A 57,671-nucleotide genomic window follows, 5' to 3' on the forward strand; every position below is an offset into this window, starting at 1 on the left:
CTACACTTTTTTGCTTATACTTCGTCCCGAAAATCCTCATTTAGCTAAGGCTAAACTCCGGTTTTCGTGCCTCGTCTAACCAAAAAATTGTTAGTTTTCGACTAGAAGACAAAAGTCCCAACACGCTCTAAGAGCGTGTTGCAGAGCTGGCAGAAAAGGTGATTCAGGGGCATACAAAACTTACGTTTATAAACTCTATTATGGAACCAAAAGAATTCTTTGATTACGGCATCAAAAAAGTAAAATCGCAGTTTATGAGCGAATCAACAAGTGAGCGTGGCAAGCACGTCGATACCATTATCCGCAACCATGTCGTCTGGTCGATGGGTTCGGGCCTCATCCCGATACTGATTGCAGACATTTTCGCGATCAGCGCAGTACAGCTGGATATGATCCGGCAGATGAGCAAGGTCTATAATGTAGACTTTTCAGAGACACAGGGCAAAGCCATCGTCACCTCTTTGACGAGCTCTACCCTGGCCCGCATCGGTGCCGGGAGTTTAGCCAAAATGATACCAGTTGTAGGGTCTGTCATCGGGGGAATTACCGTCTCCATATTCGCCGGTGCTTCCACCTATGCCCTGGGGCAGGTCTTCAAGCGGCACTACGAGTCCGGGGGGACGATTCTGGATTTCGACCCTGCCCGCCTAAAGAAGATGTACAAAGAGCAGTTTGAGAAAGGCAAAAAAGTAGCCGAACAGCTGCGCAAAGATAAAGCGGCGCAGAAAGCGGGAGATGAAGCGGTCAAGGATCACCCAATGGACTTTGCCCAGCCTGATGCTGCAAGTGCGGGCACTACAGAAGCACCCAAAAATCAGGAGGATGTCATCGAGCGCCTCAAATCACTGGGCAAGCTGCGGGACGAAGGCATTATTTCGGAAGAAGAATTCCAGTCTATGAAGGCGAAGCTCATTCAGTCCTTTTAGCAGCCTGTCAGGGGTAGGTTGCTGGCGGGTCAGGGATCATATTACAAGCGGGCTGCAGGTTGCACAGACTGATCTGCAAACTGCCCGGCCTGGTACTTAAAGTAGCCGGCTACGGCAATCATTGCCGCGTTGTCGGTGCAATACTCAAATGCGGGGATGTAAGTCTGCCAGCCTTCTTGCTGCCCCATCTGTTGCAGTCCTGCGCGCAGGGCAGAGTTGGCAGAGACCCCTCCGGCGATGGCTATTTCTTTGATGCCGGTGCGCCGGGCGGCTTTTCGCAGCCGCTTCAGTAAGATGCTGACAATACGCTCCTGTACGGACGCGCAGATGTCGTTCAGGTTATTTTGGACAAATGCGGGGTCTTTTTTCACCTCTTCTTTCAGAAAATAAAGGATAGACGTTTTCAGCCCGCTAAAACTGAAATCCAGATCAGCAATTCTCGGCTCCGGGAATTCGTAAATGGGCTGCCCCTGCTGCGCCAGCTGGTCAATAATGGGCCCTGCGGGATATTCCAGCCCCAACAGCTTACCGGTTTTATCGAAAGCCTCGCCTGCGGCATCATCGAGGGTTTTGCCCAGGATCTCCATCCGGTCCGGAGCATCGACTTTTACAATTTGGGTATGCCCGCCGGAAACCGTCAGGCAAAGGAAAGGGAAGCGGGGTTTGGGTGCTTCTGCAAAGTGAGCCAGGACGTGCGCATCCATATGATTGACCTCAATGAGCGGGATATCCAGGCTGAGCGCCAGGGCTTTCGCGAAAGCGACACCAACGATGAGCGAGCCCATGAGCCCCGGCCCACGCGTGAAAGCAACAGCGTCGAGGTCAGTTTTCTGAATGCCGGCCTGCTGAATGGCCAAATCCACAACCGGAATAATATTAATTTGGTGAGCCCGGGATGCAACCTCCGGGACGACTCCTCCGTATAAACGGTGCGCATCCTGATTGGCAACACAATTGCTCAGGATCTTCCCATCTTTAAGCACAGAAGCAGACGTATCATCGCAAGAGGATTCAATAGCCAGTATCGTGGTACTCATATTTATTGTATTCATTGCAAACATAGTTAACATTCCCAAAATCCGTTTAGATTATGGCTGCACCAGCGTTAATTAAGAAAAAACAACGTCCCGAACCCTCTGCCGCAGGAACGGCCCTGCGCAGTACTGATGCCAATTGTGTCGTTGCTCAGGGCACCCACGTTGAAGGAGACTTCAGGTCGGAAGAAAATATCCGGTTGGATGGATCGGTCCGGGGGACCGTCCACTGTAGCAAGCGCCTTGTGGTTGGCGAGAAGGGGATTATTGAAGGTGAAATCAAGGCCGCAACAGCTGTTATTGCGGGCCGCATCACCGGCAACCTCGTCGTAGAAGGTGCACTGCAGTTGACAAGCACGGCGAAAATCGAAGGGGATATCAGTGCCAAGCGAATGTCTGCAGAAGAAGGTGCGGTCTACAATGGTGCCTGCCGTGTAGGCGCATAATCCCTGCAATAATTGGACCACTTAGCAGGCTGAAGGCCAGTCAGATTTAGTGCGGGTAAGTGCGCACCGGTTAGATTCTCCTATCGGGCGTTAAAATTGCTCGCAGGCTAATGCCTGTTTTTCGGGGGAAATTATTTATACTTGCGTCAAAACAAACCGAAAAATGAGAATAGTCATTAACCTGATTCTAGCCGCCATCGTAGTAGGTTTGGTCTGGGTACTAATCAGCAGTATTCAGGAGCCTATCGCTTTTAAAGCCGAAAAAGAAAGGCGGGAAAATGCTGTAGTTGACAAACTGATGAAGATCCGTACGGCTCAGGAAGCCTTCCGGAACATCAAGGGCGGGTTTGCACCTACCTTTGATTCTTTGTCTTATGTCCTGACGAACGACAGCTTTGCCATTATCAAAGTGATTGGTGACCCCGATGATCCGAACTTTACCGGCAAAATCATTTATGACACGACTTATCTCCCTGCTTTTGACTCGATCCGGGCAGTGATGGGAATGTCATTAGATTCTCTGCGCTATGTACCCTTTGGTCGTGGTCAAACCTTTGATATCAAAGCGGATACCATTACCTACCAAAGTACAATGGTACCAGTGGTGGAAGTAGGCGTGCGCCGCAAGGAGTTTATGGGCGCCTTCAAAGATCCACGTTTCGCACGCTATGACAGTGGCTACGACCCCAACAGCGTACTGAAGTTTGGTAATATGAATGCACCAAACCTCTCTGGCAATTGGGAAAGATAATCCAACAGCTCATATCGCCAACTTTTGAACCAAGTCATACGGAAACCTATGAACTGTCCATCCTCGTGGGGATGGACAGTTTTGGTTTTGCGGTACTTAGTGATCAGCAGCGGCTGCTGGCCGTCCGGCAGTATAGCCTGGAAGGGAAAGCGCTAAACGCAGCCACACTGGAGCAGCTCGCGCGTGAGGATGAATACCTGTCTGCCACTTACCGCAATAGCCGGCTGGCCTTCGCGGCCCCTCAGCAGGTCATCATCCCCGAGCGGCTTTACAATGCTGAAGACCAAGGCACTTACCTTCAAAGCAGTGCGCGTATTGATGAAGGGCAGGTGGTACTGACAGACCATATCAAAGCCTTGCAGACGTACCTGGTTTATGCCGTAGAGGAATCATTGCTAGGCAGTGCCCGGCGTTTGTTCTCAGGTTGCCGGGTCTTTCACCTGGGCAGTGCTCTTCTGGAAGGGCAAAGGCGGCTTACCGATAATGCTGACGCTGCTTATTTCCATCTGCTGGATGGCTACCTGTTGGTTAGTGTGCTGCAGAACGGGGGCCTGGCTTTCTTTAATGCCTATCGCTATCGCAGCGCGAAGGATTTTGTTTACTTCGCTATGCTTGTTTTTGAGCAGGCAGGGCTGGCTGCCGAATCTACACCGGTCTACCTGAGCGGGCAACTGGTAGAAGCCTCTGAAATTTATCGCCTGCTTTCCCGTTACCTTCCTGTACTGAAGTTTATGGACACCCGGGCGATCTTCAAGTTTGACGTCGAAGACGACCGGGAAGTCGCTTATCAATACTTTGATTTACTCAGCCTGAGTATGTTATAACCTGCCATCATGCGTATTATAGGAGGAGCCTTTAAGGGACGGCGCTTCAACCCGCCTGCTAAGAACTGGCCTACCCGGCCCACAACTGACTTTGCCAAGGAGGGCTTGTTCAATATCCTTTACAATACGCTGGATTTTGAATCGCTGAAAGTCCTCGACCTCTTTGGGGGGACTGGCAACCACAGCTACGAGTTTATTTCCAGAGGGTGCCGGGACGTCACCTACGTGGATAAATTTCCGGGCTGCGTCAAGTTCGTCAAGCGGACCGCAGCGGAACTGGGCATAACCGATCATCTTCGCATTGTGCATTCCGATGTGTTTAAGTTTATGCCTATGGACGGGCAGCAGTACGACTATATTTTCGCCGGGCCGCCCTATGGCTTACCAGTCATTGACAGTATCCCTGACCTGGTTTTCGAGCATCAGCTGCTGGCGGAAGGCGGGCTTTTTGTCATGGAGCACAACCCGAATCATAGCTACCAAGACCACCCCAACTACGAACAGGAACGCAACTACGGGAAAACGATTTTCAGCTTTTTCGGGCATGAGGGGGACGAAGAGGAATAAGAGCGTGTTGGGTGGAGGACGGAACTAGTGAGACGGGTCAGGTGTTTCATTGCAAGAATGCGAACTACGTTTAGTTATGAAAATATTCTATTTACTACTGCTGCTGTCGCTGCCTGCCCTGACACAGGCACAATACGACTTTACGGGCACCTGGGAAGGAGTGCTTACCCAAAACACAGGTGGTTATGCCCCGGAGTACGAATTCACCCTTTACCTGCAGCAGGAGGGCAATCAGATTACCGGGCGCTCTTACGTCAAATACGGCAATATCTTTGCTGAGATGAAACTCACCGGGCAGTTGGTTGGGGACAAAGCCATCCACTGGGAAGAAAGTGCGATCATCGATAACTGGAAACACGAAAACATGGAATGGTGCTACAAACAAGCCACTCTGTTCATCGTTGCTCAGGGCAAAGAGGACAAGCTGGAAGGCCCCTGGAGTGGCAATACCGGGCAGTCAGATTGCATACCCGGAAAAATCATGCTAAAGCGTACTTCTCCCCGCGCCTGAGCTTCGGGCGGAATTGCCCCGCAGAAAGCTTACGGAACTCCTTAAAAATTGATACTTTTGGCGCTTCGCTGCAATACCCTATCGGATGAATATTATAGAAATGATTCAATCTGGCGTCGCCAAGGCTGTTAAGAGCCTTTACGATGCCGACGTTACTGCTGACTCCGTCACGATTTCACCTACCCGCAAAGAGTTTGAGGGAGATTATACGGTTGTGGTCTTCCCTTATACCAAAATGGCCCGCAAAAAGCCGGAACAGATTGGAGCGGAGCTTGGACAATACCTGAAAGAGCAGGTAGCGCATATTGCTGACTTTAACGTCATCAAAGGCTTCCTGAACCTGGAAGTGAGCGACAGCTTCTGGTCGGCATTCCTGGAAGACATCTACGCCAACGGGGACTTTGGCCGTCAGCCTGCCAATGGCCAAAAGGTGATGGTGGAGTTTTCCTCCCCCAATACCAACAAGCCGTTGCACCTGGGCCACATCCGCAATATTCTGCTGGGCTGGTCGACTTCGCAAATCCTCGACGCTGCTGGCTATGAAGTGGTAAAAGTACAGGTGGTGAACGACCGGGGCATTGCTATCTGCAAAAGCATGCTGGCCTGGCAGCGGTTTGGCGAAGGGGCCACACCTGCCTCCACTGCTCAGAAGAGTGATCACTTCGTTGGGCATTACTACGTGAAGTTTGAACAGGCCTTCAAGGAAGAATATAAAGCCTGGCAAGCCGGGTTGGAGGGGCAGCAGGCTTTCGCCGAATGGAAAGCCGATGAGAAAGCGGTAAAGAAAGCAGAAAAAGCCTTACAGGAAAAGATTCGCAAGGCGAGCGCCAAAGCCGAGCGGGAGGGCAGTGACTTTGATCCCGCAGGCTACACCCTTGAAAAATATTTTTTCGGTACCGTCTATAAAAATACCTACTTCAATCAGCATAGCCCACTTGGTACAGCGGCTAAAGAAATGCTGCTCAAGTGGGAGGCCGGTGACGAGGAAGTCCTTGCGCTCTGGAAAAAGATGAACGGCTGGGTGTACCAAGGTTTTGAAGAAACCTACGACCGCCTCGGTGTGGAATTTGACAAGCTCTACTATGAGTCTGATACTTACCTGTTGGGTAAAGATACGATTCAGCAGGGGCTGAAAAAGGAGGTTTTCTACGAAAAGGAAGACGGGTCGGTCTGGATTGACCTGACGAGTGCGAAGCTCGACCATAAACTGGTATTGCGTAGCGATGGCACTTCCGTGTATATTACGCAGGATATCGGCACGGCACAGGAGCGGCATAAAGATTTTGGCGTAGACAAAATGGTCTATGTGGTCGCTGATGAGCAGGACTATCACTTTCAGGTGCTGTTCGAAACCCTGAAGCGGCTGGGAGAGCCTTATGCCGACGGTTTGCACCACCTTAGTTATGGTATGGTAGACCTGCCTTCCGGCAAAATGAAGAGCCGGGAGGGCACTGTGGTCGATGCCGATGACCTTATGGCAGAGGTGATTGCTGAGGCTCGCCAAAATACGGAAGACCGGGACACCCTGAATGACCTTGATCAGGCTGGCCGGGAAACGATTATCCGGCAGATCGGGTTGGCGGCTTTGAAGTTTTTTATCATCAAAGTGCAGCCCCAAAAACGGATGGTCTTTGACCCTAAAGAGTCAGTGGACATGCAGGGGCAGACGGGCCCGTACGTACAAAATGCCTATGTGCGTATCCAATCGGTACTGCGCAAGGGCGGCGATCAGGACCTGAAAGCGTCAGCGGGTTATACCACCCTGGAGGGCATTGAAAAGGCCATTGCCAATCAATTGTACGCCTTCCCCTCCGTTATTCAGGAAGCTGCGGAGCAGTATGACCCCTCCGGCGTGGCCAACTTTTGCTATGACCTGGCCAAGCAGTACCACCGGTTTTACCATGACTTCAGTATTTTAAATGCAGAATCGGATGCGGCAAAGGCCTTCCGGTTGAAGTTGTCCCAGGCGGTAGCGCACACCCTTAAAACCGGTATGGCACTATTAGGTATTGAGATGCCGGAACGGATGTAGAAGATTCCATCGGCAGAAACCCGGTAGCGACTTCCAATTTCCATTAAGCTTAGAATTCAAAAAAAATATGAGCAACGAAACTAAAGAATCCCTCAACTTCATTGAGCAAATCATTGAAGAAGACATCAATAATGGCAAGCATGGCGGGCGCGTACACACGCGGTTCCCACCGGAGCCCAACGGCTATCTGCACATCGGGCACGCCAAGGCGATCACGGTCAGTTTTGAAATTGCTCAACGCTACGGTGGCAAAACCAACCTGCGCTTTGATGATACCAACCCCACTACCGAGGAAACCGAATACGTGGAAAGTATCAAGCGGGATGTGCACTGGCTCGGCTTTGACTGGGAAGGGGAGGCGTTGTTCACTTCCGACTACTTTCCGCAGCTGTATACATTTGCCGTAGACCTGATCCAAAAGGGGCTGGCTTTTGTTGACGATTCCTCTGCCGAAGAAATTGCCGAGCAAAAAGGGGACATCGGTGTGCCGGGCAAGGAAAGCCCTTACCGCAACCGCAGTGTGGCGGAAAATCTGGAGCTCTTTGAGGGCATGAAAGAAGGGAAGTTCCCGGACGGCTCCAAAGTGCTGCGGGCCAAAATAGATATGGCGCACGATAATCTCCTGCTCCGCGATCCGGTCCTGTACCGCATTAAGCGCGAAGAGCACCACCGTACAGGCAAGGAGTGGAACATCTATCCGATGTATGATTTTGCCCACGGGCAGTCTGATTCCATCGAAGGGATCACGCATAGTCTTTGCTCGCTGGAGTTTTTCCACCACCGCCCCCTCTACAACTGGCTCATTGAAAAGCTGGAAATCTTCCCCAGCCGGCAAATCGAGTTTGCACGGATGAATGTGGCCTACATGATCACGAGTAAGCGCAAGCTCCTGCGCCTGGTCAAGGAAGGCCACGTTAATAGCTGGGATGACCCCCGTATGCCTACCCTGTCCGGGATGCGCCGCCGCGGATACCCGCCTATGGCCATCCGTACATTTTGCAATAAAGCCGGAACAACGAAGCGCGAAAACCTCATTGACCTCAATTTGCTGGAGTTTTGCGTGCGCGATGAGCTCAACAAAACCGCACCCCGCATCATGGCGGTCCTCGACCCGCTCAAAGTGGTCATTACCAACTATCCGGAAGGGCAGGTGGAGCAAATGGAAGTGGAAAACAATCCGGAGGACGAGTCCATGGGCACCCGGGAGATGCCTTTCTCACGCGAAATTTACATTGAGCGCAAAGACTTTATGGAAGACCCGCCCAAGAAGTTCTTCCGCATGGGCCCCGGGCGTAACGTCCGCCTCAAAGGCGCTTATATTTTGCGGTGCGAAGATTTTGTAAAGGATGAGGCAACCGGAGAAATCAAGGAAGTCCATTGTACCTACTATCCCGAAAGCCGCTCCGGGGAGGACACCTCAGGCATCAAAGCCAAGGGCACCTTGCACTGGGTCTCTATCGCTCACGCCCGCAAGGCAGAAGTACGCCTCTACGACCGCCTGTTCACTGACCCATCACCGGACCGGCACGAGGACAAAGATTTCCTGGAGTTCCTCAACCCTAACTCTCTGGAAGTCCTGAAGGAAGCTTATGTGGAGCCCAATGTCGGTGATATGGAAGCCGGGCAGCAATTTCAGTTCCTACGGATGGGGTACTACTGTGTTGATCCGGACAGCACCTCAGATCATTGGGTGTTCAACCGGACCGTGACGCTAAGGGACACCTGGGCAAAACTGCAGAAAAAGGGATAGTTAGTGCTCTGCCAAGCATTAAAAACGGGGTTTTCAGAGATGAACACGCTCTAGACACGCCGCATTATTTCGGACTTGAGCCACTAGTCGACGAGTTGAAGCCCCGGAGGACGACTAATAATCTTCTCCGGGGTTTTCTTTTGGCGGGTTAGGGGCTTCTTTTTGCTCCAGGAGCCGGAGGATTTCTTTAAACTCATCGGCATCCTGTTCTTTGCGGTCCTCAAAAACGCGGGCCATATTCCTGCCGCTCATAAACTCTCCACTGCGGTGGATACCCCGAAGGAAGGAATCATAGCCTTTACCGTGGTGGTAGTAGCCGAGGGGGGCGATGACGTAGCTGGCCACAAATTCCCCGCAGGATTGGCACTGCACAAAAACCTTATCTGACTCGCCAATTTTGCGCACCAGGATATTCCTCATATCCGTAGACTCACAAAACTGACAGTGCTGAGCGTGAAGTTCCATAGGTTAGGATTTAAAAGAATAGGGGAATATAGAAAATACTTGCTATCGAAGTAGCGATCAGGGACAATAAAGTTAGAATAAGGCCGGCAATTAGCATATCTCTGGCTTGCAACAGCCCGGAACCAAAGGCAATGGCGTTGGGCGGCGTACTAACAGGCAGTGCCATTGAAGTAGAGCACATGATGGCAATAGCAACGGAAAACAGCAACTCGTTGCCGGGCAGGGAGATGGCAACCGGAATGAGCAGGTTGGCCGTCGCGGTATTGCTCATTACGGTAGTCATCACTGCGGCCATCAGGAGCAGAATGCCAAATACAAAATAGAACCCCTGATCCATAGGGATCGCATGGGCAATCGTATCGGTCAGCCCACTTTTATCGAGCACCACACCAAGGCATAAGCCGCCGCCCAGCATGAAGAGGATGTCCCAGGAAATATTCCGGAAATCTGCGGTGTTCAGCAGGCCAATGCCGAAGCTGAAGATAATGCAAAGCAGGCCTACAAAGCCGGTGCTCAGCCCGGTCATGCCGCCGGTCAGCCAGCCCAGAATGGTCAGGACGAAGATGACCATCACTATTTTCTGGCGTACCGTAAAGTTGTCTGTTGAAATGGGGTCGTCCTCAATGGTGATCTGGATTTCGCCGGGCGGGTAGAGCCGCAGCAGCAATTGCCACAGGGCAGCTAGCAGGAGCAGTAACAAAGGGACGCTGATGACCATCCACATTGCGAAGGAAATCTCAATACCCGCACGGTTCAGGTACTCCATCGCAATCGCATTGGGCGGTGTGCCAATAGGCGTACCCAGTCCGCCGATATTACAGGCAAAGGGGATGGCCAGCGCAATAGCCTTTGAAAAGGTGGAGCCAGCCGGGATTTGCAGGATGAGCGGGCCGACAATAGCGAACATCATCGCTGCAGTGGCCGTGTTGCTCATCCACATAGAGAGCATGGCTGAGATGGCGATCAGGCCCAACAGTACACGTTCTGGCGCGCTACCGGTCTTTCTGATCATCCAGTTGGCAATGCGGCGGGCAAGTCCGAATTTGTTGAGCAGAGCCGAAAGCACAAAGCCCCCCATAAAGAGGAGGGTGATGTCCCCAAAGAAAGCTTTGAGGAAGTCGTCCTTTTGTGCCGTTTTGCCCAACCCTTCCAAGACCGGGAGCAGCCAGAGGACGCTCAGGGCCAGCACCCCCATACTTGTGATGTACAACGGCACCGTTTCTGTAATCCAGAAAAGGGCAGTGAGCAGTAGGATCGTAAGAGCCACGGATTCGCCCGCGCCCAGCCCCAGTCCGGACCGGTAAAAGCCGAAGATGTGGCCAAGCAGGAAGGCTAATGCGAGGCTTAATGAGAGCCAGTGCGGCCGGAGTTTTTGGAGAATCAGTTCCATCTCTATAGAATTAAGTGCCAATATTAGGTTTTACTTTCCGGATGCCAAAGTTTGAGCGGATTGATATTTATCACTTTGAAAATGAGACTTTTCGGTATTGTTTGCCTCTGACCGGCATCTGCCAATTTTTGACGGGGCGATTGCCGATTACACTGAAAAAAAGGGCAGGAAAATGCAAGAGTGATAAAATTTACTATATTTACCATCCGGTAAAACGCAGGGAATCACATAAAAAAACACCCCGGTTCTAACCCTGCAAAAGCATTAGACACAAGAATATTAGCGATCAACTAAGGCTGTACACTGCACAGTTTTTCAAACTGAGCAGGTTTTATAATCGTTCACAGCAGCGCTGTGAGCGGTCGGATTTATGCCAAAGCGGCATGAGCCGCTGTGGCTTTACATTCATTAGTTCATTAAACTTAAATTAGTATGAATTACACTACAAAGTTCAGCATGCTGCTGGCTTTGCTGTTCACTACCGTAACAGCGATGGCCCAGTTCAATGTGACTGGCAACGTAACTGATGGCAGTGGAGAGCCCCTGATTGGGGTATCCATCATTGTCAAAGGTTCAACAACCGGTACCGTTTCAGACTTCAACGGTGACTTTAACCTCAACGTAAAAGGGGAGCAGGCAACACTTCTGTTTTCGTACACTGGTTTTTCTTCTCAAAACGTAGAGGTGTCGCCAAGTAACAAACGACTTTCTGTGGTCCTGGAAGAGGACATTGCTGACCTTGAAGAAGTCGTTGTGACCGGTTTGGCCTCAGGCGTGAAGCGTTCTAACCTGGCCAACAACGTCGCCACTATTTCCAGTCAGGAATTGACGGAAGTCACCACACAGCAAACGATAGACGGTGCCCTTTACGGCAAAATGACCGGCGTAAACATTATTTCCAGCTCCGGTGCGCCGGGTGGTGGTATTGCGATGCGCCTTCGGGGTATTTCTTCCCTCACCGGCAACAACCAGCCACTGTTTATTATCGATGGGGTATACATCAGCAATGCAGAGATTCCCAGTGGATTGCGTTTTGCCTCGGGTGCCAACTCCGGCTCTGAGGAGAATGCTTCCAACCGTCTGGCTGACCTAAACCCTGAGGATATTGAAAGTATTGAGGTACTGAAAGGTGCCTCCGCAGCCGCTATTTATGGTACGCGTGCGAATGCCGGTGTAGTCATCATCACGACGAAGCAGGGGCAAGCGGGTAAGACTAAGGTCCGCTTTGAGCAGGATCTGGGCGTCAATACCATTCAGCGCTTTGTGGGCCGTCGTCAGTACACCGCAGCTGAGGTAGAAGAGGCTTTCGGAGCAAATGAGCGGGCTGCATTTGAGCGCGCACAGGCCAATGGTGAAGTCTTTGACTACGAGCAGGAGCTTTATGGCAATGATGGCTTTATCACTGATTCCCGCCTGTCTATTTCCGGTGGTAGTGATAAAACGACCTTCTACTTCAATACCAGCTACCGCAGTGAGGAAGGGATCATCGAGAACACTGGCTTCGACCGGTTATCCATGCGCCTGAATGTGGACCACCGCATTTCCGACAAGATCCGTATCGGCATCAACTCAAACTACATCAACTCTTTTGCCAGCCGGAGCTTTACCGGTAACGAAAACGAAGGAGGTCTGAGTTATGGCTATAACCTGGCTTTTACGCGGGATTGGGTGAACCTGTTCCCTAATGAAGAGGGCATTTATCCTGTGAATCCTAATGCTGCGGGCAACCCTATTTTTGTACGCGACAATACCTGGAACGAAGAGCGTAATAACCGCTTCATTTCGGGTGCCAATATGGAAGTGAACCTTTACCAAACGGACCGTACCGTCTTCAAGCTGACGGGTAATGTGGGTGTTGACTTTCTGCTGAACGAAACCTCCGTTTATGTGCCGGAGACCCATCAGGCACAAGATGGTGGGGACAATGGATTTATCGGAGAGGGTCGCAATGGTTTGCTGAACTACAACTACCAGGCTTTTGCTGTGCTGGACCATTACACCGAAAGCAATATCAACTTCAATACCCAGATCGGTATGACCTACCTGAATTTTGATCGTGATCTGGTATTTAATCGGGTGACCCAGTTGATTCCCGGGCAGACAAACGTAGCTAACTCAGGTTCTCAACAAGTTCTTCAACGTATAGAAACAGAGGAGGACTTTGGCATTGTTGCCCAGGAGCAAGTCAACTGGGATGATAAGATCATCGGTACCGTAGGTATCCGCTTTGACAAGTCGAGCCTGAATGGTGACCCCAATCAGTTTTTTGCCTTCCCAAGGGCATCGCTGGCGGTCAACGTAGCGAACTTTGACTTTTGGAGCGTCAACAGCATGAATCAGTTTAAGTTGCGCGTTGCTTACGGTGAAACAGGTAGTAGCGCGACCTTTGGCTCTCTGTTTACAACTTTGCCCGCAACCAATATAGGTGGACAGGTAGGCATTCGTTCCGGAGCCAGTAGAGGTAATCCTGACTTAGAGCCTGAGACTTCTCAGGAGTTAGAGTTCGGTGTTGATTTCGGAATCTTAAATAATGCATTGAATTTGGGGGTGACCTACTACATTCGTGACGTAGAGAATCTGCTGTATGACTTTGACATCCCGTCCTCTACAGGATTTGCCAGCGAAAGCCGCAGTGATTTTGACCTTCGGAATCAGGGGCTGGAAGTCCAATTAGCATTTACGCCAGTGAACACCGAAAAGGTCAAGTGGAATTCTACAGTCAACTACTGGTACAACCGTTCTGAGGTTACCCGCCTGGGTGTGCCTGCATTTGTGCCCGATGGTACAGCCTTTGGACTGGGACTGGGTACCTTCTTCGTTGAGGAAGGAGAACCTATCACGCAGCTGAAAGGGAGTGGAGCAGAAGGTCCTCAGACCATTGGAGATGTAGAGCCTGATTTCCAGCTGGGTTGGTTCAACCAGATTAAGATTGGCAAGAACGTCGACTTTACCTTCCTGACGCATTGGAAGGAAGGTGGTGATGTGCTCAACCTGTCGCGCCTGCTGACCAACCTTGGCGGCACCACACCAGAGGAATACAATGATCTGGTAGGTTTTGTTGAAGATGCCTCTTACTTCCGTTTACGTGAAGTCGGATTGTACTACACTTTGCCTAAGTTCAGCAATACCATCAGCCGTTTGCGCTTTGGTGTCTCCGGCCGTAACCTGATTACCCTAACCGACTACAGCAGCTACGATCCTGAAGTCTCCACCAAAGGAACCACTGGTCTGTCCACAGGTATAGAGGTAACGCCTTTCCCAAGCACGCGTCAGGCTTATTTCCACATTACTGCTGAATTTTAATATGCTGACGCCAACCTATTGTTAAATTTTAAAAGGAAAATTTCTATGAAAAATATAAATCTGATCATAAGCATATTATGCCTGTTGGTCCTTGGTGCCTGCACTATCGACGAGCAGTTTGATCCCAATGGTCCAGTGGTAAGTGCTATACTTACCGATGCAGAACCTAACGACTTAGATTTTATTGCATATGGTGCGGAAGCCCGGATGCGTACAGCCTGGGACACTTACATTACTTCCACCGGCACCATCGCCAGAGAGCTTTATATCTTTGATGCGGATCCTCGGAATACAGAGGATCTGCTGGGTAAGGATGGGCGTAGTCTTGATAATAATACATTCTATTTGACTGCTCCATGGGGTACCCGTTATCAGGTCATTAAGAATATGAACCTTCTACTGCAGGCACTGGAGGGAGCAATAAATGTAACTCCTGAACAAGCAGCAGGCTATCGCGGCTACGCCAAAACGGTTAAGGCACTAATGTTTTTGCAGGAATTGATGCGCCTGAACGATAACGGTATTCGTGTGGATGTAGCCGATCCTGATGACCTTGGGCCATTCGTTAGCAAGGCTGATGCCTTTAATGAAATCTTTACCCTATTGGATGAAGCATATGAAGACTTGCAGAACGGTGCATTTCACTTTCAACTCACAGACGGTTATTCCGGTGGGTTTGATACGCCGGAAGGTTATGCGACATTCAACCGGGCTATCGCAGCTCGTGCAGCAACTTACGCGGAGCAGTACGACGATGCTCTGACCTACCTGGAAGATTCCTTCCTGGACCTGGATGGTGACATCGCTGTTGGGCCAAAGATGATCTTTAGTACGGCTTCCGGTGATGTGCTGAATCCGGTATTCAAAATTCCCGGACAGAGCGGGGACCAGATTATTGTCCATGATTCTTACATTGAAGATATCAGGGAAGAAGATATGCGGATATCCAAGTTCCGTCCTCGTGTCGATGCCACTTCTCAGGATGGGCTGAACGGCACCCACGAAACGGCACTCTATGAGTCTACGCTTTCTTCCATTGATATCATCCGTAATGAGGAGCTGATCCTGATTTACGCGGAGGCCAGCATTCAGGAAGGTAGCCTGGATGACGCGGTGACGGCACTGAACGTGATCCGCAACGCACATGGCCTGGGTGATTACGAAGGGGCAATAGACCGCAATGAACTGATTGATGAGATGCTATACAACCGTCGTTATTCCTTCTGGGCAGAAGGCCACCGCATGTTCGACCTGCGCCGTTATGGCCTGTTGAATGCAGACTTCTTGTCGATTGACCGGGATGGCGATCAGGTATTCCAGCAGTTCCCTATTCCACTGAACGAGAATCAGTAATCCAAACATGCTCTTAGTTAAACGAACTTGATTTTCGCGCGCTGCGCGCGCGGTATACAACGCCCCGGAAGCAACTGATCGCTTTCGGGGCGTTTTTTATGGGCACTAGCCCCTGTGGGAATACCAATCCGGGCCCTGCCGTTCCGTAAAGCTTCCTTTCTACTTGTGGCAGATTGTTATATCTTTGCCTCTGCTACAGCAACAAATCAAATCTCCGAATTTTACCCCAGCCTTCTCAGTGGTAGGCCACAGCCTGCCTTCCTGCTTTTATTCTTCGATAAAATGCAACGCTATGAATATCCGCTTAGCAAGCTTTGGCTTCGTATTGATGCTGTTAGGAAAGATGAGTTTCGCACAAAACTGTGATGCCTTTTCGGTTGCTGTAACACAGGACACTGTTCTTTGCACCGCCGGAAGCCCGGTACTGCTTTCCGCTAGCTTTTCCAGTCCGCCCTTTGCTTTTCAATGGACTCCCGCTGCGGGCTTAGCGGACCCCTTTGCTGCCAGTACTACTGCAACGCCGGGCGCTACCCAGACCTATACGATGACGGCTCTGTCTATCGGTGAGAACCTGATCTTCAACGGTGACTTTGAGTTGGGCAATTTGGGGTTCACAACAGACTATGGCCCCGCGAGCGGTGGCCCAAACGGGCCGCTCCACAACGAAGGGGAATACCTGGTTAGTGATGACCCGAATGCAACGCACGAAGATTTCGCAGCCTGTGGCGACCAAACCACCGGCATGGGCAACATGATGGTGGTCAACAGCGCTGATCAGCAGGATGATGTCTGGTGTCAGGTGGTGAGTGTGAGCCCGGGGACGGACTATGCTTTCTCAGCCTGGGTAGCCTCTGTGACCGCGCAGAACCCTGCTATTCTTCAGTTCTCCTTTGATGGTGTACTGCTCGGCAGCACGGTAGAGGCTCCTGCAGCTACCTGCCAGTGGACGCCTTTCTATGCCACCTGGAATTCAGGCAGTTTGACAGCTGTTGAAATTTGCATCACCAACGTAAACGAGGAGTCTACCGGGAATGACTTTGCGCTGGATGACATCAGCTTTGGCCCGGTCTGCGAAGCCTCTGCTGCCGCAACCCTCACTATAGAATCGGCCCCTGATCCGGTAACCGAAGTAAACTGTAATGCCACGGTAAACAGCCTTGAGCTGTCGTGGTCGCCTGTTGCCGGAGCGGATACCTACCAAATTGATGTGCTTGATACACCCGCCGGGGCGTTCACTTCGGATACTTCCTATCTGATAACCGGGCTCATGCAGGGGCAGTCAGTCAACTATGAACTGTTCGCCGTCTCCGCTGAAGGCTGTTTGAGCCCGGCCTTCTCAGGTGGCTGTCTTACCCTCAATTGCCCGGACTATGCTCTGGAATTGGAAGGCAGTACGGAGGTTTGTGAAGGCAGCAGCCTCGACCTGCTGCTGAACATTGATACAGAGAGCGCCGGGCCGTTCACCGTAACGTATACCTACAACGGGCTCAATAATACCTTGCCCGGGCTGCAGGCAGGGATCAATGCCCTTTCCCTACCCGTGACTACACAGGGGACTTTTGCTGTTTCGTCATTCATTGACAATAGTACTCCGGCTTGCACCTACGATGGGGTGCTGCCAGAGTTGAACTTTACTGTAGTCCCGTTTCCGGCTGCCGGGGTAGGGAAGGACCTGACTTTTTGTGCGGCTTTAGACAGCCTGCTAGACCTGAATGCCATTTTGGCCGGGGCCGACCCGGGAGGTGTATGGCAGGTGCTGGAAGGGGAGGTGCCTGATAACACGCTGAACTCCGGTACGGGACTGCTCAACCTTGCAGGGCTGGAGGTGCCCGGCAACTACCAAATGGGCTACTTGCAAAATAACGGGATTTGCCAGCCTGACTCTGCCCTGTTCAACTTCGAGATTCTGCCATTACCAGAAGTGGTAACCGGCGGGCCGCTGAGCTTAGACTGTGAAACGGAAGAAGTGGTACTGGGCGGCCCCGCCATGCCCGGGCTTTCTTACTCCTGGTCAGCCCTGGACGGTGGTGTTTTATCTGATCCCGATCGCTCCAACCCGGCTACAGCCGTGGGCGGGAATTATGCGTTGGAGGTAACCGATAACAATACAGGATGTACAAATTCTGCCACGGTTGAAGTGACGGATAACCGTGTGGATCTTGTATTGGTACTGAGTGCAACGGCCCCGGGCTGTCTTGCCGATGGTAAGGGAGAAATCCGGGTCGATAGTGTCACCGGCGGACAGGCACCCTATCTGTTTAGCGTGAACAGCGGGCCTTTTCAGCAATTCCCGGCCTTTGAAGGGCTGGATGTTGGCAGCTATCTGGTACGCGCGCAGGACGGAGGAGGGTGCGAAGGAGTGGCAGCGCTCGAACTGGAAGAGAGCGCTCCCGCTGCTATTCAGCTGGTTTCCTCCATGCAGGGGCTGCAACCGGTTGTTGCGCTGGGCGACTCGGTGAACCTGATTGTCCAAACTGCCGATGGAGACCCGGAGCTGCCCGACAGCTTGGTCTGGGAGCCAGCAGTTTGTGAAGGGTGCGCCAACGTGAGAGTTAGCCCGGACCGGACCACCACCTATACCGTTACGGGCATTACCGCAGATGGCTGCGTAGTTACGGCCAGGATTGTGGTGGAGGTGAATGCGGTGCAGCGTATTTATGTTCCCAGTGCTTTTTCTCCCAATGATGATGGCATCAACGATTCTTTGTTGCCTTATGCCGGGCCGGAATTTATCCGGGGGGTCAGCTTCCGCATCTTTAACCGTTGGGGAGGGCTGGTTTTTGAACAATCAGACTTCCCACTTACCCCGGGGCAAACGGGTTGGGATGGGCAATACAGAGGAGAGGCCGCACCGGGTGGCGTTTATGCTTACCAATTGGTGCTGGAACGCAGCAACGGCACGGTGGTGGAGCAGACCGGTGAGGTCAATCTGATCCGTTAGAAGCCGTAATACCGGGTGTGCTGGCATCACTTTGGCTCCTAATGGTTATCGGGGTTCCGGAAAGGTAGAACGGCTGGGTCAGAAGTAAGGTTTAAGCTCCCTTTCTCAGGGTGAAACCGAAGGTAGAGCCCAGTCCGGGCGTACTCCGCACGTTGATGGTCTGTTTATGCGCTTCAATAATATGCTTGACGATAGACAGCCCCAGTCCGGAGCCCCCACGTTCGCGGGATCGGCTCTTGTCCACCCGGTAAAAGCGGTCAAAAACATGGTTGAGGTGTTTCTTTGGAATGCCGAGCCCGTTGTCTGCCACTTCGATCAGTATGTTACCGTCCATGTCGTAAAAGCCAATTCGCGTCCGCCCATTTTCTTCTCCATACTTGATGGAATTGCTCACTAGATTGGTGAGGACCTGACGGATGCTATCCCGGTCGGCCTGAACCTTAAAACTTTGAGAGGCTCCGTCCTTGAACTCAAGGGTGATGTTGCGTTGCTTGGCCTTGAATTCCATATCTTCAAAGACCTCTGCCGCCAGATCGCGGATGTCAAAGCTTTGGATTTCGAGCATGAGCTCACCGGACTCGAGTCGGGAGATGGCCTCCAGGTCTTCTACAATAATGTGCAGCCGCTCCAGGTTTTTGGCTGCTTTTTTCAGGAAAGAAGTATTGACAGTAGGGTCTTTTAGCGCACCGTCGAGTAAGGTGTGTAAATACCCCTGTATATTAAAGATTGGCGTTTTAAGCTCGTGGGAAATATCCCCCACGAAGTTGCGGCGGTACTCAGCCCAGGCTTTGTACTTGTCGAGCTCTTCCTGCTGCTGTTCGGCCCATTCTGTAACCTGTTTTTCCACCTCATCAATGATGTTGGCCCGGACGTCAATATGTTTGTTCTTTTCCTGTGGCGAAACCTTATGCTCGTGGATGGTCTTGTAGATAAGCTTGATCTTGCGGTAGATGTACTTACGCAGGTAAAAGATGGTAATGAGGTAAGCTGAAGTGAACAAGGCAGCCCCCAGCAGCGCGAGGGTAAACAAATAAGTTAATGAGAAATAAGCCCGTACAAACTCCAGCAGTCCCCAAACGATCAGGGAAGAGGCTGTGATGTAAAGAGCAACGATTTGTGCAATCTGCTGCGGAGTAGGATTTTTTAGCATCAGTTTATGATCTGTTCTTATCAGGGCCAGGAAAGGCTAATGGGATTATGGAAGCAGTCTCAGGTGGCAGCACCATTCAAAATTCGAACTTATAACCAATCCCTTTAATGGTTTTGATATAGTGATCCCCGATTTTTTCGCGCAGCTTCCGGATATGAACGTCGATGGTCCGGTTGCCAACGATCACATCCGTACCCCAAACTTTATTGAAGATTTCTTCTCTGGAAAAGACTTTTCCGGGCTTGGAGACCAGCAGGAACAGCAATTCAAACTCTTTTTTGGCCAATTCAATAACCTCCTCTCCCTTGCTTACCGTTACGCGGTCCCGGTCGATAATAAGGTCGCCAATACTCAGGGTGTTAGGCGCTTCCTGCTCTTCTTCCCGGCGTTCAGAGCGGCGCAGTAAGGCTTTGATGCGGCTCAGGAATACGCGGGGGCGGATGGGCTTCGTGATGTAGTCATCCCCGCCGACATCAAGGGCTGCGATCTGGGAGTAATCCTCTTCCCGGGCTGTGAGGAACGTAATGATGGTATGCTCAAACGCTGGCTTGCTCCTCAACTGACGGCAAACTTCCACGCCATCCATTTTGGGCATCATGATATCCAGAATGATCAATCGGGGCTTGATCTGCTCAGCCGTCTTGATGCCGTCTTCTCCATTAGATGCGGTAAAGACCTCGAATCCTTCCTTGACCAGGTTATACTTGATGAAGTCTAGTATATCTGGTTCGTCATCTACAATGAGAATTTTGACAGGGTCCATCTATGTAGTGAATTGGTTGAAAAAGCAGGCTAATGACATAGCCCAAGTCGCATGCCGTCAAAGTTAAAGGCTTAGGAGGCCGGATTAAGCTAAAGGGGCATTAAGTATATGTTAAGAAATAGCGATCAATCCTGGGGCTTAGCATCTTTAGTCTTTACATTGAGCTTTTCGACCCTTTCCATCACTTGGTCGTAAAGGTCTTTCATACCCTCTGGCTGTTCCCGCATTTCCTGTAGAGCGGCCTGCACGGTTGCGGAATCAACCTGGTGAATGGCATAAATTTGGTGATAATACAATTGGGATACGCTGTCTTTGGTTGTTCCCCTGAGGGCCTGAAGCGCAGCTTCTGCCAGGTGAATGTCTGCCAGTATGCTGACGAGCTGCGCTTCCGGTATCTTGGGTTTGCTTTTTGGGCTTTCACAATTAGACAGTAGTAAGGCCAGAGAGCAGGAGATCAACAATAAATAGGATTTCATCAGGAAAAATACTGTTTAGGGTAATGAAATTCGCTCAACCTGCCGGTTTGAGCCGTGAATGCGGCCCAGTCGTCGACCTCCGCATCTACCCTAAACGTGCCACAAGTAGGAATATTGGCAATAAAGGCTTCAGAAAAGGAGTTGGCCAGGGTTGTCCAGGTAGGGTTGTGCCCAAAGAGGTAGACTACATTCCAGCTGGCATCAAACCGCTGGATAAGCCGGGAAATGTCATCGGGGAAAGCTTCATAGATTACGGGCTCTTCCTGTACGTCACCTTTGGGGTAGTCCATCGCATTGGCGTAGTAATGAGCGGTCGCTCTGGCGCGAACAGCAGGGCTGGTGATGATGCGGTCGGGGTGCAAGCCTTTGGCGTGTAGCAGTTTGCCCATGAATGGCGCATCCCGGAGCCCCCGGTCGTTGAGTGGCCTTTGAAAATCTCTTAAGCCAGTATTCTCCCAGCTTGATTTAGCGTGTCTGACAAAGTAGATGGTCTTCATATTAATGATGCAGGTGGAATTAAAGGTTAGCCCGGTCGCATCCGGATTTTGGGCATAGCGTATGTTTTCTGTAAACCGAATGACATCGTTTCTGATCCACTTCAACCTTGTAAATCGCTTCCAGCCTTACGCTTAGGCCCCATACTGATTTTGTAAAAGGTAATATAGAGCTTTTTGGATTAGTGTAGTCTGTTTACAGTCGCAATGTCTTTTTGGCGGAGGCTATCGCCGTTAGTATTTCAGCGGCTATAACCTGAGGATTTCACTTTTTTCGGTTAATTTGCGCAAAAATGTAAGCATGCACTTCAAGGACAAAGTAATTTGGATCACCGGCGCTTCATCTGGAATAGGAGAACATTTGGCATACGCTTTTGCTGAGAAAGGAGCAGACCTGATCTTATCAGCGCGCAATGAGCAGGAGCTGCAGCGGGTTCAGCAAAATTGCCCGCGCAACAGCCGTGTCCTGCTTTTGTCAATGGATGTGACTGCCTATGATAAAATCTCGGGCATTACCGCTCGTGCCATCAACCACTACGGCAAAATTGATATCCTGATCAATAACGCCGGCATTTCACAGCGGTCGTTGGTTGCGGATACTGCGCTTTCCGTAGATCAGAAAATCATGGATGTCAACTTCATAGGAGCTGTAGCGGTCACCAAGGCGGTACTGCCTTACATGCGGCAGCGCAAGACCGGGCATATTGTTGCCATCAGTAGCGTGATGGGCAAAATCGGTACGCCACGCCGGTCGGCCTATGCGGCGTCCAAGCACGCTTTGCACGGTTTTTTCGATTGCCTGCGCGCTGAAGTCTACAGTAAGAATATCAGTGTGACTTTGATTTGCCCGGGTTATGTGCATACCAATGTTAGTATCAACGCGCTAACCGGAGATGGCTCTCCCAACAATAAAATGGCAGAAACCACAAAAGGCGGGCTGTCACCTGAAGCTTTTGCTCAGAAAGCCCTGCGTGCGATTTACAAAAAAAAGGAAGAGGCCTATATCGGGGGCAGGGAAATCATGGGCATCTACCTGAAGCGCTTTTTGCCTGGCGTGCTTTCGCGTTTCGTCAGAGGCATGGATGTCAAGTAATTTAAAACTTGTTGGGGTTTTACACTGCGGGCTATGTTCGCTCCAACCCCAAAACCCCAATAAGCGCTAAATAACAAAAAGCCCCGGCAGAAATTTTTCGCCGGGGCTTCTCTATGACTGGGCAGACGATAGGTAGCAGGATCGTGAGATTGAAAACAGCTCATTTTTACCACTACCCGCATATGAAGTTTATTGCTTAATGATACTCTTCGAAGCCGAACCCTGAGGCGTGGTGATCTGAACCTGATACCATCCACCCGGCAACCCTTTCAGGTTGAATTCAGTTTGATGGGTTCCAGTGGGTACTGCCGTAAATTGCTGTGTACGCAATACCCTGCCGGCAGCATCGAGGCAGGAAAGTTGGATGTCTCCGCCTTCCTCCAGCGTATACGCTACCTGAACCAGATCCTGAACCGGATTTGGGAAAATGGTCCAATCTTTCACAGCATGTACAGATGATGTGTTGCTGATATTCACGAGTGCCAGGAACTTCCGGGATACTTCCGTCTGCTGAAAGTTGCTGAGGTCCGCAATAGGGGTGCCGAACTCATCCAGCATCAAAATAAAGCCGCCTTCGTTGATCCCGTCTCCTTCCTCATCGTACACGTGTATTTCGTAGCAGCCCTCTACTTCGAGCGACAGGCTGCGCTCTTCGTAAGTGCTGTTGGCCAGTGCGCCTTCAGCAACGATATTGCCGTTTTCATCTACAATTTCCCAGCGTGTGTTGTGGTCTTCCGAATCGCTATCCGACTGAATGTAGAGGTCCAGGTTTACAGAGACTTCGGGGGCTTTGAGAAAAGGAATGGCTACTTCATTATTGGAGGGGTCGTCGTCAGCATCAGCCAGCGCTATTGAGAAGGCATTGAGGCCAGGCTGCAGGTCGACCTCTTCAAACAAGATGGGCGTTTCGGCCCCGGTGGGCAGGGATCCGGTCCACTCGTAGGTGTCGAGTACTTCCCCGTCGCGCCGCAGTTCCAGGGTGGCGGAGGTCAGTGGGGTGCTACCGGTATTGTAAAGGTTGGCCGCAACGGTTCCATCGTAGCAGGAGCTATTGCCAATATCATAGGTGTGAATAGCGGCATCTTGTTCAAGGAGCGATTCCGACTCACAAGAGAAGGCCTGGTTGACTACATAATTTACAGTCCAGTTACCCAGGCCTGACCACATCTGTGGAATCTTGACCTGCATGTCCGGGCAGATCATTACGACCGTTGGAAAAGCCTGCAGTCCGTAGGCTGCCGGCAGTTGGAAGGTTTCTACATCAATCATGGGGTAAACGGTACCATTGACCCAATTGCCTTGGGAAGGGCCCTCTTGTCCGGTCAGCTGTTCGTAAGAAGTGCCGGGGTCACCTTCTATAAAGATGACCATGATTTCGTCACTGCCTTCCGGGCCATAGGTGTTATAGACTTCCTCCAGGACACCACTTGTGTGCAAAGACCAGCAAGGCGCGCACCAGGCAGCCGAGATCACCATGACCACAGGCTTGCCTTCACTGAGGTAGTCATAAAGCCGATGTTCATTGCCGTTGATGTCGGTGAGAGTGAAAGGCGTAGCCCAGGCACCGGGCTGTAGTTGGGCCTGTGCGGCAAAGGTTGTAAAAATAGAGAGTAAGAGAATGAGGTAAGTGTTTTTCATCTGTATGCAGGTGATTTACTTGTTAATAATTTACTCACCTAATTTACCGAAATTATCATCATCAGGCAACTGGATTTGACAAATGCATCGGTTTGACCGATGAAGGAAGCAGGATGGGCTAAGAAAATCAGCCTGTCCCATATTCTTTTCCTTGTGCACCTGCCTGTCAACCGAAGGCTATGCGCTGTAGGAAAGGGAAATTGTCGTCTGGCCAAAAGCAGGCAGGCTGAATAGCTTCACCAGAATACAACAAAGCACTTGAGGATTGCTCCGTCATCTTGCTTTATCCAAACCAAAGGCGACCTTTTCTTCTCGATTGCTGCTTTTATGACCTTCCGTGCGTCAGCGTAGTTGATCCAGCCGATATCGTGGTGGGGTGCGATGAGCCAGTCCTGCTTTTGTGGTATAAAGAAGGCACAAGTTCGAAAGGGCTGCATCTCAGAAAAGGTAAGATAAACCCCGGCGATGCAATCCCTGTTCAGTGGTGAAATGTCAAGCTCCTGGTTTTGAAAGGGCAAAAAGAGCTGTGCTTTAAAGCACAACATTTGTTGCATGGATTCGGAAGTCAAGCCATATCGTTCCAGGTACTGCCCGGCTAATTCGCTGTGAAGGAGCGGGAATTGTTTGTGGTGAAGCTTATCCAGTTTTTGTGCTAAGCGGTCTTTACGGTTGGGGCCAATCCATTGTGCCAGGGGCTCCCGGTATGTTTCCCGAGTGTCGTACAGGTAAAACTTATAGGCTATCTCCAAATGTACGGGGCGGCTTTCATAATAGAATAAAGCATCAAATTCACCAACCGTTCGTTGGTTCTGCTGAATTTGGAGGTTGTCGCAAATCCAGGAAACCGAAGGGGTCTTTTTTAACGCGTAAAAAATGAATTCCTCAACAAGTTTTCCAAGACGGTATTGCCTGAAGGTTACGGCGTCATCCAACGGCTCAGGGAGAAGCGAGAACTCCATTTGTTGAAAGGGAGATACCCCCGTGCCCTTCCAAAGCAGCGGTGTGGTGAGACAACCTTGATATCGTTGTTGAGTGCGGGCATCCATTGAATCGTCGAAAGTACGAACAAATCTACAGATCTAGAAGGCAACTGTCTGGAATGCGGGGCTACAAGATTGCGCTGCTCCCTGTTGATCAGTTGCTTTGTTAGTGCTTTGTAAAGCATCAAATGATGAGTATCGTACAGGCAGTACACACTGCAAGACTTCGGAGAAGTCGCATGGCTAGACCGGGACAGGCTTCTCGTCCTGTCATGGCCTGGTGGCCCCGCCAGGACTTCCCGGTAAAGCTACGTGACGGCCTTGTGGGCCTACTTCGCTAGACCGGGACAGGCTTCTCGCCCTGTCATGGCCTGGTGGCCCCGACAGGACTTCCCGGTAAAGCTACGTGACGGCCTTGTGGGCCTACTTCGCTAGACCGGGACAGGCTTCTCGCCCTGTCATGGCCTGGTGGCCCCGCCAGGACTCGAACCTGGATCAAGTGTTTAGGAAACACCTATTCTATCCCTTGAACTACGGGGCCGGAACTGGAACCATAAAGAGGGGCTTCGGGCTATCTGCTGCCCCTGCTTTGATAACGCCCCAAATATAAAAAAAATCCCTTGCCGGAAAACAGGCATTGCCATTTATGCCCTAAAAGGCCTACCTTGAATCCTAAAATACCCTGTATGAATATCGAAGCCTTCCGAATCTACTGCCTCAATAAGCCTGGTGTGGAAGAAACACTCCCTTTTGGGCCCGATACCCTGGTATTTAAAGTGAAGGGGAAAATGTTCGCTGCCACTGGGCTGTCCGAACCAAGCTTCCGGGTGAACCTCAAATGTGAGCCGGAGCGTGCGCAGGAACTTAGAGAGGCTCACCCTCAGATCATCCCCGGGTGGCATATGAATAAAAAGCACTGGAACACTGTTTTCTTTGAGGATGGGCTGCATGAGGATTTACTGTTGGAGCTCATCGATCATTCCTATCATCTTGTGGTGGCCAAGTTGCCGAAAAAGGACCGGGATGTTATCACGAGAGAACTGGAGCAACGGTAAACCCCTGCTGTTTCAAGAGGCGGAGCACCCCTTTCCCACCGTAAAGGTGCCCGGCGCCGATTGCGCAAAAAACGGATTGCCCGTTTATCATTTCACCAATCCGCTCCGCCATAAGCTCATTTCTACGGTACAGCATCTGATAGCGCATACCGGAAAGGCTGCGCTTTGACGCTTTATGCAATTGGGGGAGGTTGCCCCCGGCGTAGAGGGCGGTAAGGCGGAGCAGGTGGCGGCGGTGCTGCCTGAATTGTTGCGCCATGGCAACAATAGACTGAGCCTGCACCTCTGGCGAAATCTGCTGCAGCACCTGCAACTGCTCCTCGTAGGTTTCAATGCCCAGAATGCGCTTCTCCTGTTGCTTGGCGTACCGCCAGAGCATTTCGTCCAGCGCAATGGGGTGGTCTTCCTGCAAAAGGCGCTCGTTAATAAGGTTGCTGATCAGCAAAGGCGAAAGCTGCCTTAGGGGATAAATATCTACCTCCAGTACCCGCAGGAAAAACCGGCGGACCTTTTCCAGTTTCCGGGCTGTCAGCAAGGTTTCGAGAGACTGTGCCGGCGATTGCTGCATCAGCCGGGCCTGTGCTTCCTGATCAATACGGCCAAGGTCAAGTTCCAGAGCGAGGGCTTCGCACTCATTGATACGTGTACAAGCAGAGTCATAAAAGGTGTACGCCTGATGATCTTTGACATGCATCGTCCCAAAAACATAGGACGCAGCGGCCGGCCCAGCCTGCCGGACTGACCAGAGCATTGTATGGTTATTTTGCTGTGCCATAGGGTCGGTGCTTGTTGGAGCCTTTCGGGTTGATCAAAGTGGAGTATTGTGATTTCTGATGAGGTGAAGTTGAAGTGGGGAGCGGAGAAAGCACAAAAGTGAACCCGAAGACGGGTGATGGTATCCCCAAAAATCTGGTAACCCCAAAACGCGAAGCCGTTGCTGTAGTTAATTCAGCAACGGCTATCATCTCCGTTATCTCAGGCGGAACGAAGTGCTTATTCGTAACGGTAAGGCAGTACCTTGGCGTCCTTCACGGTAGAAAGGGTCATCAGCGTTTTCAGCCGCTCAATTTCGTCAATTTGAGAAAGGGTCTTAAACAAGAGTTTCTCGTAGGTTGGAATATCCTTACAGACGATCTTGATGAGGAAGTCCGCTTCACCAGTGATGATATAGCATTCTGTGATTTCCTCAATTTCCTTGATCTTTTCGAGGAAGTGGTTGAGGGCATTTTCTTTTTGCCAGGCCAGAGAGACCAATACAAAGGTCTTTACATTCAACCCAATGGATTGTGGGTTTACCTTGGCATGGTAGCTTTCGATGACCGTAGAGTTTTCCAGCTTTTTCACCCGCTCCAGGGTTGGGGCAGGGGAAAGTCCAATTCGCTTAGAAAGCTCCAGGTTGGTAATCTTGCTGCTTTCCTGAAGGATTTTCAGAATTTTGAGGTCAATTTTGTCCAGTTTGTCCGACATTTTCCTGTTTATTATTCAGATTTTCAAAACCGCTCCAATATATTGACAAAAACAGCTATTTGCAAAACCAAAAGGCGGAATTGCTAATAAAATATTTCGTAAACCGCTGTTTTGCCAAATATTCGAGTGGTGTATTGATAAACAGCGAGCACCGGATAAGTGCTCGCTGAATGCTACGTGTTCGGTCTAATCTCCTGATTTAAGGGAAGATACCAAGCGACAAATAGTCGCTGCTGATTTTATTGATGGCGCTAACGAAGGCTGCCGTACGCAGGTCTTCCACTTTGCGTTTGCGCAGCATGATTTCGCGGATCTGCTGGTAAGCCGTTATCATCGTCTCTTCCAGGCCCGAGCGCACCAGGTCAATTTCCTCTGCACCTCTTGCCACCATCATGCGCTCCCGGTCCGTAACGCTTTTGCCTGTGGTGCGTTCCAACAGGTCGACCAGGTTTTGGTTGATCTGCTGATTGAAACGCTTTTCCATTCGGCCAAACCGCATATGGGACAGGTTCTTCAGCCATTCAAAGTAGGAGACCGTTACACCACCGGCGTTGAGGTAAACATCAGGAATGATCAGCTTGCCATTCTTTAGGAGTACCTCTTCTGCCATAGATGTAATCGGGCCGTTTGCGGCTTCTGCGATGATTTTGGCCTGAATGCGGTGGGCATTCTCCGTAGTAATCTGATTTTCCAGCGCAGCCGGCACCAAAATATCGCATTCGAGCTCCAGTACGCGGGTCCGGTCTTTCTTGTCCAGGTTTTGTGCGCCCGGGAAGCCTAAGATAGAGCCGGTTTCTTTCCGGAACTTGAGCAGCTCGTGAATGTCGATGCCATTGATGTTGTAGATCGCACCTTCCACTTCACCAACGCCCACAATGACGGCATCGCCTTCATCCTGAGCAATGGTCGCGGTGTAAGAACCCACATTGCCCAAGCCCTGCAAAACAATTTTCTTGCCGGCAATGCCAGGATCCAGTCCGAGTTTCTTCATGTCTCCGGCCTGGTCACAAGCTTCACGGATACCGTAAAATACCCCACGGCCAGTTGCTTCTGTACGGCCACGGATACCGTTTTGGTTGACCGGCTTACCGGTAACGCAACCCGCTGCATCAATGTCGCCGCCTTTGAAAGCCCGGTACGTGTCAAAAATCCAGGCCATCTCACGGGAGCCGGTCCCGTAATCCGGTGCAGGCACATCAACAGAAGGGCCAATCATGTTGCGGCCAATGAGTTCAGTGGTGTACCGGCGGGTGATTTTTTCCAGCTGAGAAGGGGTGTACTCCCAGGGGTTGATTTTTACCCCTCCCTTGGCACCGCCAAAGGGTACGTCAACGATTGCGCACTTGTAGGTCATCAGAGTGGCCAGTGCCATGACTTCTTCCTGGTTCACGTGGTTGCTGTAGCGTATACCGCCCTTGGTTGGCGTGCGGTGGTGGCTGTGCTGAACGCGATAGGCTTCGATAACCTTGTACTCATTCCCCACCTTAACGGGGAAACGGATCTGGTATACGGCATTGCATTCCCGGATTTGGTCCAGCAATCCACGGTGAAGACCGGTGTGCTGTGCTGCTTTTTCAAAGTAGTTTTGAACACTCTGATAGAAGCTCGTTTGTGATTTCGGTTCGAGATCAATCATTGTCCTTAATTTGGTTTTCTAATTTGGTTAGCTTTCTGTCGAGATAAATGAGGAATATGACAATACCGGCAAATATGGCTAGGATGACAGCAACAACGACGTAAATCTTTCCGGTGCTACGCATGAAGTCTGTGTCCCCGGATTGAGCCTGGAGCGCAGAAAAAACGGTGAGCAAAATCAGGATTGAAAACAGGCGTCTTTTTATCATGTCTTGTCTTATTCGTGTTGGTTTGGTTAGGGATCCCCCATCGGCTACCGACAATAACATTTCGGGGGCTAAAGTCGTTTTAATTTTCCACTTCGCAAAATAAAATTTGGTATTTCGGTGCCCAAATTTGGGGTTTGGCCGAAAACATCTGCCAACCGGCTTCTCCCGGATTAAAACCAACGGTGAATTACTCTTCGTAGTGTGCGATGAGGGCTAGTGTTTTGGATTCGTCCAGCCAGCCTTCAAAGGTGTTGGTGCCCAGCCCGTCGTAATACAGGAACCAGGTCTCAATGATGTGGCGTGCACCATCATAGTGGATACTGAAGTCTGTGAAGTCTTGCGGTGCCAGGGTTTGCAGATTGGTATCTATGGGTATGGCGATTACCTTGGTGTCCAGTTCGCCTTCGTCCAGGAGCTGCAATGCCCCGATTGGTCGGGCTTCGATGACGCTGCCGGTGGGCAGGGCTTCGCACAACAGGAGTACATCAATGGCGTCTCCATCTCCACCCTCGCTCTTGCTCATGCGGGTGGAAGGGATAAAACCATAGTTGCCCGGGTAGGGGAGGAAGTCGATTTGCCGGGGTTTCCCTTCTCGTTTGTCTACTTCAAAACTCCCGCTTGAGGGCTGGTACTCTATCTTCTTATTGGTGCCGGCCGGGATTTCTACTACTACATTAATACCGGCCGGGGTGCGGGCAGGGTAGGATTTGGGGTCGGCAGGAGTCTCTGTCGTCTGGCAGCTGAATAAACAAGCGCTGAGTAACAGCAGGAGGATGGTGTTTTTCATAAGGCGGGTATGTTAGAGCTTAGGAATAGCAATTTCGCACAGGGCAGCGCAAGTAACGCTTGTTCATAAACTCTGTTAGATAAAAGAAAAACAGGGGCGCTGTAAAACAGTAACCCCTGTTGATATTCAGATGAAGGTAAGATTTGGGCTGAAGGGAGCCTCAACGCCTTTGTATCTATGCGTTTACAGCTTGCCCCTGTACAGGGACGATCCAGCCATGTGTGTCTTCAATTTTCCCGGAGCGCATGCCGTCAATTTGAGCCTTGATGAAGGGGCCGATTTTACGCTCTTCCACCGGCGGCAGTTCCATTTCAAAGCCATTGTAGGCGATCTTGGATACATGAGCCACAACCGCAGCTGTTCCGGAGCCAAAGACTTCCTGCAGTTGGCCCGCTTTGTAAACTTCGACAAGTTCGTCGATGGTTATTTTGCGCTCTTCTACCTGATAGCCATGATCGGGCAGCAGTTTCAGGATGGTGTCCCGTGTGATGCCGGGAAGAATACCACCGTCCAGGGCAGGAGTAACGACTTTGCCGTCAATCACGAAGAAAATGTTCATCGTGCCTACTTCCTGAATATATTTGAATTCGCGGCTGTCCAGCCACATCACCTGATCGTAGCCTTTTTCGTTGGCCAGTTTGGCAGGCAGCAGAGACGCGGCGTAATTGCCCGCAACTTTCGCTTCACCGGTACCACCATTTACTGCTGCGCGTGCAAATTTGGTATCCGCGATCAGGCTGACAGGCTTGGGGTAATAAGGGCCAACCGGGCCGGTAAAGATGATGAAACGGTAAGTGGCTGAAGGCTTCACCCCGATGAATTCATCCATAGAGAACATATACGGGCGGATGTACAACGCACTGCCTTCCTGAGGAGGGATCCAGTCACTGTCCAGGTCGATCAGGGTATGCAGAGCTTCCAGGAAAAGGCTTTCCGGGACTTCCGGCATGCAAATGCGACGGGCGGAGTTGTTGAGGCGTTTGGAATGCATTTCAGGACGGAGTAAAAACGGCTTTCCGTCGAAGGACTTAGAGGCTTTCATGCCTTCAAAAATCGCCTGCCCGTAGTGGAGTACCATGGCGGCAGGGTGCATGTCAAATCGGCCGAAGGGTACGATGCGGGCATCTTGCCATTCTCCGTCTTTGTAGTCTGCAACAAACATGTGGTCTGAGAATACCCGCCCAAACGGGATATTGTCAAAATCCACCTGGGAGAGTCGTGAATTTTGAGCTTTCGTAATTTTTATAGTATTTTTCATCTGCAATATTTTTTATGCGAAAGTAAGAAAAAAATACAAATATTCTTTATTTAGCAATAAAATACACTTAAGCTTGTTTTTTATTTGGAATTTAACCTGTATTTAAACTAAAAATTTTGAAACCAACCTTTTTTGATTTTCATCTATTTCCCGTTCCGGAAGGTGCTCAGCCCCGGAATGCGATCAAAGGTGCAGGCGGCAAGGATGTTTGGATATGGTATCAAGCCGAAACTGCACAGCAAGCGGAAATGGAAGACTTTTTGATCAAAGTATTCGGGGCTGCTAAGATCGACCTCGCACAACATACTCGATATATTTGTTTAACAAAGCAGGAATCCATTAGTTCCAGCCAGCTTGAGGGGAGCAGTACGGCTAAATTTGTCTTTCTGTTTGGTATTGATGGAAAACGGCTGGGCCTTCATTTTCAACTCCCTCTTTACCGGCCGGTAGTGATGGGAGAGACCGCTTTCATTCAGGTAGATGATATCGCTGAGATTTTTGAAGAGCGAAAAGCCGGGAAAAAGGAAAAATCAGGCCACCTCTGGCGCACCCTTAAGGCTTGCTTCAACGTTTAACCAATCGAAAACCTAATTATACTTATGCATTCTATTGTATTCGCAACAGGCAATTCAAACAAAATCGCCGAAGTCAGCCAACTGCTGGATGGTAAAATCGACATTCAGAGTTTAGGGGATATCGGCTGTGAGGAAACACTGCCGGAAACCAGCGCAACCATTGCGGGCAATGCCTCTGAAAAAGCCTGGTACGTGCACAAAAATTATAAGGTGAATTGCTTCTCAGAGGACACCGGTTTGGAGGTGGAAGCCCTGAATGGCGAACCGGGTGTCTATTCTGCCCGCTATGCGGGCCCTGCCCACGACGATGAGGCCAATATGAGCCTGCTCCTTGCTAATATGAAAGGTGAGGAAGACCGCAGGGCGCGTTTCCATACCGTAATTGCTTTAATCATTGATGGCAAAGAACATCAGTTTGAAGGGGTCGTCGAGGGGCAGATTATACACCATAAAAAAGGCAATCAGGGCTTTGGTTATGACCCTATATTTATGCCCGATGGCTACAACCGGACCTTTGCCCAAATGTCCTCGGAAGAGAAAAGCAGCATCAGCCACCGGGGGCAGGCCGTCCAAAAGCTGGTGGCCTTCCTGAAAGGGAAAGTTTGATATCAAACAAGTTTTTCTTATTTTGAGGGTTTCGGGCAGTGATTTTTTGTCATCGGAGTGTGACTCCTGATTCTTTAACAGACTTCAAACCATGAATGCCGAAAACTTTAGCCGATACCTGCAAGACCGCTCATTACTGCATCAATTACCTTTTGAGGAGTTGAAAACGCTGGCCATGCAATATCCTTATTGTCAGCCTTTACAATTGTTATTGCTGCGCAAAAGCCTGCAGGACAATCGCGAAGACTGGGCTTCCGCACTGGCTAAAGTGGCCGCCACCACCAGCGACCGGGGTTTGCTCTATGCAGAAGTGGCTGAAAACTTCCAACCCGTTGAGGAGGAGTCGCTTTTCCACCTTAATGAAGACTACCTGGAACTGCATAGTCTTGAAAAAGATGAAGAAGCCCTGGAACTGGCTAACCTGGATACAGAAGCCAATACTTCAGAACTCCCCCTGGAAATAGACTTTTCTCCGGGTGCGCCTGAGACAACCGGCGAGGCAGACTACAGCCCCGAGAGCGATACGCCAACCGCTGGGGCAGGGGAGGGGCTCGACCTGTCTTTCGCAGAAGAAGGGGAGCTACCGGAAGACCCCGTCGAGGCTTGGAAAAAACAGGAGCTGGAAGAGCTGGAGTCTGCTCTGAACAAGGCCACAGCTGACACCGTAGCACTTTCGGGTAGAGAAAAGGGCAAGGTGCACCTTAATTATATGGCTTTAGCCAATCCTCTCGATCATGCCATAGCCATTGCAACTACAGTCGCAGAGCTCACCGCACCATCCGTCCGGTACACAACGGCAGGAACCGGGGGCGCTGATCGTATGGCACCCCATGAGCCTTTGCACAACCCGGCACCTTCCCCCCGGCCCAAGAGTTCTTTCACCAGCTGGGTAGCGCAGTTTCAGCCACCAGATATACAGACCCAGCTGAGCGATATCATGGAATCCCAAAAGATGGAAGACAAGCGGCAATACCGAAAAAAGAAAAACCGGCAGATTGCCAGTAGTGTAGATAAAATTGTATCCCAAAGCATCACGGAAAATGGCGACCTGGTCTCAGAAACCCTGGCGAGAGTGTTGGCCAGGCAGGGGCAGTACGATAAAGCCGAAGAAATGTATCGCCGGTTGATGTTGGTTTTTCCAGAAAAAAGTGATTACTTTGCGCAGCAAATTTTGAATATAAAAAGCGATTAAGATATGCTGATTACCATGACTGTAGTGACTGCCCTTGTCTGTGTATTGCTGATGGGTGCGGTTTTGATCCAAAACCCTAAGGGTGGTGGCGTAGACTCTACTTTTGGTGGAGCTCAGGCCAATCAGATGTTTGGCGCAGCCAAGTCTAACGATTTTATTGAGAAAGCGACTTGGTACCTCGCTATTGCATTGTTTGTACTCTGCATCATCACCAGTATGATGGTAGGCGGTACAGAGGGTGCGATCGAGCAATTGCAGTCTCAGTAATACCAGCCGGTTTTGCCGTAAAAAGGGCTGAATGAAAGTACAACCTGCTTCGTTCAGCCCTTTTTTGTTCTATACTCCCTCTTCTATGCCACCGCTTTTTGTCTACGGTACACTGCTCTTCCCGGAAATACTAGCCACCCTCCTGAACCGGGTACCTCATCATATTGAAAGTACGTTAATAGACCACCGGCGATTCGCTATTCACGACGGGCCAAAGGTCCGGCCATACCCTGCTATCTTCCCCGAGCCCGGAGCGGTGGTCAGTGGGCATTTGCTGCCTGACCTTTCGCCCCGGGAATGTCAAATCCTGGACGCCTACGAAGGTGCTGACTACGCCAAAACGACGGGGCAGGTAAAAAAGGCGGGGCAGTGGACGGAAGCGGAAGTTTATATTTGGCGGGCTGATAAGCGTGGACAGCTCAGGGACTCCTGGGAGCCTGAATACTTTCAAGCCCATCATTTGGGTACCTACCTCAGGTATTTAGCGCTCGTCGCTTAAAGAACCTGTAGCCGATGCGGGAATATCTTGGAGTTGTTTTCCGAATATTTCCGGGAATACGAAAGGGTATAAACGCTTTTTTTATAAATTAGCGTTCCTCCTCCCCCCAAATATCTCTGGACAACAACTAAGGCAAGACATTTTTACCCAACTGGCCATTTGCTCTTTCAGGGCAAATAATGCCAAAAAAACAAATAAGCATGAAAAAAACGCTCTACGCATCGCTATGCCTATGTTTTTGCTTCGCCTTTTCCATTCCCTCCACTGCTCAAACCTGGTTTAATGACGCAACTGTTCAGGATGCCGAACGGCTAAGTGGTGAACGGCAGATTCAGCCCGCTGAAGCCCGCGTCATTGGTGTGAACCTTGAAGCCCTAAAGGCTGTTCTCTCCGATGCCCCAATGTGGCAAAGCCCGGGGGCCAGGTTGAATGCCGTGACGGTAGAATTGCCGTTGCCCAATGGCCACAACCGGACTTTCAGGGTGGTAGAGGCACCGGTCATGGACGAAGCCTTGTCTGCCCGTTTCCCCGGCATGCGCTCCTACGCCGGGTACAGCCCGGAGGACGGGACCGCCTACGCCCGCTTCGGTTTTACCCACAAAGGTTTTCACGCTATAATCCTTTCCGGTCTGCACAGCACGGTTTTCATCGACCTCTATGCCGAAGGGCAAACCCGCTACCATCAGGTCTATTATAAGTCAGATTACGCCGGTATACCGGGCAATGATTTCAGTTGCCGTATGCAGGAGGAACCGGGCGCTGAGGTGCCTGTAGTGGAAACGCCTGCGGCAGCTTTGATCGGTGATTGCATTCTTCGGAACTACCGCTTAGCTATTGGCTGTACAGGAGAGTATGCACAGTTTCACGGGGGGACGGTGCCGGATGTGCTGGCCGCCTACAACGTAGCTATGACCCGGGTCAACGGTGTTTACGAGCGTGACTTTACCATACACATGGAGTTGATCGGCTCAACCGATCAGGTGATTTACCTCGACGCCGCTACTGACCCCTACACCAATAACAGTTCCGTTACGCTGCTGGGCGAAAATCAGGCAACCCTGGACAACGTAATCGGTTCGGATAAATACGATATCGGGCACGTTTTTAGTACCGGAGGGGGCGGTGTGGCTTCCCTCGCTTCCGTATGCACCAACCGAAAAGCACGGGGCGTAACCGGACTGCCTTCGCCCATCAACGACCCTTTCTATATCGATTATGTATCGCATGAGATAGGCCATCAGTTTGGGGGCAACCATACGCAAAACAATAGCTGTAACCGGGTGGGTGCCGCGGCCATGGAGCCCGGCAGTGCTTCTACCATTATGGGGTACGCCGGAATTTGCTCCCCGAATGTACAAAACAACAGCGACGATTACTTTCATGCTATCAGTATTCAGGAGATTACCAATACCATTGAATTTGGGGCCAGCAGTACCTGCCCGGAACTCATCGATCTGGATAACTCTGCTCCTCAGATTTCAGCGGGCTTGGAGACGATCTTCCTGCCGGTGTCCACGCCTTTTTTCCTTAGTGCTGATGCGACGGATGCAGAGGGCGACTCCCTGACCTACTGCTGGGAGCAAATGGATAATGAAGTGGCGACTATGCCACCGGTCTCTGCCAGTACAGGCGGCCCGTCTTTCCGGTCTCTGCTGCCTACCCCTTCGCCGACCCGCTATTTGCCCAACCTCAACTCTGTGGTCAATAATGCGCCGGATGCCTGGGAAGTATTGCCTTCCGTCTCACGGACGATGAACTTCCGCTGCTCGGTCCGGGATAACTTTCCGGGAGGGGGGTGTGTGAATGCTACCGATGTGGCGTTGGTATTTTCTGATGACGCCGGACCTTTCCTCGTACAGCAGCCTAATACCAGCCTGGTATGGCAGGTGGGCGAAGTAGAGACGGTGCTCTGGGACGTGGCAGGAACCGATGGTGCACCGGTGAATTGCAGTGCCGTGGATATCTACCTGTCAACAGACGGCGGCTTTACTTACCCGGTCTTGCTCGCGCAAGGCGTACCTAATGACGGAGCGCAGGAAATTGTTGTGCCCCTGGAGCTGACCTCAACGGCGCGGGTGCAGGTGGTGGCTTCAGGCAATATATTCTATGATATCTCTGATGAAAATTTCGAAATTCAACTGCCGCCCAGCCCTAATGTACTGGTGGCGGCTACACCGGTAACGCAGGCCCTCTGCAATGATACCGTCGCTGTTTTTGAACTGGATTTTACTTCCATCGCCGGCTTTGGAGAGGCCCTTGAGCTGACCGTTACCGGCCTGCCGGATGGCGCAGTCCCTACTTTTAGCGAAAACCCTGTTGTTCCCGATGGTACCGCGTTGCTGACCATTAGCAATCTTGGGAGTGCTCCGGGAGGCCTTTACGAGCTGTCGGTTGAAGCGAGCAGCCCCACCCTGAGCAAAACCCTTACCCTTGAGGTGGACCTGGCAAATGGTGTACCCCTTCCTCCGGCTTTGGCAGCTCCGGCAGCCGGCGCACAGCTGGTCCCTTTATCGGCCAACCTGAGCTGGGCGGCTTCCGCTTTCGCGGATCATTACGAGCTGGAGGTGGCTACTTCTCCGGCATTTGGAGGGGCTACCGTGGTGGCGGAAACGTTGTCAGATACGACTTACGACCTTAGCGGGCTCCAGGAGTTTACGGTTTACTACTGGCGGGTTATGCCGGTCAATGAATGCGGAGCTCAGGCCAGCGTGGAATGGTCCAGTTTCCAAACCCTGGGCAATAACTGCGCGGTGTATGCTGATACCGAGCCCGACTTGGTCATTCCAGCCGACGGCACCGGTGACTTTTCGACGACGCTGATAACTGATGGCAACTTTACAATTCAGGACCTGAATGTTGGCCTGGTCATCGACCATACCTGGCTGGGCGATTTATCCGCCACTCTGGCATCAGAAGATGGCACAACCATTACTCTTTTTGATCAGCCGGGTGTCCCCGGGTCAGACTTTGGGTGCTCTCAGAATGATATGCTGGTAGATTTTGATGACGATGCGCTGCTCACCGCTGATGATTTTGAAAATACCTGTGAAGTCAGTGGCCCCTATGCTATTTCCGGTAGCTTTCAGCCTGTAGGCCCGCTTTCCAGCTTTGCGGGGCTGCCCGCTGCCGGCACCTGGACCCTTACGATAAGCGATGCCTTCAATCAGGATGGCGGTAGCCTGGTAATTTGGTATATTGAAGCCTGCCCGCCTTCAGACCTGCCCGTTCCGGTTGATACACTGGCCAACCTGGCACTGGAAGTCCTCTACGCACAGCAGGAAACCATTACATCGGATTTCCTGGCTTATGAAAAGGATGGGCTTGCGCCCGAGAGCATCACTTACCGGCTGACTGCCCTGCCTGAAAACGGCACTCTTCAAATGGAAGGGATGGGAGCCCTCGCCATTGGTGATGTTTTCACTCAGGCTGCGATCAATGCCGGGCTGTTGACCTATCAGCATGATGCCAGTTTTACCACCGCCGATCAGTTTGTATTTGACCTGACGGACGCAGCGGGCGGTTGGCGCCCCGCAGAAGTATTCCAGTTGGTTATTTCAGAACCGGCAGTTCTTTCGGCTCAGGCTGCCGCGGTTCAGCCGATAAGCTGTGCCGGGGATGCGAACGGAGTAATTGAAGTTGTTGTTTCCGGTGGATTGCCGCCTTATGCCTACACTCTGAATGGCGGTATGCCGCAGGAAACTCCTGTATTCAGCAACCTGGCAGCCGGGGATTATACCATCGTGGTAACGGATGGCTCTGGACAGGAAACGACGCTCCCGCCCGTTAGCCTAATGGCGCCCGCCGCCTTGTCTTTATCGGCAGGCACCCTGGTCAATACCCTGGTACTTGAGGCGCTGGGAGGTGCCCCTCCTTATCAGTACAGTATAGACGGTGGGGGCATTTTTGGGAGTGCGTCCACATTTGAAGGGCTCCCGAACGGTGATTACGAACTCGTGGTGGAAGATGCCAATGGATGCCTCGCCACGGCTTCGTTTACCGTCAATCTGCTACAGAGTGTTGAAGTCAGTACTACGGAAAATAGTTGCGCTGATGCATCAGATGGGAGCATTGCCGCAAGTAGTATACAGGGCGGGGAAGCGCCCTACGTGTTCAGCCTTAACGGAGGGGACAGTCAGCCCGGGGCCGTATTTACCGGTCTGGCAGCAGGCAGCTACGATTTGCAAATCACAGATGCGAATGGCAGTGAGCTATGGATTGAGGGCATACAGATAGGCGGTCCCGAGCCTTTGGAAGTGAATATCAGCCTTACTGGCAATGACTTGTCGCTGCAGGGGAGTGGCGGGACTCCGCCCTATCAGTACAGTATTGATGGCGGTACGACCCTCGGTACGCCGATGGAGTTCTCCGATTTGCCCAACGGCACTTATAGCATACTGACCGTGGATGCCAATGGTTGTTCGACGGCAGGAAGCGTAACCATTAATCTCATCATCGCCGCCGAAGTCAGTGCGACCGGTGCCAGTTGCAGTGATGCTGCAGATGGTAGCCTGTCCATCGGGACCATCGAAGGCGGAGAAGCACCTTACAGTTACCAACTGGGAGAAGGTGCGGTGCAGGACAGCCCGGTATTTGATAATCTGGCTGCGGGCACTTATGACCTCACTATTTTTGATGCCAGCGGCAATGCCCTGCAACTACAGGGGCTGATAGTGGGCGCACCCGCGCTGCTCGAATTGTCATTGGAGGTTAACCTCACCAGCCTGGCCCTGAGTGCTGCCGGGGGCACGCCGCCCTATCAGTATAGTATTGATGGGGGGGCAACGTTGGGTATGGATGCTGTATTTGCAGATTTAGCAAACGGCACCTATTCCGTCATTGTGCAAGACGCTAATGGCTGCACAGTTGCCGGGCAGGCCACCATTAATGTGATCGTTGCGGCCGATGCTGCGGTTTCGGATGTAAGCTGCGCAGCCGGTACGGATGGCCGTATCGTTATTGCGGGCATTCAAGGCGGAGCGCTCCCGTATACCTATAGCTTGAATGGAGGAGATGGGCAGAGCAGCCCTGAATTCGAGGGCTTACCTGCCGGGCCTTATGCTGTACAAATTACGGATAGCAATGGCAGCATCTTTATGCTGGAAGGCCTGCTCATTACCGAGCCGGCCCCGGTTGAACTCAGCGTTGAAGTAAACGGTGCGGCTTTGTCCCTTCAGGGCTCAGGTGGCACGCCACCTTACCTGTACAGTATTGACGGCGGCACGGCCTTCAGTGATTCCGGTGATTTTACCGGTTTGGGCAATGGGTCTTACGACTTGATGGTTCAGGATGCTAATGGTTGCAGCTTCAGCACCTTTGCCCTTATCAACATCATTACCGATGCCAGTTTGGAAGTGGGCAACCTTTCCTGCGCTGGTTCATCCGACGGCAGCATTACCGTATTAAATGTCAATGGTGGATTTCCACCGTACACCTATCAGGTGAATGAGGGCGGCTTCGGGGACAACCCTGTCATTAGTGGCCTGGAGCCCGGGTTATACGAGTTGGATGTGCAGGACAGCGAAGGCTTTATCTTCAGTACGACCGTGGAGGTTTCAGCGCCTCTGCCACTTGAGGTACAGGTCGAAGTCATCCAAGACAGCATTACCATTATTGCGCTGAATGGCACTCCGCCTTACACATACAGTATTGATGGGGGGATGACCTTTGAGCAGCCGGGCAATATCAGCGGTTTGCCAGATGGGGATTACGGGGTTGTTGTCATGGATGCGAATGGTTGCCTGAGCGGCTTGCAAACGGTGACCGTGATGTCTACAAGTATAGAGCGCTTTCCGGCAAACTGGGTGGTCCGGCTTTCGCCAAATCCCACGCAGGGCCCGCTAATGATGGAAGGCGATGGCTTTGAGGTATCCGAGCTACAGTGGTCTGTGGTAAGTCCGCTGGGACAGGTCCTGCAATCGGGCCAGTTACCGGTTACCGGCACACGCTGGCAGCTGCCACTCTCCCTGGGGCAACTGCCCGCGGGCGTATACTGGGTGCGCCTGCAAACAGCGACGGCCCGGGGCGCATGGCCCGTGGTTAAGCAGTAAAACCAAAAGGCACCGGGGGATGAATGCTCCGGTGCCCTTTTTATAGCGTGTTGGGACTGCGGTACCCCGTTCATTTACCGGCAGCAGGATCAGCAGTTTCCCGTTGTGGTTGTTGCGTTCAGGCCAACCAACCGGATGCTGCGAAAATACCATATTCCAGGAAAAACAGCCCCCATACCGCCTGATAGTACCGCATGATTGATGCTTTTTGGGAGAGATCCACCCGGCTGGCCAGCCCTAAAAAGCCGAGGAGCAGCACGAGGTGCCCGAGACTGAAGATTAGAGACTCGACTTCCAGCTCAACCCAAAACGGCAAAAGGGTTAAAAGGAGGAAGAGCCCCGCAAGCAGGCTGTTGCCGATCCAGAATACCCGCCGGAGCCCGACTTTGAGCGAAAGGGTCTGTATTTCGTAAGCTTCATCGCCGGCGGTGTCAGGCATATCTTTAAACCAGGCAATGATGAGCCCATAAATGAAAATAGTAACGGTGAGCCAGCCAATGAGTGTAGGGAACGTGGCAACACCTGATAGCTGCTTCTGGAAATGCAGGAACAGCAGGATGTTTACAATCAGTCCCCGCACCGCAATGATGCAGAATGCCGCCCAGAAGTGGAACCGCTTTAACCGGAGCGGTGGCATAGAGTAAGCGATGCCAAGCAATAGGCTGAGCCCTACAGTCCATAGCAGGTACTTGCCACCGTAAACCGCCAGGCTCAGGGCCACCAAAAGGGAAATACCTATGATGAGTTGTCCGGTACGGACAGAATAGGCACCTGATGCCAACGGCAGATAGGGTTTGTTGATCCGGTCAATTTCTATATCGGTCAGCTGGTTTAGCCCCACGATGAAGATATTGGCCCCCAAGCAACTGATCCAGGCTACCAGAAGGACTTCCCAGTTGACAGGAGTTCCTTCTGCATAGGCTAATGCGAGTACATAGAGCGTCAGTACACTCAGGCTCGTACCAACGATGGTGTGAGGCCGGCTGAAGCGGATGAAGTTCATGAGTGGATTCATAAAGGTTTTTCGGCTTGTAGCAACCCAAAACGAATAGTCCCGGTTTTAAAACCACGTGTCATATGCCGCATGGCAATAGCACCACGGATGGTAGGCAACCCGGCTTGCAGCAGCCCCCTGAGGCTTTTTAGCTGCAGGGCAGACTGTATGACTGCTTTCCAAAAGGGTGCCACCTGCTCACTCCAGTCGTCTGTGGATACGTTGACGAATTCGGCTGCTTCAGCAAGTTGCTTCAGTTCAGGCAGGGATACCAGGGGCGGAAGATGGTAAAGCTGCCGGATGCGGCCCAGTATCTGTTTGTCGGTTTGGGTCAGGGCCGGTGGCGTCTCCCGGTGGCACCAGGTGGCAACCAACAGCCGTCCCCCGGGAGCCAGCAAGTCGTAAAAGAGCTGTAGCATACCGGCTTTATCCTCAATGTGCTCGGCGCTTTCCATCGACCATACGAGGTCGAATGGACCGTCTGTGGTGCGCAGCGACATCATATCTCTAGCCTCTGTACGGACAATTTGGTCCAGGCCCGCCTGCCGGTTGTATTCCGTGCCGCGTTGGGCCTGTACCGGGCTGAGTGTACAACCCAGAACCGCTTCTGCGCCCAGCTGACGGGCCAGATAGCGTGAGCTGCCGCCCACACCACAACCTGCATCAAGTATGCGGGGGGCATGGGTTACCCCGCCCCAGTTTAGCAGTTCATTCACCAGGTCTGTCTGTGCCTGACGGTGGTCCTTCGGCTGTTGACCATCGCCGTAGTAGCCATGATGCATGTGTTCGCCCCAGGTGTCCAGCCACACCTGTGTGGAGCGGTCGTAAAAATGAGCAATCTTTTCATTGAGTGCCGGCATACCTTATTGATTTAGTAAAGCAAAGAGGAGGACCACTATGGTGATGATCACCAGGATTGCGGTAATTTGGTGGTGGTTGAGCCGTTCCCGTTGGTCTTTGGGGATGTGTGACTGATCCGAAAAAGTAATACGGGCATAGCCAATCAGTGCCGCCGGTATGAATAAAAAGCCAGCTAATGACCCGATGATGACTCTGAGCGCCAGCAAAAAACGGCGCCCAATGCTCATGGATTCCGGCTCCTCCGGGCCTGCCTGCCGGACCTCTTCAGCAACCGGGCCCGCGGTTAATGGCTTACGGCCTGCAAGCGCAATACCGTACTTGCCTTTACCGTCCACCCACTGTGGTTTGACGTAGCAGGCCTGCAGGTCCTCAAAGCCAGCATCCCGGAACCACTGCCAGTATTCTTCTTCCTTTGGGAATAGCATCCAAAGTTCTGCAATAAAACGCCCAATAGGGTTGGCGGGCTCCAGCGGCCCAATCATCAGCGCAAGGCCGCCAGGCTTCACTACCCGGTAGGCTTCGCGTATGCCCCGTGCGGGGTCGGGCCAGTATTCGATACTTCCCGCAGAGACATAGCGGTCAAAGCTGTTGGAAGGCAGGGGCAGGTTTTCGGCATCCCCTTCCAGGAAGGTGCACCCCTGTAGTTCAGGTTTGGCTTTGGCCTTTGACATTTGATGCGGGCTTTGGTCTACGCAGGTCACCTGTTGGGGCGGCACTTTTTTGACAATGCCTTCGGTATTGAAGCCTGTACCGGAGCCAACATCCACCACGGAAATTCCTTTTTCCTCCAGTTGCCCCATTTCCAGAGATTTATCGCGCATGGGCACTGTCCAGAAAAGAGGGTTGACGAACTTGTCATAAAAAATGGAGAGAAAACGGTAAAACCAGTAAGCTTCCTTTTTGTGTTGTACTAATCTCATAATGCGAAGGGTTAATGCCAGATACTGTTGGCGAGGATCGTTAATATAAGACTTAAAATTAACCTACAGCTTGAAAATGGGTTTTATTTTAGCTCATTTTGGGTCCGCATCCCGTAGTGTTTTGGGCTTTGGCAAATAACGGTTATTCCAATGAGATTTTAAGAACGCTTGGCCGACTGCCATGTGTATATATAGGCGGGATTCGGGCATCAAAAACAACACTGTCAGGTGTGACGAGCCCTTTCCTTATAACATCTGATCCAAGCAGGGAACAGTAGAGCAGGCTGTCTGCCTGATTTACCTCTACGGCAGCAATGGGGGCATCTACGTTTATTAATTTAGACTTTCGGGCATCAAGGTCGGCAACACCGATTTGCCTGGACTTAGGGCTGGCCCAAAAAAGCTGGTTATAGATGCTGTTAACAGAAAGCCCATCCGGGTAAAGCCCGGCATCGGAAATAAAGTCGGGCTCTACCTCGAGGGTAAGCAAGTCTATCCTTCCAATTTTATGATTGGACACATCTGTCCAGTAAAGTTTCTGGGTTGCAATATCCAGCTCTACAGAAGAGGGCTTGCCTGGCAAACGGTTTCCAAAGGCGGAGTCTAGGAGTTGTCCCTCGTAGTTAAAGACCTTAATGGTAGAATCGCCATAATCAGCACAGAATAGCATCTCTTTGTCCGGGTACAGCGCAATGCCTGCGGGGTACCTTACCTCTTTAATGTGCTGGTCCTTTAGGCTGCCGGGGATGATTTGTGAGTTGGTGCTGTTCAACCGGGCACAGGAAATCCCAAGATAAGACTCGCTGGAATTGGAATTGGCCCAGAAAAGCAGGTTGCTTTTATGGTCATAGTCCATACCGGTGAGGTATCTTCTGTTTTTGATAACTTGTACAGGTTCTCCTCCTTCTGTAGGCATCACCGCAATACCGTCGTCATTTCTGAAAATGAGGAAAGGCTTTTTCTTTTGACTCCACTGAGTAGCATGATCATTTGGCTTTATTGTAGGGAGGGCGATGACTCGTAGGCCGAGGTAGAGTAGGGATATGGTAAATAATGCCAGAAGAGCTCGTTGCCAATTTCCCATCTTCTGTTTTACAGATGGCGTGTTTATAAATGGGTCTGTTGTTTTTTTCAAGACAGGCTGTACTGAGTTGGTCTCTTGAGGTGGTGGGGGAGGAGAATGGGATAAATTACTACTGTGTTGATTGCAATAGTCATCGTAGGATTGATAGCCCATGTAAATGGCAAACATGTTCCGGGTCGTGCGGTTGCCTTTGCTTTCATTGGTAATGAATATCCGGCGGAAGGAATCATAGGAAATGGTAGACCCATCAGGTATTGCCCCGTTTTTAGGATGTTGCCAACCACAGGCCGCGATTAGGGCGAGGTCTTCAGCACAACGCTTTTGCAATTGCTGATGGAAGTATTTGAGAAAGGGATCGATCTCTGACTTTGTCCATTTTTCAGGTGGTTCTCCACCGGTGTCCTTGGATATGTGTTCGGCTACATCAATCCAAAATTGTGTTTTTGTGCTCATTTGTTTGCAGAAAGTTTGCAAAACGCAATTGCAAAGGGGAGGTTAGGTTGCGTTTCGGGGTATTGTTTGATATTGACATCGTGAATATATGGATTATCACTGGTAGAGGCTCCAACCGGAGACGGCTAATTTTCAGGCAGAATCATCTTTTTTGTGCATCGAAATTCCGGTCATGAAGTAAGCCGCTTTCTATTGTTTTTTGAGGTGCTTTTCACCCTGCGTCTTTTTTCTATTCGCCAGCTGATTTGACTCACTTTGCGTTAGCCTTTCAGGGCTACTTAAAAACCAAACTCTATGAAACGAATCGTAGTTGATTACGCTTTGCCTCAAACAGCCTTAATGTTTACATTGTTGCTTTTGTCTGCACAGCAAATATATGGTCAAGGGTCGCCTCAATTGGAGTCCCCATTGCAGTTATTTGAAAATGCAAAACCAATACCTTTACCAAAGTGGGCTCCTCCGGTAGACAATCAGCCCAACCAAGTCACCAGGTTTGATGTAGCTACACAATCCGTTTCTACTTACGATTTGTCCGAAGATTTGTCCCCTTTACCATCAGTAGGCTCCCCGGGAGTTGAGCTGCCTGATTGGGCTTACCCGGGTTATGATATTCCAGATGCTGAGGAGCTACTTACTTTCACTAATCTCAGCTTGGTGACCAATACCAATGAATACCCCTGGAGCGCGAGTGTGAAACTGTTTATTGAATGGCCTAATGGGCAGATCGGTGTTTGCTCAGGAGCCCTCATTGATCCTAAACACGTGCTCTCTGCAGGCCATTGTGTTTACAGCCACACCAATGGAGGATGGGCCGATCAAATATTCGTGTACCCTGGATACCAGAATCAACAAGCTGCCTTCGGGGGTGGGATTTCAGCTTCACTCACGTCCCTAACAGGTTGGACTGTAAACCAAGATTTTAGTTTTGATCTGAGTGTCATCGAATTAGATAGGCACATAGGTGGTATAGCAGGTTGGTATGGCTATGACCAAAATAGCAATAACAATTTTTTCCTGAATAATACTTTTCATAACCCCGGTTATCCTGCGGACCCACCATACGATGGTGAATTCATGTATTATTGGTACGGCGATTATGACCTTACTTTCAATGAGATCGTTGTCCATTACAATTTGGGATATCCTGGTCAAAGTGGCAGCAATTCCTATCATATAGCCAATAACGACCGACGGACGCATGCTGTGCTAACACATAATGCAGCCCCTTTTATTAATTCTTCTATACCAGCTACAGGTCATACTCGTTTAACACAAGGCAAAGTCAACTGGATTAATAACACTATTGCAGACCATATATCTAGTACTCCTGATTTATTGCCCCTAACATTATTTGGCGCCCCAGGTAGCATACCCGCAGGAAATTCACTTTCAGCGCTCTCAGTATTGATACATAATTATTCAGTAGCTGCTTTTTCTGGAAACCTGCAATTAGAAGTTTATCTGTCTGACAATGAAGTTATTTCAACTTCAGATACTGAAATTTTTAGCGGTAGCGTCTCAGGCTTCAACCTTCCGGCAAGAGGTACACAAGAGGTTAACTTTACGCCGAATAGCATTCAGGTCCCGAGCACTACCCCCCTTGGCAACTATTTTATTGGTATCAGGATAGCTAATTCTGACGCTGATAACAGCAATAACACGAGCCCTGAGTATTATCTGATGCCTATTACTGTTACACCTCCACCATGCCTTGCGCCAGTAGGTTTGAATGCTACTAGTACTGGATATGCTCACGTATCACTGAGCTGGGATCCAGTGCAATGAGCTACAGGGTATCAAACCCGATTCCGGCTACTTGGTAATTCTACCTGGAACCTAAGCAATAATATATTTTCCAATACTGCTGTAAACTGGGGAGGGATGACGCCATGCAGTACCTACGAGTTCCAGGTAAGGGCGCAGTGTGGCAGTGATTTTAGTGATTTTAGTAACACCATTGTTGGTATTACAACGGGCTGCGGTGATCCATACTGCTACACCTATGGGCTTTCTTGGGACCAATGGATTGAAGGTGTTACCTTTTCAGACCTCAACAATAGTTCTTCCAACGGATACGGCTATACCAACTTTACGAACCTGAACGCCACTGTAGAGCAGGGAGGCGGCTACAACATTGGGTTAAATCCGGGTACTGATGTAGTGTCCGCCACTCTGTACTGGAGAGTTTGGATTGATTTCAATAATGATAACGACTTTGGAGATGCCGGCGAGCAAGTGCTCTCTGTTATTGGTAATAGTACCACCCTGGCATCTGGCAATATTAACATTCCGGCGAGCGCCTCCACTGGCTCTACCAGAATGCGGATAGCGGCGAGTCCGGATGGATATCCGACTCCTTGTACAACTGGTGGAGATAAAGATGTGGAAGATTATAGCGTAAATATCATTTCTCCACCCTGCCCTTTACCAGACAATTTTGTGGTAGAGTCCGTAGGCGTATCCCATGTAGTACTCGACTGGGATGCGGTGCCCGAAGCGGACAACTATATTACCAGACACAGGAGACAAGGTACAACTTTTTGGATTAGTGGAAATAGCTTTGTTGGCTCTGCGGTAGTCTGGGCTAATTTAAACCCATGTACTACTTACGAATTTCAGGTCATGACTAATTGTAGTGGCAGCAATAGCGGATTCAGTAATACTATAACAGCTACCACTCTGGGTTGCGGAGATGACTATTGTTATAGCTATGGTTTGTCATGGGATCACTGGATCACAGGAGTGGCTGTAGCTAACCTCAGCAATACCTCTGAGAATGGGTATGGATATACAGATTTTACAAGCCAAAGTGCTAATCTGATTAAAGGGGACAGTTACAATATAAACCTTACTTCAGGTACTGATGTGACACCTGCTGATGTCTATTGGCGAGTTTGGGTTGATTTCAATAATGACGGCGACTTTTGGGATGGAGGTGAGCAGGTGCTATCTGCAACAGGTACAAGCGATGGCGTTGTAACGGGTAGCATCATTACACCTTATAATGCAGTTTCTGGGGCAACACGAATGAGGATTTCAATGGGTCGGGATTCATATCCCACACCTTGTGAAACGGGAGATTGGATAGATGTCGAGGACTATACAGTCAATATAATGGTTCCCAACTTCTTCCTGAATGTATCGCCCCTCAATTTGTCTTTCCAGGCTACTGGAGGGTCTTCCAGCCTTGCGATAAGCTCAAATGCCCCCTGGACGGTAACGGATAATGCCCCCTGGATTTCAGTAACGCCCTCCGGTGGTAGTGATAACGATAACTTGGTTGTAGATTGTAACGCCTACTCTGGTGTAGTGCCGCGTGTAGCAGACATAACAATCGCTACCGCAGACGGTTCGATTGTTAGACAGGTTCAGGTCACGCAGGAGCCAGCCGATCCCTTGCTGGAAATAAACCCGATGGTGTTGAGTTTTCCCTCAGGCGGGGGTAGCGAGTCTGTAAATGTGATTTCCAACCAAGACTGGGTAGTTGGTGCTCCGGGAGCAAGTTGGTTCCAGGTGCTCACACAAGGCGGTTCGGGTAATGGGGCAATTGCTGTCCAATGCGCTCCAAATGCCAGCAGTAGTGGTCGAAGCTCATCAGTAACAATTACAGGCAACAGCGGTGGCTCAGCCATCCTGACGGTAACTCAACAAGGCAATCAGGCCTGCGGTACTCCTCAAAATCTATCAACAAGCGAACTTGAGCCTACCCGGGCTACAGTAAAATGGGATGATGTCCCTGGTGCAGGGGCATATACTTTAGAGGTTAGGCTTTTGGGAGACAATACCTGGTCTTCTTTCACGATGGCATCAAACCAGGCAGGTCTAGCAGGCTTTGCCCCATGTGAATTCTACGAGTTCCGCGTAATGGCTGATTGTGGCGACACCTTCTCAGCTCCCCATACTTTCCAAACGGAAGGGTGTGGCCCTTACTGTGATAGCTATGGTGTGCGTGTATTGCAACTGTTGGACTAAACCTCATTAAAAGAACCTATTCAAAAGATCGGAAACGATGAATAATTATATAGCATTTAGTATTCTGGCGTTCCTTCTACTGCCTGGGCTTACTCAGGGACAAACCGAGCAGCCAACGCTTTCCAACCGATTCAATAAAGCCTACGAAGAAGTCCAAAAAGCGACTAACCATGAGCGGTTACAACAAATTATTCAGGAGCAAAGGCAGGAAAATGCCCGGTTACAAGTCGTTGTGGACTCTCTAGAGCAGGCAGGTGTAAAAATCCGGGGCGAAGGCTGGCAAGTAACCGGTATTAATGAAGCAGGAAAACTTATTTATACGGCTAATAACAGCAACCTCATTGCCGCCGCCACGACTTCTACTGATCAGCTTTGGGGTGGGAGTTATAACTTGAATGGCGATGCGATGTTTGCAGGCATTTGGGAGGTTGGTGAGGTGCCATTAGTTTCGCATCAGGAGTTGGAGGGAAGGGTAATTCTAAAGAATAGTACCTCAGCCGATGATCATGCCACCCATGTTGCAGGTACGATGATTGGAGCAGGAGTAGAGCCTAGTGCCAGAGGGATGGCTAATCAGGCTTTGCTACATGCCTATACCTCGCTATTTGATAATTCCGAAATGGCATCAGCTGCCTCAAACGATAACCTGCTTATATCCAATCATTCATATGGTCAGATTACGGGCTGGTACTACGGAGAATTTGTAGCGAGTCTAGGTACAGGATATTATTGGTTTGGTGATTTTAACGACACCGAAGATGATCGTTTTGGTCGTTATACGAGTAGGTCTCGTGGATGGGATCAAGTTGCCTATAATGCTCCTTACTATCTAATTGTTAAGTCAGCCGGTAACGACAGAAATGATACCGGGCCTTCCTCTGGGGAGTATTTCGTTAGAAATGACTTTGGTAATTGGGTCAGCAGCAGTGCCTTTAGGGAAGATGATGGTGGCGCGGAGGGATATGACTGTATACCTGAGGGCGGTGTAGCTAAAAACATCCTCACAGTAGGTGCAATCAATGATTTACCGGGTGGATATACCAATAGCATGGACGTAAGTATATCTTCTTTCAGTAGTTGGGGTGGGGCCGATGATGGTCGCATTAAGCCGGATATTGTAGGCAATGGAGTAGGGCTGTATTCTTCTACTGCAGATTCAGATACCGATTATAGCTCCTTTAATGGAACCTCTATGTCGGCTCCGAACGTATCAGGGAGTTTATTACTGTTGCAGGAGCTTCATGCAAGGGAGACGGGTAGCTTTATGCGTTCTGCAACGCTAAAGGCGCTTGCTATTCACACTGCTGATGAGGCGGGGCCTGCGCCAGGGCCCGACATGGCCTACGGTTGGGGAGTGCTGAACGCTAGGAAAGCGGCAGATTTCATACTCAGCAGCCTCGATAATGATGGTGCAACAACCATTGAGGAAACACTCAACGCCAATGGTGCTTTCTCTCAAAATATCGATAGTGAAGGTGGACCGATCCGGGTGACGCTGGTTTGGACTGACCCCCCCGGGCCATCCTGCTCTTCGTCAGGGTGCCAGCAAGCATTGGTCAATGACCTGGAGCTTCGGATCGTGCACAATGGAACTACTTATTTCCCTTACACTATTCTCCAGCCCGGAGCACCTGCCCAGACCAATCAGCCAAATAGTGTAGACAATGTAGAACAAATATTTTTGCCTTCTACAAACTCAGGCTCCTATCAAGTACAGGTTTTCCACAACGGTCAATTGCAAGGCAGCGACCAGGATTTTAGCTTATTAATTTCCGGAGGCAGTGGTTCGGGCAGTGCCTCCGATCAGGAATTCATTCAGAGCAGGCAATTGAATGGACAGCTCAAAGACTCTGGTCATGATTATGGGTATGCAGACTTCACAAATGAGTTTCCTGTAATTATGGATCCCGGTCAAAGTGTCGACCTTACCCTTACCGCAAATGGAGAAGGCACCTTCCTGCCGGTGTATTGGTATGTTTGGGTAGATTTAAATCAAAACCAGGTATTTGAATCGCCTGGTGAACTCATGCTGAGTAGTGGCCCGGTTCAAGATGTAGCATACGCCGGCAGTATTTCAATTCCAACCACAGCACCAAGTGGTAGTACCCGTATGCGAATCACAGTAAGCCAGGAAGCAGGCATTGGGCCCTGTTCAATACATACTGGAGAGACTGAGGATTATACAGTGCATATTAGTGCTCCTGCAAGTATTACCCTTTCTCCTGGCCAGCTGAGTTTTTTGCCATCCGGAGGCAGTCAAACGGTCGCTTTATCTACCAATTGTAACGATTGGTCCTTCTCTAATGTCCCCTCATGGTTGCAGGTACAGCCGGCTTCTGGAAGTGGGAATGCCAGCATTTCGGTAACGGCAATAGCCAATGGTCAGCTAAGCCCCAGAACCGCTACCGTGACCGTATCAGGCTGTGGAGCCAGTACTACTCTAAACGTCACCCAAAATGGTCAAAGTGGTGGTAGCGGGATTGGTTTTACACCTGCTAATATTACCCTAGACTGGACACAAGGGAGCTCGGCACAGGGAGATGTTGTAGTTGGTAGCAGTGCTTTTTGGACTGCCCAGCCTAGCGCTTCCTGGATACAGCCGAGCCAATTTACAGGAACTGGGCCTCTTACCCTTACCATCTCGGCTTTATCTGACAACACCAATGGGCAAGCCAGGTTTGGCACTATTTCTATGGTCTCCAGTGGGAACAGCTTTGTCATCAATGTAGAACAATTGCCCGAGCCAACCACCGGTATTTTGCCTCCATGGGGAGAAACCACACCGACCAATCAGGCGGGTACTTTTATTGGGCAGGTTCAGGTAGAAGGAGTGCCTGCAAATGCGGCAGACTGGGTCGCAGCATTTGATGAAGCCGGAAACCTCGCCGGCAGCAGCCAGGTACTTATCAGTCAGGGCATCGCTTATATTAACATGGTAATTTATGGAGACGATACACTGACCCCTGAGGACGAGGGGGTTGGTGCTGGTGAAGCCTTTACCCTTCATCTTTGGGATGCTAGCGAAGATGAAGTCTTGGATTATCCGTTTACAGGAGCTGCTACTCTTTTTACAGATTGGGTTAACACTAATGGGGCTCCAATGCCAGCTTACAGTAACCCCAATGCCATTTATAATTTCGAGCGCTCCATCATGGATATTATACCCTTGAAACCGGGCTGGAACTTGGTTTCCACCGATGTGGTGCCTACCGATAGCAGTGTAGTCAGTTTGTTTAGCGGGTTGCTACCAGGTAATCTTAGGTATGTTACGGGCTTTGATCAGGAGGCCTCTTTCTATGACCCAAACCCAAACTTGCAACTATTCAATACCCTTACACACTGGACGAGAGGGTTTGGGTATTGGGTTAGAGTCACCCAGGAAGATACTTTGCGTATACCCGGACAGCGTATTCCGGATACCTACTTCAAGCCTATGGACGATGGGTGGAATCTAATAGCCTATTTGCCACAGGACACACGAACTCCACAAGACTATTTAGGTGGTTTTATCAGCGAAAGCCAATTGGAAATTGCCACAGGATTTGATGGTGACTATATCTACTTTGATCCTTCACTCTTGCCCATCTTCAATGGCTTACAGGAGATGCAAAATAGTCTGGGGTATTGGATTAGGCTTCAGGATGTTGATCCCCTTCAGTCTGTTGATATTCGAAACCCTTCACAACGCCCGAACCTGAATTATGCATTTTTGTGGGGCGAAACCAATGCGCCAGTGGGCTCCATTATTGAGGTGCTCAATGAAGAGCAGCAACAGATAGGTAAGTTGCAAGTCCACGAAGAGGGCTTAATCAGACCAAAGACTTTTTATGGAGACGATTTAACTACAGTTGCAGAAGATGGCATCGCAGAGGGCTCTCGTTTGTATTTTCGGTACCGTAATCAGTTGGCTGATACTGTACACGCCTTTTACAGCGACCGTTTGCTACATCAGTTGTCGATCCAATTCCCAAGATTACCTGCCCGGAAAGCTTTGGTCGCCTCACCTGTGCCTTTTTCGGAGGTGCTAAATCTGGAGTACACGCTTTCAGAGGGTGGAGAGGCATTGATCTTAGTTCGGGACGCGTTAGGACGAACTGTACATCAGCAGCAACTGCATCATATTTCCGCGGGAACCTATCAAACGAGTTGGGCGAGCACATCTGTCCCGGAAGGAATGTATACAATCAGTTTAATTCATAATGGGAATAGAGTTGAAGCCTTGCCGATAGTCCTGCAGTGGTAGTTGAACCCTTGAAGCAAAAAACACCTGAGATTATGAGATTAATTTTTCACTTTTTGGTTACTCTTTGTTTGTGCATGCTGCTCAATCCGCAGTCTCTTAGGGCTCAACCCTCTGGCTTTGTCTATACTCCAACTATATTTTCCGGTACCCTATTGGGACAAGTAGAGCTTGATGATTCACCCGCTGCAGTGGGCAGCTGGATTGCCGCTTTTGATAGTGCGGGGAATTGTGCCGGGGCATCGGAGGTGATTCTGTTTGAAGGGATCACTTATGCCAATCTCAATATTTTTGGAGATGATGCTACAACGGATACTATAGATGAGGGCATGACGGAAATAGATGTGTTCACATTACTGCTTTATGATCCTGCGCAAGAACAGGTTTTGGTGTATTCAGAAAATGGGCAAACAGTACAACTAGATGGCTGGATAAATAATAATGGTGCACCCATGCCTGCATATAGTGACCCTTCCCGGGTGTTTTCTTTTACTTCGGAATCAATAGCATTGGAGGTTATTGACGTGGAGACCGCGTCTCCCACCTGCGCTGGTGATACTAACGGGAGCATCTCGGTTACTGCTCAGGGTTTCTTTCCTCCATTTTCATTTGTTTGGAATACCGGCGCAATAGGTTCCACATTGACCGGGATTGGCGGTGGGAACTATACCTGTACAGTTACCGATGCATTGGGTCAGGTTTTTACGGTTGGACCAGTCACGCTTCAGGAGCCTCCTGAATTGCTACTAGAAATGGCAGACGGAATCGATACCTGTAATACGAATATGGGACAGCTATTTGGTGTTGTAGATGGAGGAATCCCTCCCTACAATTACTCGTGGGCACATGGTGCGGAAGGGGAATTAGCAGGGGGGCTTTCTGAGGGCATTTATACCTTGCAGGTAACAGATGCAAATAATTGCAGTATCTCCGCAAATGCCACAGTTCAGGCTTCTCCTGGACCGGATATTATTTGGCAGAAAGAAGGACCTTTTTGTTTTGGAGGAGAAGATGGAAGTATTGAGATAGAAACAGAAGGCGGGGTTCCTCCTTTCTCCTTGTTATGGAGCACGGGAGAGGTTTCTGGCTCTATTCAAGACCTGCCAGCTGGTAATTACAGCCTCACGGTAACAGATGCGTATGGCTGTACCTTTGTATCCCAAGAGCAGCTGCTTCAGCCAGACTCACTGGCCGTATCCTTTGAGGTGGAGCCGGCTATAGGGCTAAGCGGCGGCAATGTATTTACTACTGTAATTGGCGGCATACCTCCGTTTTTCTACCAGTGGGGCGATCCTGTTTGGCAAACCACCGCTAACCTGCTGCAAATAGAGATGGGCACTTATACATTAACAGTCACGGATGCGGCGGAATGCATCTTAGTGGACAGTGTACAGGTGCCTCTTGAGGTGAGTACAACATGGGATGGCTGGGAAGAAAAAGCCCGGTTATTTCCTAACCCCTCAGCCGGGGAGTTTGTGTTTTTTGAGCTTGGAGGTAACCTTCCACCCTTAGGTAGGATTGAAATCTATAATATTGACGGCCGGTTTATAGGCGTATTCCCAGTGAGCAAGCATGGGGAGCGCTACCAAGCTAGTATATCAAGTATACCGGCTGGAGTTTATAAGGTCTTTATTCCCGAACTAAAGAAAAGCCTCCCGGAACTGTGGATTGTAAATGATTGAGGTTTCGTAAATGTACTTTCGTAGTGACTAAAGCTGGAAAACCACCTCCATTTCCACCCACTTCGTCCCCGCCTCCACACCTGGCAGCGCTTGCTGGTATTGCCACATCAGCGTTTCCCACTCCTGGACTTTTGGGTTGGAAGCATCAAGAAGGGCTTTCTTTGCCGGGTCAAAGTCATGATCGGTTTCCATGATCATGCACAGGCGGTTGGCCCAGCGGTAGATGGTCATGTTCCGGATGCCACTTTCAGTTATGCTTTCGAGGATTTCCGGCCAGACGGCTTCGTGATAACGCTCGTACTCCGCGATAAGTGCCGGGTCATTTTTGAGGTCGAGGGTATAGCAATAGGTTTTCATAAGCTGGATTTAGAGGGCACGGTCCAGGTGGACGTACCCGCCATCGATAAAGAAATGCTGCCCGGTGATGTGGGAGGCACGGTTGGAGAGCAGGAATACCGCCATATCTGCCATTTCCTCACACGTTGTCATGCGCTGCCCGAGCGGGATTTTGCTTTCGATGCTACGCTGTTTGGCAGCTGGGTCATCAAAGGTGTCCAGCCAGGTACGGTAAAGCGGGGTCATGACCTCGGCAGGTATTAAGGCATTCACGCGGATTTGGTAGGGTAGGAGTTCCACTGCCCATTCCCGGGTGAGCGCCAGTTGTGCGCCCTTTGCAGCAGCGTAGGCAGAGGTATTACCCTGCCCGGTTACGGCGGTTTTAGAACTGATATTGATAATACTGCCTTTACGCTTCTTAAGCTCGGGGAGCAGGTAGTGTCCTAAATAATAATAATGGTGCAGGTTTTTTTGCAGGGAGTTGATCCAGGCTTCCGGGCTCCCATTTTCCAGCCCTACGCCATCATTGGCGCCGGCATTATTGACCAACCCGTCCACCCTGCCGGTAAGTCGGATGGCCTCTTCGACGACCTCGCGGCAGCTCTCCGCTGTGCCGAGGTTTTTAACAATTTGGTATCCCGTGCCCAAGTCCTCCAGGATCGCGTCCCCTTTGGTTTTATTGCGGCCAACGATGACGGGCAGGGCGCCTTCTGCCACCAATGCCCGGCTGATGCCTGCGCCTATGCCGCTTGCGCCACCGGTGACTACGAATACTTTATCTTTTAGGTTTAAGTCCATGGTTTTTTAGTTGAGTTGGTAAAATTTGGTGGCAGTTGCTCCCAGAATAGCCGGTTGAGCTTCCGGGGCGTATTGCCGGAGGTACGTGTGCACTACATTCATCGTTTCGTGGTAGGAATCAGCGGCGAGCAGGCATACCGGCCAGTCTGAGCCAATCATAAGCCGCTCGGGCCCAAATGCTTCCATAGCGATATCCAGGAAAGGGTAGAAGTCCTCTCGTTGCCAGTTGTTCCAGTCTGCCTCAGTGACGAGCCCGGATAGCTTGCAGTACACGTTAGGGTGGGTGGCGATGGACCGGATATGGTCTGTCCAAAGCGGACTGGGCCCTCCTTCTATGACAGGTTTTCCTAAATGGTCCAGCACAAAAGGCTGATCGGGGCAGGCATCCAGGAACTTTTGCACTACCGGGAGGTGGCGCTCGAAGACGAGGATGTCATAGGTATAGCCCTGCTGTCCCAGTTTCTGCACACCACGTAGAAAGTCCGGGCGAAGCAGAAACTCATCATCCGGTTCGTCCTGAACAATATGGCGCATTCCTTTGAGTAAAGAATTGTTTTGGTAATGTTCCAGAGTTTGCGCTACATCAGGTGCCTGCAGGTCAACCCATCCCACCACACCTTTGATGAAAGGGTACTCCTCAGCCAGCCGGAGCAGGAAATCTGTTTCGCTGAGGGATTGCCGGGCCTGCACCGCCACACAGCCATCCATGCCTTCCTTTTTCAGTAAAGGGCTAAGGTCGGTGGGCAGGCGGTCCTTTTGGAGTTCGGGCATCGCCTCCGAAATCCAGGGATAGGCAACCGGGTCATAAGCCCAAAAATGTTGGTGTGCATCAATACGCATAGCGAGCCATTTAAATAAAAAAAGCAAAGCTTCCCTTTAACAAGTGGATGTAATTAGCTTTTGTAACCCCGCTGTTCATTAGGGGGATTGCAAAGCTGGGAAGTCCACATAAAGTTGTATCTTTTTCCTAAAAATATGCCGAGAATACACATCAATCATACCGAGATTTTTTACGAAGAGAGCGGGCAGGGCTCAGAAACGCTGGTGTTTGCTCATGGCTTGTTGTGGAGCAGCCGCATGTTTGCTGCTCAGGTCGCTCACTTTAAAGACCGCTACCGTATTATTACTTACGACCACCGGGGACAGGGTAGAAGCACTGTTGCGGCCGGGGGATATGATATGGACACCCTTACACAGGATGTACTGGCATTACTCGATGCACTAAAAGTAGACCGCTGCCACTTTGCCGGACTTAGTATGGGCGGTTTTGTAGGGTTGCGCCTGGCTAGCCGAAACCCGGAGCGGGTGCAATCGCTGATTCTTATGGATACCTCCGCCCAGGCTGAGCCAAAGGAAAATATCCCCCGTTACCGAATGCTCAACCGGATAGTGAAAATGCTGGGCGTTTGGGCGGTAAAGCGTCCGGTCATGAAAATCATGTTTGGCTCCTCCTTCTTAGCCGATACGGAACGATGGACGTTAAGAAAAAAATGGGAAAAGGAGTTGATTAGTAACCATCGAAGTATTACGAGAGCTGTGGAAGGAGTTATTGAACGGGAAGCAGTGCCACCAGAGGCCCTTTCCAACATCCAATGTCCAACTTTAGTCTTGGTTGGGGAGGAAGATGTAGCTACCGTTCCTGCCAAATCAGAATACTTGGCGGAACACATCCCGAATGCGAAGCTTGTGCGTATTCCGCGGGCCGGGCACACGTCTTCGGTAGAAGAACCAGAGGCAGTGTGTGAGGCAATGGAGGCGTTTTTACTATAGTACAGGGCGGCTCGGTAAATAGTTAGTTGAAATTGAGTGACCTAAAAGAGTGTGGACAAAACGATCCACAACCTTTC

The 57,671-nt window shown here is 50.6% G+C and carries 46 protein-coding genes and 1 tRNA gene; 24 read left to right on the top strand and 23 right to left on the bottom strand.

Annotation, left to right across the window (positions count from 1 at the left end; translation table 11 throughout):
* Nucleotides 1-254 precede the first annotated feature (254 nt).
* Nucleotides 255-926: a DUF697 domain-containing protein gene (locus RIC19_RS06370; RefSeq protein ID WP_502930824.1), complete on the top strand. Its 672-nt coding sequence runs from the start codon at nt 255-257 to the stop codon at nt 924-926.
* A gap of 41 nt (nt 927-967) precedes the next feature.
* Here RIC19_RS06370 and tsaD read toward each other — a convergent pair whose 3' ends face one another.
* The gene (tsaD, locus tag RIC19_RS06375; protein WP_350177463.1) at nt 968-1,963 is read right to left on the bottom strand and encodes a tRNA (adenosine(37)-N6)-threonylcarbamoyltransferase complex transferase subunit TsaD; all 996 of its coding nucleotides are present in this window, start codon (nt 1,961-1,963) and stop codon (nt 968-970) included.
* 53 nt (nt 1,964-2,016) lie between these two features.
* Between tsaD and RIC19_RS06380 the strand changes: the two genes are divergently transcribed.
* The 7 genes from RIC19_RS06380 to RIC19_RS06410 all read left to right on the top strand — a co-directional run bounded on the left by RIC19_RS06380 (nt 2,017) and on the right by RIC19_RS06410 (nt 8,841).
* Nucleotides 2,017-2,406: a bactofilin family protein gene (locus RIC19_RS06380; protein ID WP_350177464.1), complete on the top strand. Its 390-nt coding sequence runs from the start codon at nt 2,017-2,019 to the stop codon at nt 2,404-2,406.
* Between the two features lie 163 nt (nt 2,407-2,569).
* Nucleotides 2,570-3,157: a hypothetical protein gene (locus RIC19_RS06385; protein ID WP_350177465.1), complete on the top strand. Its 588-nt coding sequence runs from the start codon at nt 2,570-2,572 to the stop codon at nt 3,155-3,157.
* A complete protein-coding gene (locus RIC19_RS06390) occupies nt 3,145-3,981 on the top strand; it encodes a DUF3822 family protein (protein ID WP_350177466.1) in 837 nt (278 codons plus the stop codon). Before RIC19_RS06385 ends, RIC19_RS06390 begins: the two co-directional genes overlap by 13 nt.
* A 9-nt stretch (nt 3,982-3,990) precedes the next feature.
* The gene (locus RIC19_RS06395; RefSeq protein WP_350177467.1) at nt 3,991-4,548 is read left to right on the top strand and encodes an RsmD family RNA methyltransferase; all 558 of its coding nucleotides are present in this window, start codon (nt 3,991-3,993) and stop codon (nt 4,546-4,548) included.
* 76 nt (nt 4,549-4,624) lie between these two features.
* Entirely contained in the window at nt 4,625-5,059 is a 435-nt protein-coding gene (locus tag RIC19_RS06400) for a hypothetical protein (RefSeq protein ID WP_350177468.1), read from the top strand.
* An 85-nt stretch (nt 5,060-5,144) separates the two neighbouring features.
* Nucleotides 5,145-7,091 (top strand): arginine--tRNA ligase, encoded by a 1,947-nt coding sequence (gene argS, locus RIC19_RS06405; protein ID WP_350177469.1) that lies wholly within the window; start codon nt 5,145-5,147, stop codon nt 7,089-7,091.
* Between the two features lie 67 nt (nt 7,092-7,158).
* Nucleotides 7,159-8,841 carry a glutamine--tRNA ligase/YqeY domain fusion protein gene (locus tag RIC19_RS06410; protein ID WP_350177470.1) on the top strand — a complete coding sequence of 561 codons (1,683 nt, stop codon included), beginning with the start codon at nt 7,159-7,161 and terminating at the stop codon, nt 8,839-8,841.
* Nucleotides 8,842-8,955: 114 nt separating this feature from the next.
* On the opposite strand, the gene RIC19_RS06415 is transcribed toward RIC19_RS06410, so the two are convergent.
* The gene (locus tag RIC19_RS06415) at nt 8,956-9,306 is read right to left on the bottom strand and encodes a hypothetical protein (RefSeq protein ID WP_350177471.1); all 351 of its coding nucleotides are present in this window, start codon (nt 9,304-9,306) and stop codon (nt 8,956-8,958) included.
* 10 nt (nt 9,307-9,316) lie between these two features.
* The gene (locus RIC19_RS06420) at nt 9,317-10,696 is read right to left on the bottom strand and encodes an SLC13 family permease (RefSeq protein ID WP_350177472.1); all 1,380 of its coding nucleotides are present in this window, start codon (nt 10,694-10,696) and stop codon (nt 9,317-9,319) included.
* A 432-nt stretch (nt 10,697-11,128) separates the two neighbouring features.
* Here RIC19_RS06420 and RIC19_RS06425 point away from each other — a divergent pair, with 432 nt between their 5' ends.
* The 3 genes from RIC19_RS06425 to RIC19_RS06435 all read left to right on the top strand — a co-directional run bounded on the left by RIC19_RS06425 (nt 11,129) and on the right by RIC19_RS06435 (nt 18,293).
* A complete protein-coding gene (locus tag RIC19_RS06425; RefSeq protein ID WP_350177473.1) occupies nt 11,129-13,999 on the top strand; it encodes a SusC/RagA family TonB-linked outer membrane protein in 2,871 nt (956 codons plus the stop codon).
* A 45-nt stretch (nt 14,000-14,044) separates the two neighbouring features.
* On the top strand, nt 14,045-15,352 hold the full coding sequence (locus tag RIC19_RS06430) for a RagB/SusD family nutrient uptake outer membrane protein (RefSeq protein WP_350177474.1): 1,308 nt from the start codon (nt 14,045-14,047) through the stop codon (nt 15,350-15,352).
* Between the two features lie 292 nt (nt 15,353-15,644).
* Nucleotides 15,645-18,293: a T9SS type B sorting domain-containing protein gene (locus RIC19_RS06435; protein WP_350177475.1), complete on the top strand. Its 2,649-nt coding sequence runs from the start codon at nt 15,645-15,647 to the stop codon at nt 18,291-18,293.
* A gap of 91 nt (nt 18,294-18,384) precedes the next feature.
* Here RIC19_RS06435 and RIC19_RS06440 read toward each other — a convergent pair whose 3' ends face one another.
* The 4 genes from RIC19_RS06440 to RIC19_RS06455 form a co-directional block, all read right to left on the bottom strand.
* Complete coding sequence (locus tag RIC19_RS06440; RefSeq protein ID WP_350177476.1) at nt 18,385-19,443, bottom strand: sensor histidine kinase; 1,059 nt, start codon at nt 19,441-19,443, stop codon at nt 18,385-18,387.
* 76 nt (nt 19,444-19,519) lie between these two features.
* Entirely contained in the window at nt 19,520-20,206 is a 687-nt protein-coding gene (locus RIC19_RS06445; RefSeq protein ID WP_350177477.1) for a response regulator transcription factor, read from the bottom strand.
* 125 nt (nt 20,207-20,331) lie between these two features.
* The gene (locus RIC19_RS06450) at nt 20,332-20,682 is read right to left on the bottom strand and encodes a DUF4296 domain-containing protein (RefSeq protein WP_350177478.1); all 351 of its coding nucleotides are present in this window, start codon (nt 20,680-20,682) and stop codon (nt 20,332-20,334) included.
* Nucleotides 20,682-21,284 carry a SixA phosphatase family protein gene (locus tag RIC19_RS06455; protein ID WP_350177479.1) on the bottom strand — a complete coding sequence of 201 codons (603 nt, stop codon included), beginning with the start codon at nt 21,282-21,284 and terminating at the stop codon, nt 20,682-20,684. The genes RIC19_RS06450 and RIC19_RS06455 overlap by 1 nt, the downstream gene beginning before the upstream one ends.
* Nucleotides 21,285-21,477: 193 nt before the next feature.
* Between RIC19_RS06455 and RIC19_RS06460 the strand changes: the two genes are divergently transcribed.
* The gene (locus tag RIC19_RS06460; RefSeq protein WP_350177480.1) at nt 21,478-22,269 is read left to right on the top strand and encodes an SDR family oxidoreductase; all 792 of its coding nucleotides are present in this window, start codon (nt 21,478-21,480) and stop codon (nt 22,267-22,269) included.
* Nucleotides 22,270-22,458: 189 nt separating this feature from the next.
* On the opposite strand, the gene RIC19_RS06465 is transcribed toward RIC19_RS06460, so the two are convergent.
* The 3 genes from RIC19_RS06465 to RIC19_RS06475 form a co-directional block, all read right to left on the bottom strand.
* Nucleotides 22,459-23,907 (bottom strand): T9SS type A sorting domain-containing protein, encoded by a 1,449-nt coding sequence (locus RIC19_RS06465; protein ID WP_350177481.1) that lies wholly within the window; start codon nt 23,905-23,907, stop codon nt 22,459-22,461.
* 236 nt (nt 23,908-24,143) lie between these two features.
* On the bottom strand, nt 24,144-24,866 hold the full coding sequence (locus RIC19_RS06470) for a DUF1853 family protein (RefSeq protein WP_350177482.1): 723 nt from the start codon (nt 24,864-24,866) through the stop codon (nt 24,144-24,146).
* Between the two features lie 487 nt (nt 24,867-25,353).
* A tRNA-Arg gene (locus tag RIC19_RS06475) sits at nt 25,354-25,428 on the bottom strand.
* A gap of 145 nt (nt 25,429-25,573) precedes the next feature.
* On the opposite strand from RIC19_RS06475, the gene RIC19_RS06480 reads away from it, so the two are divergent.
* Nucleotides 25,574-25,942 (top strand): MmcQ/YjbR family DNA-binding protein, encoded by a 369-nt coding sequence (locus RIC19_RS06480; protein WP_350177483.1) that lies wholly within the window; start codon nt 25,574-25,576, stop codon nt 25,940-25,942.
* Here the strand turns inward: RIC19_RS06480 and RIC19_RS06485 are convergent.
* The 6 genes from RIC19_RS06485 to RIC19_RS06510 all read right to left on the bottom strand — a co-directional run bounded on the left by RIC19_RS06485 (nt 25,917) and on the right by RIC19_RS06510 (nt 31,298).
* The gene (locus RIC19_RS06485) at nt 25,917-26,693 is read right to left on the bottom strand and encodes a TraB/GumN family protein (protein WP_350177484.1); all 777 of its coding nucleotides are present in this window, start codon (nt 26,691-26,693) and stop codon (nt 25,917-25,919) included. The genes RIC19_RS06480 and RIC19_RS06485 overlap by 26 nt on opposite strands.
* A gap of 242 nt (nt 26,694-26,935) precedes the next feature.
* Complete coding sequence (locus tag RIC19_RS06490) at nt 26,936-27,409, bottom strand: Lrp/AsnC family transcriptional regulator (protein ID WP_081968960.1); 474 nt, start codon at nt 27,407-27,409, stop codon at nt 26,936-26,938.
* Nucleotides 27,410-27,608: 199 nt separating this feature from the next.
* Nucleotides 27,609-29,045: a Glu/Leu/Phe/Val family dehydrogenase gene (locus RIC19_RS06495; RefSeq protein WP_350177485.1), complete on the bottom strand. Its 1,437-nt coding sequence runs from the start codon at nt 29,043-29,045 to the stop codon at nt 27,609-27,611.
* Nucleotides 29,038-29,313, bottom strand: coding sequence for a CcmD family protein (locus tag RIC19_RS06500; protein WP_350177486.1), 276 nt, complete (start codon nt 29,311-29,313; stop codon nt 29,038-29,040). The genes RIC19_RS06495 and RIC19_RS06500 overlap by 8 nt, the downstream gene beginning before the upstream one ends.
* Before the next feature lie 127 nt (nt 29,314-29,440).
* Nucleotides 29,441-30,040, bottom strand: a complete 600-nt coding sequence (locus RIC19_RS06505; protein WP_350177487.1) for an inorganic diphosphatase — start codon at nt 30,038-30,040, stop codon at nt 29,441-29,443.
* A gap of 175 nt (nt 30,041-30,215) precedes the next feature.
* Nucleotides 30,216-31,298: a branched-chain amino acid aminotransferase gene (locus tag RIC19_RS06510; RefSeq protein ID WP_350177488.1), complete on the bottom strand. Its 1,083-nt coding sequence runs from the start codon at nt 31,296-31,298 to the stop codon at nt 30,216-30,218.
* 116 nt (nt 31,299-31,414) lie between these two features.
* Here RIC19_RS06510 and RIC19_RS06515 point away from each other — a divergent pair, with 116 nt between their 5' ends.
* The 6 genes from RIC19_RS06515 (at nt 31,415) to RIC19_RS06540 (ending at nt 40,484) form a co-directional block, all read left to right on the top strand.
* Nucleotides 31,415-31,873 (top strand): hypothetical protein, encoded by a 459-nt coding sequence (locus tag RIC19_RS06515; RefSeq protein ID WP_350177489.1) that lies wholly within the window; start codon nt 31,415-31,417, stop codon nt 31,871-31,873.
* 18 nt (nt 31,874-31,891) lie between these two features.
* Nucleotides 31,892-32,479 (top strand): non-canonical purine NTP diphosphatase, encoded by a 588-nt coding sequence (locus RIC19_RS06520; protein WP_350177522.1) that lies wholly within the window; start codon nt 31,892-31,894, stop codon nt 32,477-32,479.
* 91 nt (nt 32,480-32,570) lie between these two features.
* Nucleotides 32,571-33,671 carry a DUF8458 domain-containing protein gene (locus RIC19_RS06525; RefSeq protein ID WP_350177490.1) on the top strand — a complete coding sequence of 367 codons (1,101 nt, stop codon included), beginning with the start codon at nt 32,571-32,573 and terminating at the stop codon, nt 33,669-33,671.
* A gap of 3 nt (nt 33,672-33,674) precedes the next feature.
* Nucleotides 33,675-33,938 carry a preprotein translocase subunit SecG gene (gene secG / locus RIC19_RS06530; RefSeq protein ID WP_350177491.1) on the top strand — a complete coding sequence of 88 codons (264 nt, stop codon included), beginning with the start codon at nt 33,675-33,677 and terminating at the stop codon, nt 33,936-33,938.
* A 31-nt stretch (nt 33,939-33,969) separates the two neighbouring features.
* A complete protein-coding gene (locus RIC19_RS06535) occupies nt 33,970-34,437 on the top strand; it encodes a gamma-glutamylcyclotransferase family protein (RefSeq protein WP_350177492.1) in 468 nt (155 codons plus the stop codon).
* Between the two features lie 200 nt (nt 34,438-34,637).
* Nucleotides 34,638-40,484 carry a reprolysin-like metallopeptidase gene (locus tag RIC19_RS06540; RefSeq protein WP_350177493.1) on the top strand — a complete coding sequence of 1,949 codons (5,847 nt, stop codon included), beginning with the start codon at nt 34,638-34,640 and terminating at the stop codon, nt 40,482-40,484.
* Between the two features lie 118 nt (nt 40,485-40,602).
* Here RIC19_RS06540 and RIC19_RS06545 read toward each other — a convergent pair whose 3' ends face one another.
* The 4 genes from RIC19_RS06545 to RIC19_RS06560 form a co-directional block, all read right to left on the bottom strand.
* A complete protein-coding gene (locus RIC19_RS06545; RefSeq protein ID WP_350177494.1) occupies nt 40,603-41,499 on the bottom strand; it encodes a homogentisate phytyltransferase in 897 nt (298 codons plus the stop codon).
* Nucleotides 41,496-42,338 carry a methyltransferase domain-containing protein gene (locus tag RIC19_RS06550; protein WP_350177495.1) on the bottom strand — a complete coding sequence of 281 codons (843 nt, stop codon included), beginning with the start codon at nt 42,336-42,338 and terminating at the stop codon, nt 41,496-41,498. The genes RIC19_RS06545 and RIC19_RS06550 overlap by 4 nt, the downstream gene beginning before the upstream one ends.
* Before the next feature lie 3 nt (nt 42,339-42,341).
* A complete protein-coding gene (locus RIC19_RS06555) occupies nt 42,342-43,259 on the bottom strand; it encodes a methyltransferase domain-containing protein (RefSeq protein WP_350177496.1) in 918 nt (305 codons plus the stop codon).
* 142 nt (nt 43,260-43,401) lie between these two features.
* Nucleotides 43,402-44,796 carry a YncE family protein gene (locus RIC19_RS06560; RefSeq protein WP_350177497.1) on the bottom strand — a complete coding sequence of 465 codons (1,395 nt, stop codon included), beginning with the start codon at nt 44,794-44,796 and terminating at the stop codon, nt 43,402-43,404.
* A 294-nt stretch (nt 44,797-45,090) separates the two neighbouring features.
* Between RIC19_RS06560 and RIC19_RS06565 the strand changes: the two genes are divergently transcribed.
* The 4 genes from RIC19_RS06565 to RIC19_RS06580 all read left to right on the top strand — a co-directional run bounded on the left by RIC19_RS06565 (nt 45,091) and on the right by RIC19_RS06580 (nt 54,690).
* The gene (locus RIC19_RS06565) at nt 45,091-46,581 is read left to right on the top strand and encodes a trypsin-like serine peptidase (RefSeq protein ID WP_350177498.1); all 1,491 of its coding nucleotides are present in this window, start codon (nt 45,091-45,093) and stop codon (nt 46,579-46,581) included.
* Between the two features lie 96 nt (nt 46,582-46,677).
* Nucleotides 46,678-48,768 (top strand): GEVED domain-containing protein, encoded by a 2,091-nt coding sequence (locus tag RIC19_RS06570; RefSeq protein ID WP_350177499.1) that lies wholly within the window; start codon nt 46,678-46,680, stop codon nt 48,766-48,768.
* Between the two features lie 37 nt (nt 48,769-48,805).
* Nucleotides 48,806-53,011: a S8 family serine peptidase gene (locus RIC19_RS06575; protein ID WP_350177500.1), complete on the top strand. Its 4,206-nt coding sequence runs from the start codon at nt 48,806-48,808 to the stop codon at nt 53,009-53,011.
* Nucleotides 53,012-53,019: 8 nt separating this feature from the next.
* On the top strand, nt 53,020-54,690 hold the full coding sequence (locus RIC19_RS06580) for a T9SS type A sorting domain-containing protein (RefSeq protein WP_350177501.1): 1,671 nt from the start codon (nt 53,020-53,022) through the stop codon (nt 54,688-54,690).
* A gap of 27 nt (nt 54,691-54,717) precedes the next feature.
* Here the strand turns inward: RIC19_RS06580 and RIC19_RS06585 are convergent, their stop codons facing one another.
* The 3 genes from RIC19_RS06585 to RIC19_RS06595 are packed head-to-tail and all read right to left on the bottom strand — an operon-like array spanning nt 54,718 to nt 56,664.
* Nucleotides 54,718-55,047 carry an L-rhamnose mutarotase gene (locus RIC19_RS06585; protein WP_350177502.1) on the bottom strand — a complete coding sequence of 110 codons (330 nt, stop codon included), beginning with the start codon at nt 55,045-55,047 and terminating at the stop codon, nt 54,718-54,720.
* 9 nt (nt 55,048-55,056) lie between these two features.
* Nucleotides 55,057-55,824 (bottom strand): L-fucose dehydrogenase, encoded by a 768-nt coding sequence (locus tag RIC19_RS06590; RefSeq protein ID WP_350177503.1) that lies wholly within the window; start codon nt 55,822-55,824, stop codon nt 55,057-55,059.
* A gap of 6 nt (nt 55,825-55,830) precedes the next feature.
* Complete coding sequence (locus RIC19_RS06595; protein WP_350177504.1) at nt 55,831-56,664, bottom strand: amidohydrolase family protein; 834 nt, start codon at nt 56,662-56,664, stop codon at nt 55,831-55,833.
* 135 nt (nt 56,665-56,799) lie between these two features.
* On the opposite strand from RIC19_RS06595, the gene RIC19_RS06600 reads away from it, so the two are divergent.
* The gene (locus tag RIC19_RS06600) at nt 56,800-57,594 is read left to right on the top strand and encodes an alpha/beta fold hydrolase (protein ID WP_350177505.1); all 795 of its coding nucleotides are present in this window, start codon (nt 56,800-56,802) and stop codon (nt 57,592-57,594) included.
* Nucleotides 57,595-57,671 lie beyond the last annotated feature (77 nt).

This window comes from Phaeodactylibacter sp., assembly GCF_040219495.1.
Lineage (GTDB): Bacteria > Bacteroidota > Bacteroidia > Chitinophagales > Saprospiraceae > Phaeodactylibacter.

Bases quoted from the DNA above. Each gene is read 5' to 3' on its own strand.
- secG (WP_350177491.1), top strand. From the start codon at position 33,675: ATGCTGATTACCATGACTGTAGTGACTGCCCTTGTCTGTGTATTGCTG.
- RIC19_RS06545 (WP_350177494.1), bottom strand. From the start codon at position 41,499: ATGAATCCACTCATGAACTTCATCCGCTTCAGCCGGCCTCACACCATC.
- RIC19_RS06445 (WP_350177477.1), bottom strand. From the start codon at position 20,206: ATGGACCCTGTCAAAATTCTCATTGTAGATGACGAACCAGATATACTA.
- RIC19_RS06570 (WP_350177499.1), top strand. From the start codon at position 46,678: ATGACGCCATGCAGTACCTACGAGTTCCAGGTAAGGGCGCAGTGTGGC.
- argS (WP_350177469.1), top strand. From the start codon at position 5,145: ATGAATATTATAGAAATGATTCAATCTGGCGTCGCCAAGGCTGTTAAG.
- RIC19_RS06380 (WP_350177464.1), top strand. From the start codon at position 2,017: ATGGCTGCACCAGCGTTAATTAAGAAAAAACAACGTCCCGAACCCTCT.
- RIC19_RS06600 (WP_350177505.1), top strand. From the start codon at position 56,800: ATGCCGAGAATACACATCAATCATACCGAGATTTTTTACGAAGAGAGC.
- RIC19_RS06535 (WP_350177492.1), top strand. From the start codon at position 33,970: ATGAAAGTACAACCTGCTTCGTTCAGCCCTTTTTTGTTCTATACTCCC.
- RIC19_RS06525 (WP_350177490.1), top strand. From the start codon at position 32,571: ATGAATGCCGAAAACTTTAGCCGATACCTGCAAGACCGCTCATTACTG.
- RIC19_RS06590 (WP_350177503.1), bottom strand. From the start codon at position 55,824: ATGGACTTAAACCTAAAAGATAAAGTATTCGTAGTCACCGGTGGCGCA.
- RIC19_RS06565 (WP_350177498.1), top strand. From the start codon at position 45,091: ATGAAACGAATCGTAGTTGATTACGCTTTGCCTCAAACAGCCTTAATG.
- RIC19_RS06540 (WP_350177493.1), top strand. From the start codon at position 34,638: ATGAAAAAAACGCTCTACGCATCGCTATGCCTATGTTTTTGCTTCGCC.
- RIC19_RS06550 (WP_350177495.1), bottom strand. From the start codon at position 42,338: ATGCCGGCACTCAATGAAAAGATTGCTCATTTTTACGACCGCTCCACA.
- RIC19_RS06410 (WP_350177470.1), top strand. From the start codon at position 7,159: ATGAGCAACGAAACTAAAGAATCCCTCAACTTCATTGAGCAAATCATT.
- tsaD (WP_350177463.1), bottom strand. From the start codon at position 1,963: ATGAGTACCACGATACTGGCTATTGAATCCTCTTGCGATGATACGTCT.
- RIC19_RS06490 (WP_081968960.1), bottom strand. From the start codon at position 27,409: ATGTCGGACAAACTGGACAAAATTGACCTCAAAATTCTGAAAATCCTT.
- RIC19_RS06450 (WP_350177478.1), bottom strand. From the start codon at position 20,682: ATGAAATCCTATTTATTGTTGATCTCCTGCTCTCTGGCCTTACTACTG.
- RIC19_RS06575 (WP_350177500.1), top strand. From the start codon at position 48,806: ATGAATAATTATATAGCATTTAGTATTCTGGCGTTCCTTCTACTGCCT.
- RIC19_RS06555 (WP_350177496.1), bottom strand. From the start codon at position 43,259: ATGAGATTAGTACAACACAAAAAGGAAGCTTACTGGTTTTACCGTTTT.
- RIC19_RS06440 (WP_350177476.1), bottom strand. From the start codon at position 19,443: ATGCTAAAAAATCCTACTCCGCAGCAGATTGCACAAATCGTTGCTCTT.
- RIC19_RS06385 (WP_350177465.1), top strand. From the start codon at position 2,570: ATGAGAATAGTCATTAACCTGATTCTAGCCGCCATCGTAGTAGGTTTG.
- RIC19_RS06465 (WP_350177481.1), bottom strand. From the start codon at position 23,907: ATGAAAAACACTTACCTCATTCTCTTACTCTCTATTTTTACAACCTTT.
- RIC19_RS06425 (WP_350177473.1), top strand. From the start codon at position 11,129: ATGAATTACACTACAAAGTTCAGCATGCTGCTGGCTTTGCTGTTCACT.
- RIC19_RS06495 (WP_350177485.1), bottom strand. From the start codon at position 29,045: ATGATTGATCTCGAACCGAAATCACAAACGAGCTTCTATCAGAGTGTT.
- RIC19_RS06400 (WP_350177468.1), top strand. From the start codon at position 4,625: ATGAAAATATTCTATTTACTACTGCTGCTGTCGCTGCCTGCCCTGACA.
- RIC19_RS06420 (WP_350177472.1), bottom strand. From the start codon at position 10,696: ATGGAACTGATTCTCCAAAAACTCCGGCCGCACTGGCTCTCATTAAGC.
- RIC19_RS06370 (WP_502930824.1), top strand. From the start codon at position 255: ATGAGCGAATCAACAAGTGAGCGTGGCAAGCACGTCGATACCATTATC.
- RIC19_RS06485 (WP_350177484.1), bottom strand. From the start codon at position 26,693: ATGCTCTGGTCAGTCCGGCAGGCTGGGCCGGCCGCTGCGTCCTATGTT.
- RIC19_RS06560 (WP_350177497.1), bottom strand. From the start codon at position 44,796: ATGAGCACAAAAACACAATTTTGGATTGATGTAGCCGAACACATATCC.
- RIC19_RS06470 (WP_350177482.1), bottom strand. From the start codon at position 24,866: ATGGAGTTCTCGCTTCTCCCTGAGCCGTTGGATGACGCCGTAACCTTC.
- RIC19_RS06460 (WP_350177480.1), top strand. From the start codon at position 21,478: ATGCACTTCAAGGACAAAGTAATTTGGATCACCGGCGCTTCATCTGGA.
- RIC19_RS06595 (WP_350177504.1), bottom strand. From the start codon at position 56,664: ATGCGTATTGATGCACACCAACATTTTTGGGCTTATGACCCGGTTGCC.
- RIC19_RS06435 (WP_350177475.1), top strand. From the start codon at position 15,645: ATGAATATCCGCTTAGCAAGCTTTGGCTTCGTATTGATGCTGTTAGGA.
- RIC19_RS06395 (WP_350177467.1), top strand. From the start codon at position 3,991: ATGCGTATTATAGGAGGAGCCTTTAAGGGACGGCGCTTCAACCCGCCT.
- RIC19_RS06500 (WP_350177486.1), bottom strand. From the start codon at position 29,313: ATGTTATTGTCGGTAGCCGATGGGGGATCCCTAACCAAACCAACACGA.
- RIC19_RS06430 (WP_350177474.1), top strand. From the start codon at position 14,045: ATGAAAAATATAAATCTGATCATAAGCATATTATGCCTGTTGGTCCTT.
- RIC19_RS06510 (WP_350177488.1), bottom strand. From the start codon at position 31,298: ATGAAAAATACTATAAAAATTACGAAAGCTCAAAATTCACGACTCTCC.
- RIC19_RS06505 (WP_350177487.1), bottom strand. From the start codon at position 30,040: ATGAAAAACACCATCCTCCTGCTGTTACTCAGCGCTTGTTTATTCAGC.
- RIC19_RS06415 (WP_350177471.1), bottom strand. From the start codon at position 9,306: ATGGAACTTCACGCTCAGCACTGTCAGTTTTGTGAGTCTACGGATATG.
- RIC19_RS06480 (WP_350177483.1), top strand. From the start codon at position 25,574: ATGAATATCGAAGCCTTCCGAATCTACTGCCTCAATAAGCCTGGTGTG.
- RIC19_RS06585 (WP_350177502.1), bottom strand. From the start codon at position 55,047: ATGAAAACCTATTGCTATACCCTCGACCTCAAAAATGACCCGGCACTT.